General features: G+C 60.3%; 55 protein-coding genes (2 of these 55 cut by a window edge). 31 read left to right on the top strand and 24 right to left on the bottom strand.

Annotation, left to right across the window (positions count from 1 at the left end):
• From FZX13_RS04455 to FZX13_RS04435, 5 genes are all read left to right on the top strand, one after another.
• Positions 1-2,617: the 3' portion of a UvrD-helicase domain-containing protein gene (locus FZX13_RS04455; protein ID WP_226407666.1), read on the top strand. 992 nt of this gene lie to the left of the window's left edge; the window shows 2,617 of its 3,609 coding nt (coding positions 993-3,609); the start codon falls outside the window, past its left edge; its stop codon occupies positions 2,615-2,617.
• On the top strand, positions 2,614-4,194 hold the full coding sequence (locus tag FZX13_RS04450; protein WP_226407664.1) for an AAA family ATPase: 1,581 nt from the start codon (positions 2,614-2,616) through the stop codon (positions 4,192-4,194). The genes FZX13_RS04455 and FZX13_RS04450 overlap by 4 nt, the downstream gene beginning before the upstream one ends.
• A gap of 13 nt (positions 4,195-4,207) precedes the next feature.
• Entirely contained in the window at positions 4,208-4,570 is a 363-nt protein-coding gene (locus FZX13_RS04445) for a phosphomannose isomerase type II C-terminal cupin domain (RefSeq protein ID WP_226407662.1), read from the top strand.
• A gap of 84 nt (positions 4,571-4,654) precedes the next feature.
• A complete protein-coding gene (locus FZX13_RS04440; RefSeq protein ID WP_115093025.1) occupies positions 4,655-6,436 on the top strand; it encodes a DEAD/DEAH box helicase in 1,782 nt (593 codons plus the stop codon).
• Complete coding sequence (locus tag FZX13_RS04435; protein ID WP_226407660.1) at positions 6,436-6,684, top strand: hypothetical protein; 249 nt, start codon at positions 6,436-6,438, stop codon at positions 6,682-6,684. The genes FZX13_RS04440 and FZX13_RS04435 overlap by 1 nt, the downstream gene beginning before the upstream one ends.
• Positions 6,685-6,704: 20 nt before the next feature.
• On the opposite strand, the gene FZX13_RS04430 is transcribed toward FZX13_RS04435, so the two are convergent.
• On the bottom strand, positions 6,705-6,899 hold the full coding sequence (locus FZX13_RS04430; RefSeq protein ID WP_226398089.1) for a hypothetical protein: 195 nt from the start codon (positions 6,897-6,899) through the stop codon (positions 6,705-6,707).
• A gap of 197 nt (positions 6,900-7,096) precedes the next feature.
• Here FZX13_RS04430 and FZX13_RS04425 point away from each other — a divergent pair, with 197 nt between their 5' ends.
• Positions 7,097-7,390 (top strand): RNA-binding protein, encoded by a 294-nt coding sequence (locus FZX13_RS04425; protein WP_226407658.1) that lies wholly within the window; start codon positions 7,097-7,099, stop codon positions 7,388-7,390.
• Between the two features lie 3 nt (positions 7,391-7,393).
• Here the strand turns inward: FZX13_RS04425 and FZX13_RS04420 are convergent, their stop codons facing one another.
• Positions 7,394-7,588 (bottom strand): hypothetical protein, encoded by a 195-nt coding sequence (locus tag FZX13_RS04420; protein ID WP_226398087.1) that lies wholly within the window; start codon positions 7,586-7,588, stop codon positions 7,394-7,396.
• Positions 7,589-7,690: 102 nt separating this feature from the next.
• On the opposite strand from FZX13_RS04420, the gene FZX13_RS04415 reads away from it, so the two are divergent.
• The 3 genes from FZX13_RS04415 to FZX13_RS04405 all read left to right on the top strand — a co-directional run bounded on the left by FZX13_RS04415 (position 7,691) and on the right by FZX13_RS04405 (position 12,627).
• Entirely contained in the window at positions 7,691-9,448 is a 1,758-nt protein-coding gene (locus tag FZX13_RS04415) for an ABC transporter ATP-binding protein (protein ID WP_226407656.1), read from the top strand.
• Positions 9,449-9,510: 62 nt separating this feature from the next.
• Positions 9,511-11,610: a cation:proton antiporter gene (locus FZX13_RS04410; RefSeq protein ID WP_226408249.1), complete on the top strand. Its 2,100-nt coding sequence runs from the start codon at positions 9,511-9,513 to the stop codon at positions 11,608-11,610.
• 69 nt (positions 11,611-11,679) lie between these two features.
• The gene (locus FZX13_RS04405) at positions 11,680-12,627 is read left to right on the top strand and encodes an LCP family protein (RefSeq protein WP_226407654.1); all 948 of its coding nucleotides are present in this window, start codon (positions 11,680-11,682) and stop codon (positions 12,625-12,627) included.
• Here the strand turns inward: FZX13_RS04405 and psbP are convergent, their stop codons facing one another.
• Positions 12,628-13,182 carry a photosystem II reaction center PsbP gene (psbP, locus tag FZX13_RS04400; RefSeq protein ID WP_226407652.1) on the bottom strand — a complete coding sequence of 185 codons (555 nt, stop codon included), beginning with the start codon at positions 13,180-13,182 and terminating at the stop codon, positions 12,628-12,630. It abuts the gene before it with no gap.
• Positions 13,183-13,291: 109 nt separating this feature from the next.
• Here psbP and FZX13_RS04395 point away from each other — a divergent pair, with 109 nt between their 5' ends.
• Positions 13,292-13,771, top strand: a complete 480-nt coding sequence (locus tag FZX13_RS04395; RefSeq protein WP_226407650.1) for a nucleoside deaminase — start codon at positions 13,292-13,294, stop codon at positions 13,769-13,771.
• 3 nt (positions 13,772-13,774) lie between these two features.
• Here the strand turns inward: FZX13_RS04395 and FZX13_RS04390 are convergent, their stop codons facing one another.
• Complete coding sequence (locus tag FZX13_RS04390) at positions 13,775-14,425, bottom strand: hypothetical protein (protein WP_226407648.1); 651 nt, start codon at positions 14,423-14,425, stop codon at positions 13,775-13,777.
• 100 nt (positions 14,426-14,525) lie between these two features.
• On the opposite strand from FZX13_RS04390, the gene recR reads away from it, so the two are divergent.
• Both recR and lipA read left to right on the top strand, forming a co-directional pair.
• Entirely contained in the window at positions 14,526-15,104 is a 579-nt protein-coding gene (gene recR / locus FZX13_RS04385) for a recombination mediator RecR (protein ID WP_226398153.1), read from the top strand.
• Between the two features lie 61 nt (positions 15,105-15,165).
• The gene (gene lipA / locus FZX13_RS04380) at positions 15,166-16,065 is read left to right on the top strand and encodes a lipoyl synthase (protein ID WP_226407646.1); all 900 of its coding nucleotides are present in this window, start codon (positions 15,166-15,168) and stop codon (positions 16,063-16,065) included.
• Here lipA and FZX13_RS04375 read toward each other — a convergent pair.
• From FZX13_RS04375 to lysA, 8 genes are all read right to left on the bottom strand, one after another.
• A complete protein-coding gene (locus FZX13_RS04375; protein ID WP_226398152.1) occupies positions 16,050-16,547 on the bottom strand; it encodes a hypothetical protein in 498 nt (165 codons plus the stop codon). The two genes, lipA and FZX13_RS04375, sit on opposite strands and share 16 nt — an antisense overlap.
• Before the next feature lie 34 nt (positions 16,548-16,581).
• Positions 16,582-17,553: a DUF952 domain-containing protein gene (locus FZX13_RS04370; protein ID WP_226407645.1), complete on the bottom strand. Its 972-nt coding sequence runs from the start codon at positions 17,551-17,553 to the stop codon at positions 16,582-16,584.
• Positions 17,554-17,601: 48 nt separating this feature from the next.
• Positions 17,602-18,555 carry a rhodanese-related sulfurtransferase gene (locus FZX13_RS04365; RefSeq protein ID WP_226407643.1) on the bottom strand — a complete coding sequence of 318 codons (954 nt, stop codon included), beginning with the start codon at positions 18,553-18,555 and terminating at the stop codon, positions 17,602-17,604.
• Positions 18,556-19,833: 1,278 nt separating this feature from the next.
• Positions 19,834-20,259, bottom strand: coding sequence for a cupin domain-containing protein (locus tag FZX13_RS04360; RefSeq protein WP_226407641.1), 426 nt, complete (start codon positions 20,257-20,259; stop codon positions 19,834-19,836).
• A 908-nt stretch (positions 20,260-21,167) separates the two neighbouring features.
• Entirely contained in the window at positions 21,168-22,163 is a 996-nt protein-coding gene (gene bioB, locus FZX13_RS04355) for a biotin synthase BioB (protein ID WP_226407639.1), read from the bottom strand.
• Entirely contained in the window at positions 22,160-22,942 is a 783-nt protein-coding gene (locus FZX13_RS04350) for an isoprenyl transferase (protein WP_226407638.1), read from the bottom strand. Before FZX13_RS04350 ends, bioB begins: the two co-directional genes overlap by 4 nt.
• Positions 22,939-23,769 (bottom strand): diadenylate cyclase CdaA, encoded by an 831-nt coding sequence (gene cdaA, locus FZX13_RS04345; RefSeq protein ID WP_115025105.1) that lies wholly within the window; start codon positions 23,767-23,769, stop codon positions 22,939-22,941. The genes FZX13_RS04350 and cdaA overlap by 4 nt, the downstream gene beginning before the upstream one ends.
• Before the next feature lie 22 nt (positions 23,770-23,791).
• Positions 23,792-25,171: a diaminopimelate decarboxylase gene (gene lysA / locus FZX13_RS04340; RefSeq protein WP_226407636.1), complete on the bottom strand. Its 1,380-nt coding sequence runs from the start codon at positions 25,169-25,171 to the stop codon at positions 23,792-23,794.
• A gap of 3 nt (positions 25,172-25,174) precedes the next feature.
• On the opposite strand from lysA, the gene FZX13_RS04335 reads away from it, so the two are divergent.
• The 5 genes from FZX13_RS04335 to FZX13_RS04315 all read left to right on the top strand — a co-directional run bounded on the left by FZX13_RS04335 (position 25,175) and on the right by FZX13_RS04315 (position 30,990).
• Positions 25,175-25,699 carry a GNAT family N-acetyltransferase gene (locus tag FZX13_RS04335; protein WP_226407634.1) on the top strand — a complete coding sequence of 175 codons (525 nt, stop codon included), beginning with the start codon at positions 25,175-25,177 and terminating at the stop codon, positions 25,697-25,699.
• A gap of 177 nt (positions 25,700-25,876) precedes the next feature.
• Positions 25,877-28,414 (top strand): ATP-dependent Clp protease ATP-binding subunit, encoded by a 2,538-nt coding sequence (locus FZX13_RS04330; protein ID WP_226407632.1) that lies wholly within the window; start codon positions 25,877-25,879, stop codon positions 28,412-28,414.
• Positions 28,414-29,514 carry an iron-containing alcohol dehydrogenase family protein gene (locus tag FZX13_RS04325; RefSeq protein ID WP_226407630.1) on the top strand — a complete coding sequence of 367 codons (1,101 nt, stop codon included), beginning with the start codon at positions 28,414-28,416 and terminating at the stop codon, positions 29,512-29,514. Before FZX13_RS04330 ends, FZX13_RS04325 begins: the two co-directional genes overlap by 1 nt.
• On the top strand, positions 29,511-30,377 hold the full coding sequence (locus FZX13_RS04320) for an alpha/beta fold hydrolase (protein WP_226407628.1): 867 nt from the start codon (positions 29,511-29,513) through the stop codon (positions 30,375-30,377). The genes FZX13_RS04325 and FZX13_RS04320 overlap by 4 nt, the downstream gene beginning before the upstream one ends.
• Positions 30,370-30,990 carry an LmeA family phospholipid-binding protein gene (locus FZX13_RS04315; protein WP_226407626.1) on the top strand — a complete coding sequence of 207 codons (621 nt, stop codon included), beginning with the start codon at positions 30,370-30,372 and terminating at the stop codon, positions 30,988-30,990. The genes FZX13_RS04320 and FZX13_RS04315 overlap by 8 nt, the downstream gene beginning before the upstream one ends.
• A gap of 24 nt (positions 30,991-31,014) precedes the next feature.
• Here FZX13_RS04315 and FZX13_RS04310 read toward each other — a convergent pair whose 3' ends face one another.
• The 3 genes from FZX13_RS04310 to FZX13_RS04300 form a co-directional block, all read right to left on the bottom strand.
• Complete coding sequence (locus tag FZX13_RS04310) at positions 31,015-31,881, bottom strand: phosphatidate cytidylyltransferase (protein ID WP_226407624.1); 867 nt, start codon at positions 31,879-31,881, stop codon at positions 31,015-31,017.
• Positions 31,882-31,955: 74 nt separating this feature from the next.
• Complete coding sequence (locus tag FZX13_RS04305; RefSeq protein ID WP_226407622.1) at positions 31,956-32,468, bottom strand: septal ring lytic transglycosylase RlpA family protein; 513 nt, start codon at positions 32,466-32,468, stop codon at positions 31,956-31,958.
• A gap of 46 nt (positions 32,469-32,514) precedes the next feature.
• Positions 32,515-33,918: an aminotransferase class I/II-fold pyridoxal phosphate-dependent enzyme gene (locus tag FZX13_RS04300; protein WP_226407620.1), complete on the bottom strand. Its 1,404-nt coding sequence runs from the start codon at positions 33,916-33,918 to the stop codon at positions 32,515-32,517.
• Between the two features lie 50 nt (positions 33,919-33,968).
• Here FZX13_RS04300 and FZX13_RS04295 point away from each other — a divergent pair, with 50 nt between their 5' ends.
• Positions 33,969-35,618 (top strand): AarF/ABC1/UbiB kinase family protein, encoded by a 1,650-nt coding sequence (locus FZX13_RS04295; RefSeq protein WP_226407618.1) that lies wholly within the window; start codon positions 33,969-33,971, stop codon positions 35,616-35,618.
• On the opposite strand, the gene FZX13_RS04290 is transcribed toward FZX13_RS04295, so the two are convergent.
• On the bottom strand, positions 35,596-36,825 hold the full coding sequence (locus tag FZX13_RS04290; protein WP_226407616.1) for a hypothetical protein: 1,230 nt from the start codon (positions 36,823-36,825) through the stop codon (positions 35,596-35,598). The two genes, FZX13_RS04295 and FZX13_RS04290, sit on opposite strands and share 23 nt — an antisense overlap.
• Positions 36,826-36,867: 42 nt before the next feature.
• On the opposite strand from FZX13_RS04290, the gene FZX13_RS04285 reads away from it, so the two are divergent.
• The 6 genes from FZX13_RS04285 (at position 36,868) to FZX13_RS04260 (ending at position 42,059) form a co-directional block, all read left to right on the top strand.
• Positions 36,868-37,995: an ABC transporter substrate-binding protein gene (locus FZX13_RS04285; protein WP_226407614.1), complete on the top strand. Its 1,128-nt coding sequence runs from the start codon at positions 36,868-36,870 to the stop codon at positions 37,993-37,995.
• A gap of 41 nt (positions 37,996-38,036) precedes the next feature.
• Positions 38,037-38,456, top strand: a complete 420-nt coding sequence (locus tag FZX13_RS04280; protein WP_115025092.1) for a hypothetical protein — start codon at positions 38,037-38,039, stop codon at positions 38,454-38,456.
• Between the two features lie 85 nt (positions 38,457-38,541).
• Entirely contained in the window at positions 38,542-39,264 is a 723-nt protein-coding gene (locus tag FZX13_RS04275; protein WP_226407612.1) for a response regulator transcription factor, read from the top strand.
• A 7-nt stretch (positions 39,265-39,271) separates the two neighbouring features.
• Positions 39,272-40,402, top strand: coding sequence for a HAMP domain-containing sensor histidine kinase (locus FZX13_RS04270; RefSeq protein WP_226407610.1), 1,131 nt, complete (start codon positions 39,272-39,274; stop codon positions 40,400-40,402).
• The gene (locus tag FZX13_RS04265) at positions 40,399-41,148 is read left to right on the top strand and encodes a pseudouridine synthase (RefSeq protein WP_226407608.1); all 750 of its coding nucleotides are present in this window, start codon (positions 40,399-40,401) and stop codon (positions 41,146-41,148) included. The genes FZX13_RS04270 and FZX13_RS04265 overlap by 4 nt, the downstream gene beginning before the upstream one ends.
• Complete coding sequence (locus tag FZX13_RS04260) at positions 41,091-42,059, top strand: RodZ family helix-turn-helix domain-containing protein (RefSeq protein WP_226407606.1); 969 nt, start codon at positions 41,091-41,093, stop codon at positions 42,057-42,059. Before FZX13_RS04265 ends, FZX13_RS04260 begins: the two co-directional genes overlap by 58 nt.
• Here FZX13_RS04260 and malQ read toward each other — a convergent pair.
• Together malQ and FZX13_RS04250 are read right to left on the bottom strand one after the other, a co-directional pair.
• Positions 41,993-43,561 (bottom strand): 4-alpha-glucanotransferase, encoded by a 1,569-nt coding sequence (gene malQ, locus FZX13_RS04255; protein ID WP_226407604.1) that lies wholly within the window; start codon positions 43,559-43,561, stop codon positions 41,993-41,995. The two genes, FZX13_RS04260 and malQ, sit on opposite strands and share 67 nt — an antisense overlap.
• 32 nt (positions 43,562-43,593) lie before the next feature.
• Positions 43,594-44,622: an NAD(P)-dependent oxidoreductase gene (locus FZX13_RS04250; RefSeq protein ID WP_115025086.1), complete on the bottom strand. Its 1,029-nt coding sequence runs from the start codon at positions 44,620-44,622 to the stop codon at positions 43,594-43,596.
• Between the two features lie 78 nt (positions 44,623-44,700).
• On the opposite strand from FZX13_RS04250, the gene FZX13_RS04245 reads away from it, so the two are divergent.
• Positions 44,701-45,633, top strand: coding sequence for an LCP family protein (locus FZX13_RS04245; RefSeq protein WP_226407592.1), 933 nt, complete (start codon positions 44,701-44,703; stop codon positions 45,631-45,633).
• On the opposite strand, the gene FZX13_RS04240 is transcribed toward FZX13_RS04245, so the two are convergent.
• Entirely contained in the window at positions 45,630-46,130 is a 501-nt protein-coding gene (locus FZX13_RS04240) for a hypothetical protein (RefSeq protein WP_226407590.1), read from the bottom strand. The genes FZX13_RS04245 and FZX13_RS04240 overlap by 4 nt on opposite strands.
• Positions 46,131-46,186: 56 nt before the next feature.
• Here FZX13_RS04240 and FZX13_RS04235 point away from each other — a divergent pair, with 56 nt between their 5' ends.
• The 3 genes from FZX13_RS04235 to FZX13_RS04225 all read left to right on the top strand — a co-directional run bounded on the left by FZX13_RS04235 (position 46,187) and on the right by FZX13_RS04225 (position 49,318).
• A complete protein-coding gene (locus tag FZX13_RS04235; RefSeq protein ID WP_115025083.1) occupies positions 46,187-47,182 on the top strand; it encodes a ribose-phosphate pyrophosphokinase in 996 nt (331 codons plus the stop codon).
• A 147-nt stretch (positions 47,183-47,329) separates the two neighbouring features.
• Positions 47,330-48,433, top strand: coding sequence for a glycoside hydrolase family 10 protein (locus FZX13_RS04230; RefSeq protein ID WP_226407588.1), 1,104 nt, complete (start codon positions 47,330-47,332; stop codon positions 48,431-48,433).
• A 651-nt stretch (positions 48,434-49,084) separates the two neighbouring features.
• Positions 49,085-49,318, top strand: coding sequence for a hypothetical protein (locus FZX13_RS04225; protein WP_226407586.1), 234 nt, complete (start codon positions 49,085-49,087; stop codon positions 49,316-49,318).
• Positions 49,319-49,513: 195 nt separating this feature from the next.
• On the opposite strand, the gene FZX13_RS04220 is transcribed toward FZX13_RS04225, so the two are convergent.
• Positions 49,514-50,302 (bottom strand): metal ABC transporter permease, encoded by a 789-nt coding sequence (locus FZX13_RS04220; protein ID WP_226407584.1) that lies wholly within the window; start codon positions 50,300-50,302, stop codon positions 49,514-49,516.
• Positions 50,295-50,984, bottom strand: coding sequence for a metal ABC transporter ATP-binding protein (locus tag FZX13_RS04215; RefSeq protein WP_226407583.1), 690 nt, complete (start codon positions 50,982-50,984; stop codon positions 50,295-50,297). Before FZX13_RS04215 ends, FZX13_RS04220 begins: the two co-directional genes overlap by 8 nt.
• Positions 50,985-51,084: 100 nt before the next feature.
• Between FZX13_RS04215 and FZX13_RS04210 the strand changes: the two genes are divergently transcribed.
• Positions 51,085-52,008, top strand: a complete 924-nt coding sequence (locus tag FZX13_RS04210) for a metal ABC transporter substrate-binding protein (RefSeq protein WP_226407581.1) — start codon at positions 51,085-51,087, stop codon at positions 52,006-52,008.
• 53 nt (positions 52,009-52,061) lie between these two features.
• Positions 52,062-53,147 (top strand): hypothetical protein, encoded by a 1,086-nt coding sequence (locus tag FZX13_RS04205; RefSeq protein ID WP_226407579.1) that lies wholly within the window; start codon positions 52,062-52,064, stop codon positions 53,145-53,147.
• Positions 53,148-53,293: 146 nt separating this feature from the next.
• On the opposite strand, the gene FZX13_RS04200 is transcribed toward FZX13_RS04205, so the two are convergent.
• Genes FZX13_RS04200 through FZX13_RS04190 form a run of 3 tightly spaced genes read right to left on the bottom strand, consistent with a single transcriptional unit; the run spans position 53,294 to position 56,236 of the window.
• Positions 53,294-54,616 (bottom strand): hypothetical protein, encoded by a 1,323-nt coding sequence (locus tag FZX13_RS04200; RefSeq protein ID WP_226407577.1) that lies wholly within the window; start codon positions 54,614-54,616, stop codon positions 53,294-53,296.
• Positions 54,613-55,266 carry a TIGR03943 family protein gene (locus FZX13_RS04195; protein WP_226408246.1) on the bottom strand — a complete coding sequence of 218 codons (654 nt, stop codon included), beginning with the start codon at positions 55,264-55,266 and terminating at the stop codon, positions 54,613-54,615. The genes FZX13_RS04200 and FZX13_RS04195 overlap by 4 nt, the downstream gene beginning before the upstream one ends.
• Positions 55,267-55,279: 13 nt before the next feature.
• Positions 55,280-56,236: a permease gene (locus tag FZX13_RS04190; protein WP_226407575.1), complete on the bottom strand. Its 957-nt coding sequence runs from the start codon at positions 56,234-56,236 to the stop codon at positions 55,280-55,282.
• Positions 56,237-56,423: 187 nt separating this feature from the next.
• On the opposite strand from FZX13_RS04190, the gene FZX13_RS04185 reads away from it, so the two are divergent.
• Positions 56,424-56,870 carry the 5' portion of a mitochondrial inner membrane protease ATP23 gene (locus tag FZX13_RS04185; protein WP_226407573.1) on the top strand. Its footprint extends 6 nt past the window's final position, so the window shows 447 of its 453 coding nt (coding positions 1-447); its start codon is at positions 56,424-56,426; its stop codon lies off the right edge, out of view.

Below are 56,870 nucleotides of genomic sequence, written 5' to 3'. Positions count from 1 at the left end.
GCAGGCCGCCATCGCAGCGCTCTGGGATGCACCGTTGGAGCGCACCTGGCAGTACTTGCTGGAGCGAGGCTTGCAGGAGCTGGACCGCCGCCGTCGCCGTCGCGGTGTGATCACCTTTGCCGGATTGTTGGCGGCGATGGATCCCGGTGATGGCGACGTCGCTTGGCTTGCGTCGCTGCAACAGCGCTATCGGGCCGTGATGGTGGATGAGTTTCAGGACACCGACCCTGTGCAGTGGCGCCTCTTGCAGCGGGCCTTCGGCGATGGTGAACGCCATCTGCTGCTGATGGTCGGGGATCCCAAGCAAGCGATCTACCGCTTTCGCGGCGGTGATCTAGCGACCTATATGGCGGCCCGGCAGCAGGTGGAGCGGATCGATCACCTGCTCGACAACTTTCGCACGACGGCACCGTTGATGGAGGCGTTGAACCGGTTGATGGCTCCTGGTCTCCCCCGCTCTGGGCTCCCAGTGCCCGCGGTGCAGCCCCGCAGCTCTGCAATGCCACCACAGGACGCCGCGGCGTTGCAACTGCAGTTGATCTCCACCGAGTTGCCATCCACCCGCAGTGCCTTGGAGGAGGAGATGCCCCAGCGCCTCGCTGCAATGGTGCTGGAGCAACTGCAGCAACAGGACAACCTCAACCCCGCTGACCTGTGTGTGTTGGTGAGCCGCCATCAGCAGGCTGAAGCGCTGCGGCGCGCCCTAGGTGCCTGTGGCCTCCCTACGCGGCTGGTGACGCAGGGGGATGTGCTCGAGAGTGAAGCCGCCCTGCTTTTGCAGTGGTTCCTCGATGCGCTGGCAGAACCGGGCGATGACGTTCGCCTGCGCTTGCTGGCCTGCTCGGGATTGATGGGCATACCGCCAAATGGCCTGGACCAGGACCGGTTGGATCAGCTGGCTCTGCAATTGCGTGGACTGGCTGAGTTGATGCCCCGGCTGGGCCTGCTCGGAGCGCTGGCCGACCTGCTGAAGGGGGAACAGTTGGCGGGTTTGTCGGAACGGGGGCGGATGTTGGGGGATCTTCAGCAGGCAGCTCGGCTGGTGCAGGAAGCGATGCACCGCCAGGGACTGGACGTGGCCACTGCTGCGGATTGGTTGCGGCGGGAGCGGTTACACCCCAGTCGGCCCGTGCCGGAAGCGCGCCAGCCCCACAGCGATCAGGCCGACAGCGCCATCGCCGTGGTCACTGTTCACCGCAGCAAGGGTCTCGAATATCCGGTGGTGATTTGCCCGTATCTCTGGGAGTCACCCCCAGCTGTTGCTGGCCCGCTTTGGCGTGATCCGAGTTCTGGTGAGTGCCTGGTTCGGGTGGATGTCCACTGGGGTGAGGGCTGGCAAGCGGCGCAACAGGCGCAGCAGGAGGCCATGGCCGAGGCCGAGCGGCTGGCCTATGTCGCGGTGACCCGAGCCAAATCCCAGCTCATCCTGATCTGGGCTCGAGCCTTTGGTCAGGAGGGCTCGCCCATGCCTGCCTGGCTCTTTGGTGCTGAGGCGGCTGGAGACGCGATCGAAAGCCTGACCGATCAACGGCTGAGTGATGCCCTGGGCGAGCGAGAGGTTTCTGTCCGCATCTCTCCCCTGGCGGAGAGCCTGCCCAGTGGGGCGCGTTGGCGGCCTCCGCTGCGGGAGGAGATGTTGGCCTTGGGTCCGATTCCCAAGCGCATCGATCGGAGTTGGGGACGGGCCAGTTACTCAGCCTGGATTGCCTCATCCGACGAGATTCGGCTCCATGAGCATGGGCGCGATCGTGACCCAGGGGCCGAGGAAGTTGTCTCGGCAGTTGCGGAACCAGAGTGGTCTGAGACAGGGCCTTTGGCGGCCTTCCCCCGTGGAGCCGCGGCGGGGGATTGCCTGCATCGGATTCTCGAACAGTTCCCCTTCACCGCAGCAGAGGCGCCGGAGCCAAGCGAACGACTGGAGCTGATCGCCGCCGAGTTACGGCGGGCTGGCCTCGATCCAGGCTTGCAGAACGATGTGTTGACGGGCTTGGATCAGGTGCTTCAGACGCCCCTGGGCGGACCGTTGGGGTCGTTGTCGCTGGATGAGCTGGGCCCGGACCAGCGCCTGCCCGAACTCAGCTTTGATCTGCCGGTTCAGCACGTGCGTACAGCCGATCTGGTCGCTGCCTTTGCCTTCGATGCCCAAGCCCGTTTTGGTGCGTCCTACAGCCCTTCTTTGGCGTCGTTGTCGATCAACAGTCGTGGCTTTCTCACCGGGTCGATCGATCTGGTGTTCCAGGACCCCCAGCACAAGCGCTGGTGGGTCCTCGACTGGAAGAGCAACTGGATCGGTGAGCGGCGCACCGGTGTTGAACCCGGGCTGTGCGGTCCGCATCACTACTCCCAGGACGCGATGGAGGATCAGATGCTTCATCACCACTACCCCCTTCAGGCGCACCTCTACCTGGTGGCCCTGCATCGACATCTGCGTTGGCGGCTGCCGGATTACGCCCCCGAGCGGCATCTGGGGGGGTATGTCTACTGCTTCTTGCGGGGGATGCCCGGATCGATGAGTGCCTCTCCAGAGGGTCCTGTCGGCCCTGGCCGCATCGTCGAATCCGTGCCGCTTGATCGCATCGCAGCTCTTGATCGTGCCCTGTCTGAGGTGACGTCGTGACGGAGCTCCTGCCCCTGGGAAACAGTGGTTGGCCTTCCGGCTTTACGGCCGGTCTGCATGCCGCTTTGCGGCGTCGGATTCCGCCGCAAGTCGATGGTCCGGAGTTGGAGGAGCTCAGTCGCGACCTTGTCTTGGCGTTGGAGCAGGGGGAGTTGACGGTGGCTCTCACACCGGAACGTTTGGTCGTTGCTGAAGCCAGTGGATGGCTGCAGGGGGAGACCTCCCCCCTGCTTCGTCAGGGCGACCGGCTGGGCTGGCGTCGCTGGTTGCAGGCCATGGAGCAGGTGGTGGACGAGCTGGTGGAGCGGGCCCATGCTTCCTTCCCGGAGCCCTTCAACGATGCCGACCCAGGGCTGTCGGCTCGTCTCAATCCTGAACAGTGCGCCGCCGTGCGCGCCCTGGATCTGGCCTCTGTCGTGCTGCTCAGCGGTGGCCCCGGCACGGGCAAAACCAGCACTGTGGTTGAGATCCTGGCCCGGGCGGAAGCACGCGATCCCGGCTTACGCATCGGATTGGCGGCACCCACCGGTAAGGCAGCCCGGCGCCTGGGGGATGCGGTGCTGTCCGAGCGGGCTCCGTTGCCCTGCAGCACCCTCCACCGCTGGCTCGAGGCTGGCAGCCGTGGATTCGGCAGACACCGTCATCGCCCTTTGGAGTTGGACCTCCTGGTGATCGATGAAATGTCGATGTTGGATCTGGCCCTGACCCAGGCCTTGCTGGAGGCGTTGCCCAGCGCTTGTCGGCTGCTGTTGGTGGGGGATCCAGCCCAGCTGCCTCCGGTGGGAAGTGGAGCGGTCTGGCATCGGCTTCAGCAGCCCGAGGTGCGCGACCGTTTCGGCGCCGGTGCGGTGCATTTGGAGCGCACCTATCGCAACCGAGGTGCCCTGGCCGAGATGGCGCAGCAGCTGCGCCAAGGGGATCTGACGGCATTCGCAGCGGATCTGCCTGCTTTGCCCGAACAGGCCAATCTTCAGGTGCATCCCAGCCCCCTGCGTCGTTTTCCGGCGTTAGTGCGTGAGCGCTGGATGCAGCGCCTCAAACAATTGGAGGTGCTGGCGCGTGACCTTGACCGCTGTAGCGACCAGGAGCTGATGGCAGCCTCCCGGTCGTTGTTTGAGGCCCTTGAGCAGGACCTGCTGCTGTGTCCACGCCGTCGGGGGCCCTGGAGCCTTGAGGATGTTCACCGCACGCTGCTGGGGGCGAGTGCCCTGCTCAAGGTCGAGCGATGGCCGGTCGGGTTGCCGGTGATCTGCGGCAGCAACCAACCGGAACTCGGTTTAGCCAATGGCGACCTCGGTGTTGCCATCGGGGCCGGTTCCAAACGACGTTTGCTGTTTCAGGTGATGGACCCTGATGGCCAGCTGGAGGTTCGCCGCTTCCATCCAGCCCGTTTGCGCCGCTTGGAGCCTGCTGTCGCCCTCACCATCCATCGGGCCCAGGGCAGTGAGGCGGATCGGGTGATCGTGCTCTGGCCTGATCCCCTGGAGGATGGACCGGCTGCTGATCATCAACGCCGATTGCTGTACACAGCCATTACCCGTGCCCGTGTCAGCCTTGACCTGGTGACAGTGATCTGACTCGGGTGAACTGATGCGTGTTGAGCGTCCCTGGGGCTGGTACGAAACGTTGGTCCAGGGGGAGAACTATTTGGTTAAACGCTTGCTTGTACGGGCCGGGCAGCAGTTGTCTCTGCAGCGGCATCATCACCGCAGCGAAAGTTGGACCGTGGTGTCTGGTTCAGGTGCTCTGCTCTGCGGTGATCACTCGCAACCGGCCAGCACTGGCGTCATGCTCTCCATCCCTTGCGGCGCCGTGCATCGCGCCCGTGCAGACGACACTGATTTGCTGATTCTCGAGGTTCAGCATGGTGAGGATCTGCGGGAAGACGACATCGAACGCCTGCAGGATGATTACGGCCGGGTGATAAATTTAACTTCAACCTTTGAAGCGTAGGCAACACAACCAGAGCGCAACTGTTTCGGTTGCAGGGAGGTTGTGAGCCTGATTTCAGAGATCAATCAGGCGAAGCCACCTTCTATGACTGAACAGCAGCAGCAGCGCGACGATTCCGCCTGCGCAGTCGATCTTTCTGCATCGGCTCTTCCGGAATCTGAACCGAATGCTGAGGTGTTCACCACCACCATCACGCCGTCTGAACCGGAGTCCGGTTTTGCTGGTTTTGGCTTTAGCGAAGCCATGATGCGCACCTTGGCTGATAAGGGATACAGCGAACCGTCCCCAATTCAGAAGGCGGCATTCCCCGAGCTGATGCTTGGCCGTGATCTGGTGGGTCAGGCCCAGACCGGCACCGGCAAAACAGCAGCGTTTGCGTTGCCGTTGCTTGAGCGTCTGGAGAGCGGCCAGAAAACCCCCCAGGCCCTGGTGCTTGCCCCCACCCGGGAGCTGGCGATGCAGGTGGCCGATTCCTTCAAGGCCTATTCCGCCGGCCATCCCCACCTGAAGGTGCTTGCGGTCTACGGCGGCACGGATTTCCGCTCTCAGATCAGTGCCCTCAGGCGCGGGGTTGATGTGGTGGTGGGCACCCCTGGACGGGTGATGGATCACATGCGGCAGGGCACGCTCGATACCAGTGGGCTGCGAAGCCTTGTGCTTGATGAAGCGGACGAAATGCTCCGCATGGGCTTCATCGACGATGTGGAGTGGATCCTTGGCCAGTTGCCTGAGCAGCGGCAGGTGGTGCTGTTCTCGGCGACGATGCCGCCGGAGATCCGTCGCCTGTCCAAGCGTTATCTCAAGGACCCTGCTGAGGTCACGATCCGCACCAAGGATCAGGAAGGCAAGCGAATCCGCCAGCGTTCGATCACGGTGCCGATGCCGCACAAGCTCGAGGCCCTGCAACGGGTTCTGGATGCCTGTGGTGGTGAGGGTGTAATCATCTTCGCCAGAACCAAAGCGATCACCCTGACGGTGGCCGAAACCCTCGAAGCAGGCGGCCATCAGGTGGCGGTTCTCAACGGCGACGTTCCGCAGAACCAGCGGGAACGCACGGTGGAGCGGCTTCGCAGTGGATCGGTCGACATCCTTGTGGCCACCGACGTTGCGGCCCGCGGTCTCGATGTTGAGCGCATCGGTTTGGTGATCAACTACGACATGCCGTTCGATAGCGAGGCCTATGTGCACCGCATCGGCCGGACGGGCCGGGCCGGTCGGACCGGTGAAGCCGTTCTGTTTGTGACCCCACGGGAACGACGCTTCATTCGCAACCTCGAGCGGGCTACCGGTCAGCCGATCGAAGCGATCGAAGTACCCGGCAACACGGCGATCAACCAGGGACGTCTTGACCGTCTGCGCAAGCGCTTGAGTGATGCGGCTCAGTCGGAACGATCCGATGCCGACGAAGCGGCCCTGCTTCAGGAGTTGATGCAGCGGGTGGCAACTGAGCTGGAATTGAGCCCTGAGCAACTGGCCATGGCGGCTCTCAATTTGGCGATCGGTCCTGATCCGCTTCTGCGTAAAGGGGACGATGACTGGATTCAGAACACCCGTCGCAACGACCGTGACCGCGATCGGAATGGGGGAGAACGCCGAGAGCGGCGCGACCGACCGGCGCGGGCTCCCGAGGAGAACATGCAGCGTTACCGGGTTGAGGTGGGCCACCGCGATCGGGTGAAGCCGGGCAACTTGGTAGGAGCTATTGCTGGCGAGACCGGTCTGCAGGGACGGATGATCGGTCGCATTCAGATCTTTGATAACCACAGCCTGGTGGACCTGCCTAAGGGCATGCCCGAGGATGTGTTCAACAATCTGCGTCGCTTGCGGGTGATGAACCGCGAACTGCAGATCACTCAGGCCTCCTGATGCGCAAGCTTCTGGCTGTTGCCCTGGTCTTGGCCCCTGTTTCGGTAGTGGCTTCGGACAACAGCCTGATCACCCAGTTCTGCAGAGCGGCCGTCAAGGCCGAGTTGCAGAGCGCTGGGAAGGTTCCTCCTGAAGGCATGGTGGAAGACACCTGCCGCTGTTTCCTGGCGGAGGTGCAGAACGGGGCTGGAATCACGGGGGCCCAAGCCTCCTGCAAGGCCAAGGCGGCTGAGGCCTACGCCTTCTGATCCCAGGGGCTCGATTTGGGTTAGAGATTGCACACCTGAACGGTGACTTCAGGCTGAAGCAGGGCCAGCTTCTCCACGACCTGAATCAGCTCGATTTGCTCAGTTGGTGTGGACTGAGGAATCAGGCTGTTGAGCAGCACAAGCTTGTCACCAGGATCCAGTTCCCCGTCAGTGGTCCAGCACAGGGCTTGGCAGTAAAGGCTGTCGAATGTCATCTCACTTCTCTGTCAGGGTCTTCTGACAATGGTGTGGAACGGCGAATCACGGGCAGGTCTTCGGAATTGCTTCTTTTTTTTGTGTTGTTTCATACGACTGCCCTGTAACGTCATCGGGTTCACGTTTGAGCACTGGCACTTTCCGAGCTTTCGGAACCGGCTCAAGCGATCGATCAAGTCCAACGGTTCCACGGTCCATGACCATCTACATCGGCAATCTTTCGTTCCAGGCGGAGCAAGAGCACCTCGTTGATCTCTTCACTGAGTACGGCGAGGTCAAAAACTGCAGCCTTCCCTTGGATCGGGAGACAGGTCGCAAACGCGGTTTCGCCTTCGTCGAGATGGCCAACGATGCCGATGAACAGAAAGCCATCGACGACCTCCAGGACGTCGAGTGGATGGGCCGCATGATTCGCGTGAGTAAAGCCACCCCCCGGGAGCGTTCCGGCGGCCCCCGTGGCGGTAGCGGCGGCGGCGGTTACCGCGGCTGAGGCTTAAGCCTCGGCGTCCAACAGGTCCAACTCCATTTCACGTTGGCTCAGTTGATGCAGACGATCCGCGCTGCCGTCGACTGGGCCTGGTTGGTTGTCTTGGTGATTCTGGAGCTGCGGCAACACAGCCCGCAGTCCACGGCGTTTTTGCCGTGCCAAGTAACGGTGAAAGCGGTTGAACGACCTTGATCGGCTCATGGCACCTCCTTCGGTTGTTCTTCCGTTGTAGTGCGTCTTCAGAGGGAGAAAACCCTGTTGGAACCAACCCTCAGCAAAGCTTCAGCAAGCCGCTCACCGTTGATGCGGTTGCTGCGTCACCTCGCCCCGCAGCGTCGTTTGGTGCTCGCTGCAGTGAGCTGCTCTCTGCTCAACAAGCTGTTCGATCTGGCGCCACCAGCCTTGATCGGTCTTGCCCTGGATGTGGTGTTGCGTGGTGAGCAATCTGTGTTGGCGGACTTTGGTCTGAAGACGGCGGGACAGCAACTGTGGATGCTGGCCCTGCTCACCTTTGTGATCTGGGCGGCGGAGTCGCTGTTCGAGTACCTCTACGACGTGCTCTGGCGCAACCTGGCGCAGACCACACAACACAGCCTGCGGCTCGAGGCCTACGACCATCTACAGAAGCTGGAGCTGGCCTTTTTCGAGCAGGACAGCACCGGTCGTCTGATGTCGGTGCTCAATGACGACATCAATCAGCTCGAACGCTTTCTGGATCGAGGTGCCAATCAGATCCTGCAGTTGATCACCACCGTTCTGGTGGTAGGCATTGGCATGGCGATGGTGGCGCCGGAGGTGGCCCTGTTCGCCTATTTGCCGATCCCGGTGATTCTCTGGGGATCACTTCATTTTCAGCGCCAGCTGGCGCCGCGTTATCGGGAAGTGCGGGCAAGGGCTGGTGATCTCGCCTCCCGGCTCGCCAACAACTTGGGGGGGATGCTCACGATCAAGAGCTTCACTGCAGAGACTCTCGAACTGGAGCGCCTGCGCGCTGAAAGCCTGGCCTACCGCCAGAGCAACGCCCGTGCGATCCGACTCTCGGCAGCCTTCATTCCCTTGATCCGCTTCGCGATCCTGTTCGCCTTCTTGGCGATTCTGTTGATCGGTGGCTTCAAGGCCTTGGCCGGTGAACTGCCGGTCGCCACCTACAGCGTTCTGGTGTTCATTACCCAGAGGCTTTTGTGGCCGTTGACCGCCATTGGCCGAACCCTGGATGAATACCAGCGCTCGATGGCATCCACGCAGCGGGTGCTTGATCTGATCGATACGCCGGTGATGATTCAGGGAGGGATGGTCCCTGTGGATCCGCAGCGGCTGCGGGGTGAGATTCGCTTTGAAGCGGTTGATTTCGCCTATTCAGGGCGTTCAGCGCTGTTGCAGGGCTTTGATCTAACAGTTCCAGCAGGCTCGACCCTGGGCATCGTCGGGGCCACAGGTTCCGGCAAGAGCACGGTGGTGAAACTCTTGTTGCGTCTGTATGAGCGCGATGGCGGACGCATCTGCCTGGATGGTGTCCCCATCGACACCCTGCAGCTTCAGGACCTGCGCCGTTGCATCGCCCTGGTTAGTCAAGACGTCTACCTCTTCCATGGCACCGTTGCCGAGAACATCGCCTATGGGGTGGCGGATCCCGACCCGGTGGCGATTGAGCAGGCCGCTCGCTTAGCGGAAGCCTCCGGATTCATCGATGCCTTGCCCCAGGGCTATGACACCTTGGTTGGCGAACGGGGCCAGCGTCTATCCGGCGGGCAGCGCCAGCGCATTGCTCTGGCCCGCGCCATTCTCAAGGACGCTCCAGTGCTGGTGCTCGACGAAGCCACCGCAGCGGTGGACAACGACACCGAAGCTGCCATCCAGCGATCGTTGGCTCAGATCACTCAGCACCGCACAACCCTGGTGATTGCCCATCGGTTGAGCACAGTCCGCCATGCCGACTGGATTGTGGTGATGGATCAAGGCCGGATTGTGGAACAGGGCTGCCACGACAATCTGGTGGCCGAAGGCGGGATCTACACCAATCTCTGGCAGGTGCAGGCCGGAGAAGGGGTTATTTCTTCCTGAAGCAAGCGTTGTTGGCGGCCGGCGCGGTGACCATGCTGGGTCCGCAAGCCGGCGGTGCAGCCATGGCCATGCAGGCCTCGATCAGCCATGTCATGCATCACCCCCTCGGGGTGTTTTCGCTGTTGGTGGCCATCAGTGCGGCGGTGCCGCCGTTGATCCGGCGGCTCGGTCTGCCTGATCTGGTGGGATTGCTGGCGGCCGGCGTGGTCGTGGGGCCCCACGCTTTGAACTGGGTCGACAGCACCAGCGAAACGGTTCGGCTGCTTTCAGATCTCGGGGCGGTGTATTTGCTGTTCACGATGGGTCTGGAAATTGACCTGGAGGAGTTCAACCGGGTCAAACGCCGATCTTTCATTTATGGCCTGCTGATCCTGTTGATCGGTGTGGGAACGGGCGTGTCGATCGGTCTCTTGGCTGGTTTTGCTTCGGTGTCGTGCCTGTTGCTCGGTGCCTTGATGGCCACCCACACCCCGCTTGGCTATCCGATCGTGCGCAGCTACGGCGCCCAGAAGGATGAGTCGGTGGTGGTGAGTGTGGGCAGCACAATCTTCACCGACATCGTGGCCCTGCTGCTGTTGGCGGTGGGTCTTGGTCTGGGTCAGGGAAGCCTCAGCGGCATGGGCCTCAGCCTGTTGCTTCTCAAAATCGGCATCTTTGCCTTGGTTGTGGTGCTGGGCATCCGCTGGCTGGGCCGCCGCCTGGTGCTGCGCGGCATCAGCGATGAAAACAGGATGGTGCTCGCCGTTTTGGTGGCCTTGTTCCTGGCTTCCCTGGGCGCTGAGCTGGCTGGCGTTGAGAAGATTGTCGGCGCCTTCTTGGCCGGCCTGGCGGTGAATTCCGTCTTGCCCGAAGGCCGGGTCAAGGAACAGGTGATCTTCGTGGGTGGGGTGCTGTTCATCCCGATCTTCTTCATTGATCTGGGATTGCTGTTGGATCTGGGCAGCCTGGGGCAGAGCCTGAGCAATTTTCAGTTCACCGCGTTGATGCTGGTGGGTGCGATCGGCGGCAAGGGGCTGGCGTCGTGGCTCAGCGGACGGCTGTTCGGCTATCGCCGCGCCCAGATTTTGATGATGTGGTCGTTGACGATGCCCAAGGTGGCGGCGACTCTGGCCACCGCATTCATCGGCTATCAGGCGGGTCTGCTCAATCAGACCGTGCTGAACAGCGTGCTGGCGGTGATGGTGGTGACGGCCACCCTGGGGCCGATCCTTACCGAGCAGTCGGTGACCCGGCTCAAGGATCCCAGTCCGGATGCGGTGCCGGTCAGCTTCGGGGAGGAGGCGGCAGTTCTTGATGGCGTCAACGAGGTTGTTCAGCGCCCCTTGCGGATCGTGGTGCCCGTGGCCAACCCCAGCACCGAGAAGGGGCTGTTGAGCATGGCGGCTCGCTTGGTGCGGGGCTCGTCGGGGGCTGAAGGTCTGCTGCTTCCTCTGGCAATGGTGAATCCCAGCCTCGAGGAGATGCGCGGCGGCTTGAACCGGGCGGTTGCAGCGGCTCGCGGCCGGCTCAGCACGGCTGAGGCCATCGGCGCTCAGTTGGCCGTCCCCACCCGCAGTCTGCTGCGGTTGGATGAGGATATTGCTGGTGGCATGAGCCGCACGGCGCTTGAACAGGCTGCAGACCTGTTGTTGATCGGTGCTGCTCGTACGGATCAGCTGCGGGCTTGGCTGATGGGCGACATTGTTGATGGGGTCTGCCGCACAGCGCACTGTCCGGTGGTGGTGGTGAACTTTGGCCGCGACTCCGACAGCGGTCTGGGCCGGATCCTTGTTCCGATCAAAGACCTCTCCGCCAGTGCTCGCGAGCAATTCGAACTGGCGCTGCGGGTGATCAATTCAGCCCCGGAGGAACAGCGCCTCCGGATCACCCTGCTGCATGTGCACGACCCTCGCTTCAGCGGGCAGGACCGTCAGTGGATGGAGCAGCAGCTGATTCGCTGGCGACCACCGGGGATTCCGTCGGAGCGGTTCCACATCGTGATCGTGCGGGGACCCGGTATCGATGGGGCCATTCATCGACTCAGCCGCGAGCACGATCTGGTGATCCTGCGCACCCAGCGGCGACGGGTGGCGGGTCTGCCGATTCCTGGCAGTGATCGCACCAGCAAATTGATCCGCCAGCTTCCCTGCGCCTCGATGGTGATCAGCGACCCTCTGGTTTAAGCGGGAGGGCGTCCGACCCTCTACCGGAGACAGGATCTTCACGCCAAGATGCTGGATAGCTGGTATTCCATGGCACAAGACCCTCCTGCCAAGCCATCTTCTGAGGCCACCAGGTGGCCGGTTGTTTGTGCTGTGGTGGTGGGTCTCAGCGGCGGCCTCATGCTTTCGGTGCCGCTGAGCCGATTGATCAACACAGAACCATCCAGCACGGCAGACCAACCTTTGGCGGCAGCTCAGCCCGCGCCGCTGGCCAATCCATTCGCCGGCTGGACTGGCTTCGGTGCCAGGGAAGTGGTGGTGCTGGGGCGTGACCGCACTGGTAACAACACCGATGTGATCTTCACGGTGCGGGTGAAGGGCACCACCACGACGATTACTCAGATTCCCCGCGACAGCTACATCGATGCTGAGGGCTTTGGGGGCATAAAGCTCAATGCGCTGATGGCATACGGCGGTGTGGAGGCGGTGGAGCGGGAGTTGTCTCGACTGATGAATCGCCCGATCCGCCATCACATCGTGGTGCGCCTGGATGCGATCGAAACCCTGGCCAACCTGGTGGGAGGGATCGAGGTGGATGTTCCCAAGCGGCTGTATTACGTCGATCGCAGTCAGAACTTGGTGATCGACCTGCAGCCAGGCCCTCAGCTATTGAAGGGCAAGGATCTTGAGGGTTTTCTGCGTTGGCGCAATGACGGCCGCGGCGATTTCGGCCGGCTGGAACGGCAGCAGTTGGCCCTCAAAGGCCTATTCGAACAAATGAAACAACCGCAGAATTTGATTCGCCTGCCGGCCTTGATTGCTGCTGCGGGTCAGGCGTTGGAGACGGATCTGGGGCCGATGGAATTGGGTGGCTTAATCACAGCGATGGGTACCACCGATCTCAATGCCTCCAGCTTGAATGCGGTGCCTTTCAACGCCGATGGCATCAGCTACCTGGATACGGAGTGGCCGGCCAAGTCGAGCAGTGGTGCAGATGCCAGTGAGGCCAGCAGTCAGCGCTTCAGATTTTTGTTCTGATCAGATCAGCAGAGTCAGTGAGCGCACCACCCGGCCGCAGATTTCACCAACCTTGCTCCAACGGTCTTCGTTGACGCTTGTTGCCAAGGTGTAAAGCCGGCCGCGGTCGACCACCACGGTCGCTAGCTCATGACGGTCGCGGTCTTCCAGGTGCACCGCGTATTCCAGGTCGTAGAACGTGTGGCCATTCACCTCGCGCTCCTGCGCTTCCACCAGCTCAGCGGTGCGGCCACTGCCAGCCGTGGCGATCACTTCTCGGCGCAAGCGTTCACCTACCGCGACGGCGCTGCCGAGTTCATTGAGTTCGTTGTCTTCGCTCACCTTGTTGATTATCAGGCTCACGGTCTCATCGCTGTGGATCAGGTCGTGAAACACCACCCGCGGCCCATTGCTCACCTGAACCTCGGTCCAACCGGTGGGATACAGGAAGGCGAAACGGCCATCCGGGCTCTGGTACGACTGCAGCCCTGCCGTCGGTCCCGCTGCGCAGGCACCCAGCACAAGAGCCAGGACGCCGCAAAGAATCACGCGACTCAGAGATCGGAAGAGCTGCATTAACAGGGTGATCAATCCATTGGTCATTCTGCCGCTTTGGCCTGATAGCTGTGAGCTGCCCAAAATCGCGACCTTTGCCAGCCTTGGGTGGCTTGTTGAGGTGGACGTCATGGCATCGGATCAGGATCAAGCCTTCATGCGACAGGCGATCAAGGTGATGCGTGATGCCGGCGTTGTGAACAAAACCGGCGGCCCCTTTGGAGCAGTGATCGTCAAGGACGGTGCGGTCATCGCAGCCGCAGGCAACAGCGTGATTCAGGACAACGACCCCAGTGCCCATGCAGAGGTCAATGCCATCCGCCAGGCCTGCCGAACTCTCGATAACTGGGACCTCAGCGGCTGCGTGATGTACTCGAGTTGTGAATGCTGTCCGATGTGTTATTCCACGGCCTATTGGGCCAACATCCGTCAGGTCTTCTATGCGGCGTCCTGGAGCGATTACGACGATCTTTTCTCCGATCGGGCCATTAATGACGACATTCGCAGGCCCATGCCTGAAAAGGAGATTCGGATGCAGCAGATCCTTCAGAACGAAGCGCAGGCGGTTTGGGCCGAGTTCCGCCAGTTGCCCGATGGAGCCCGCTATTGAGCGTCAGCCCGACACCTGCTGACTGATCGCCCAGCTCAGCCAAAGGAGAGTCGCGATCGAGAGCAGCGCCAGTTGGTTGCCGCGCCCACTGTTGCTTCCGCTGATCCAGCGGCGATAGACGCGCTGGGCCGCCGGCACCAACAGCCAACCCGTCAGCGCCACCGAACAGACGTTGCCCACAAGAATTGCGCTGGAGTAGCCCATCCCAAGCGGGTTGATCAGTCCGTTCAGGATCAGCACCGTCGGGTACAGACACAGCAGCACCAATAAGTTCACCTTCCAGATGGGTGGAGCATCGGCCTCTTGGTCCTCGGCCACCCATGCGGCATAGCCCTTCCAGTTGGTTTCGGCGGAGCAGCTGTAGCCGAGCCCGTCCATTTCCCTCAACAGCCGGCTACGTTCCCGGCTCACCATCCAGCCCACGAAACAGTCGACATCCCTCCAGTGGGTGCGGGTGATCAGGCGGTTCGGTGTGTTCGCATCGACCAAATCGGGGCCAACGGTGCCCAGGCAGCCGGTCCAATTGCGTTCGGCTGCCAGCAGCCGCTTCAGTTTCCGCAGGGCCAACGCTTGCGAATCGCTCTGCAGGGTGTGCTCCACCTGAAACGCAAACCCCGGTGCTTCTTCGCTGTGCTGAAGGGGGGTGTCAGTCATTGAGCTTCATACGCCTCGGAAGTCTGTTCCGGCAGATGATCTCCGCAACTCCTACATTCCTCGCATTGGCGGCAGACCACTGAGCGGCTTCACCAAACCGTTGGCCCGACTGATTGATCAGTTCGAGCGTCTGCCCGGCATCGGCCCGCGCACGGCTCAGCGGCTTGCGTTGCATCTTCTGAATCAGCCCGAGGAGCAGATCCACCAGTTCGCGGATGCCCTCTTAGCGGCCCGCACCCAGGTGGGCCAGTGCCAGACCTGCTTTCACCTCTCCGCGGAGCCGGAGTGTGAGATCTGCCGTAACCCGGAGCGCCGCAATGGGGTGATCTGCGTGGTGGCCGATTCACGGGATCTTCTGGCGTTGGAGCGCACCCGCGAATTTCAAGGGCGCTATCACGTGCTCGGTGGATTGATCTCGCCGATGGATGGCATTGGTCCGGAGCTTCTCCATGTGACTTCATTGGTGCAGCGGATCAGCAAGGAGGAGATCACCGAGGTGATCCTGGCCCTTACCCCAAGTGTTGAGGGGGATACCACCAGCTTGTATCTGGCACGGTTGTTGAAGCCCTTCTGTCCGGTGAGCCGGATCGCCTACGGCCTGCCGATGGGGAGTGAACTCGAATACGCCGATGAGGTCACCCTCAGCCGAGCCTTGGAGGGGCGCCGGCCGGTTGATTGATTGATGTCAGTGCCCTGATTCGTTGTTTCTTGAGCAGAATCAACACAGGCCGTCCGCCGGTATGAGCAAGTTCAGCGCCATTCCCCCTGCGGAGCGATTGCCCGAATGGCTGCGTCGGCCGATTGGTAACGCCTCGGAATTGGAGCGGGTGCAGGGGCTGGTGAAGCAAAACCGCCTGCACACCATCTGTGAGGAAGGGCGCTGCCCCAACCGTGGTGAGTGCTACGCCGCAGGGACGGCAACCTTTTTGCTGGGCGGTTCGATCTGTACGCGCAGCTGTGCTTTCTGCCAGGTGGACAAGGGGCAGGCACCGATGCCGGTGGATGTTGCAGAAGCCGAACGGGTGGCTGATGCGGTGGAAGCGATGCAGCTCCGCTATGTGGTGCTCACGGCCGTGGCTCGCGACGATCTCATCGATCACGGCGCCAGCCTGTTCACCAGCACCATGGCGGCGATCCGGGCCCGAAATCCGCTCATCGCTCTTGAAGTGCTCACCCCCGATTTCTGGGGGGGCGTAGCTGATCAGGCACTGGCGGTGACGGCCCAGCGTGATCGGCTGGCCACGGTGTTATCAGCCCAACCGGTGTGCTTCAACCACAACCTGGAGACGGTGCAGCGTCTCCAGGGCGAGGTGCGCCGGGGGGCTACCTACAGGCGGTCGCTCGGGCTCTTGGCGTCCGCCCGTGAACTGGCGCCTGAGATCCCCACCAAGAGCGGCCTGATGCTCGGCTTGGGAGAGACCCGTGATGAGGTGATTGCCACCCTCAACGATCTCCGCGCTGTGGATTGCCAGCGGCTCACCCTGGGGCAGTATCTGCGTCCTTCGCTGCAGCACATTCCGGTGGCCCGCTACTGGACGCCAGAGGAGTTTGATGAGCTTGCGGCGGTGGCCCGTGAACTGGGCTTTGCCCAGGTGCGCAGCGGCCCCCTAGTGCGCAGCAGCTATCACGCTGCTGACTGACGCCATCCCCGCAGACTGCGTGCCAGAACGGTGGAGATCTCTCCGCTCATCAGGGCCCCGGCTCCGCCCCAGACCAGCCGGAGGGGAAGATCCCAAAGCGCCGCTTCCACCTCGCGCATCGTGGCAAAACCGCGTTGGTTGAAGTAGCGGACCAGCCGTCGGTGCTGACGCTCGTCGTCACGGATGGCCAGCAACCGGGCTTTTGCACAAGGCGTGGCCTCCTGGGCCCAAGCCATGGTGGCGGCCCAGATCAGATCACCAACCCCTGGAGGCGCCGTTGGCATCACCCGCATCGTGTCGAGTTGAAGGCCCGTGGCGGCGGGGTAAGCCCACCCCTTCATTTCCCCCAGCAGCAGCAGGCTGCCGCTGGGGGCTTGCTGGGCCACCACCAGCCGCAGGCTCCACAGTCCCAGGGGACGGCCCACCTGCAATCGCAGCAGCAGGCCCCGTTCGCGGGCCTCGGCTTCCAGTTGTTCAAGCATCGACAGTGGGATGGCCGTGGTCATGGTCCTGAGGTCATGCTGATGCGGGCATGGTGACGACCGAGCGCACCGCCTCCAGTCGCAACGGACCGTAGAGGTGGGGGAACAGTTCGCCGCTGGGAATCGCATCGGCGCGCAGGGGAGCATCGACGGCAGCGGCATCAATCTCCAGCAGCAGCACGTCGCCGGCATCGGCATAAAAACGTTCAAATGTGGCGTTCACCTGCTCCTGCCAGGAGCAGTGGATGAAGCCCACTTGATCGAGTCCCATACTTCGCGTGGAGATGCGATAGCTGCCGTTGGTTTGCGCGGCTTGCCAGTCGTCCTTGAGGGCCAGATGAAACAGGGGTTGATCCAGGGGCACCGCCACGGCATCGGCGGGAAAGTGGTGCTGCTGCCCACCGGCAGTCCAGGGATCGGCCCGCTGCATCAGCCGCTCGAAGCGGGGATCCTCCAGGAAACGCTGGAGCCAGTGGCGTAACGCCTCCAGGGCGTTGTTGTTGTCGAAACCCTCAGGATCGGCGATGCGCCACTGCCGCACGAACGGCCAGATGGCTGCATCCGCCAGTGAGATGCGCTCGCCAAGCAGCCAGCCCTGCTCGGCAATCCTCTGGTTCCAGCTTTTCAGAATCTTGAGGCCGGCGTTCCGCTGCTCTTCCTTGTTGGTGCCGGGATAGCGATCGGTGTATTTGAACCGGTCCAGGTGGTGCTTGAACGGTCCGTCGTTCTGCTCGATCAGCGCTGACGTGTCGCTGGACCACAGCAGCTCCCGTGGGTCCGCCTGATTCAGGGCCCAGTCCATCACCGTACGGCTTTCTTCGATGACCTCACCGTTTGGCAACACCAGCACCGGAACGGTGCCCTTGGGGGAAGCCGCCAACATCTCAGCCGGTTTGGCCTTCAGCGCGATTTCGCGCCACTGCACCAGAAGACCGGCCTCCAGCAGGGCCCAGCGGGCGCGCATGGCGTAGGGGCAGCGGCGGAAGCTGTAGAGGATCGGCAGCACGGCATCGGAGTCGTCCTTGCAAGGATTGTCCGATGCGGTCTGAATCCCTCAAGCCTGCATCTGATCAATTTGCCGTTGCCGCATCGCAAACCGTTCCCGGTCGGCGTCGGTGTAGCGATCCACGCAATGCACACATTGCACGCCTTTGATGTAGCTCGGCAGTGCGCGTTGTTCGGCTGAAACCGGCAGGCCGCAGGCATGGCAGAGGCTGTATTCACCGGGCTCAAGGCGGTGGTTCAGGGCCACCCGCTGATCGAACACGAAGCACTCCCCCTGCCAGCGGCTCTTGGCTTCCGGCACTTGCTCCAGGTATTTGAGGATGCCGCCGCGCAGGTGGTGCACCTCCCCGAAGCCCTGTTGCTGCAGGTAGCTGCTGGCCTTTTCGCAGCGGATGCCTCCGGTGCAGAACATGGCGATGCGCTTGTTGCCGTTGTCCTCCATCAGCGGCCTCAGTGTTGTCTCCGCCCATTGCGGGAAATCGCGAAAGCTTTCGGTGCCGGGTTCGATGGCGCCGTCAAACGTGCCGATGGCTGTTTCGTAGCTGTTGCGGGTGTCGATCACCAGCGTGTCGGGATCATCCACCAGCGCATTCCAGTGTTCAGGTTCCACGTAGTTGCCGACGCTGGCGTGGGGGTCCACGCTGCTCACGCCGATGGTCACGATCTCTTTTTTGCGCCGGGCCTTGAAGCGGCGGAACACCGGCTTGTCGGCCCAGCTGCGTTTCACTTCGAGCCGCGCGTAGTGGTCGTTGCCGAGATCTAGAGACGCGCGCAAGTGGTCCAGCACGGCATTCACGCCAGGTTCTGGCCCGCTGATCGTGCCGTTCACCCCTTCCAGGGCCACCAGCACCGAGCCGAGCACATCGCCTTCGCGAGCCAGGCTTGGCAAGCTGGTCAGCAACGTCTCGCGACGCTTGTCATTCAGGGGTGTGAACGCATAAAAAGCAGCCACCAGGAGTCGGCTGTCTTTCCCAAGCACAGGCTCTTGGCGGATCGGGTCCACGGTGCTCCAGGTTTAACGTCCCTCCAGCCTGCATCAGGACGCTGGGTCCCCTTCAGGCTTTCCTGCTGATGCGCACAGAGGCAGGCCGCAGTGGACAGGCCAGGGCATGAAAGGGCTTGTGCCCCTTTTCAAAAATGAGGCTTCCCATGGGTTGAGCGTTTGCGCTGTCGATCTTCATGGCTGAGCCTCTGACCTATCCGGTGTAGCTCAACAAGGATGCCACCAACAATGAGTCTTTCTTGCAGTGTTTAGGTCAGGCTTGGTAGCAAGAGGCTCAACCGGTCTGCTTCACCCGGACGATCCTTTGGTTTGAACGGTGTTCTGGGTCAGAGACGAATCGTGGTTGCACTCCTGGCTTTGGTGACGGCGTATTTGATTTTGACCCTGGCGAGTCAGGGTCGTTCCTAGTTACTTCTGCCGATTCCACTGTGATGGTGCTTTTCGATACGGCCGCTTGAGTGACTTCAATGCCATCACGGAAAGGTGCTCCGCTTCCGTCTATGGCACTCGCTTTAATCGCTGTTGTCTTCACAGCCACAGCCATCGGAACTGTGTTTCACAACAGGTACTGATTGGCTTTGGAGATGGAACTTGTCTTTGTAGCGCTCATCATCACAGCAACCCTGATCAAGGAGCTGTCGTCCAGATCAAATGCCCCTGGCTTCGTGAAGGGGAAGCAGCGTTAGCCCAGCACTCAATAACGGCGATGGTGGTGACGCTCGCGGTCGTCTTTTACGGCATCAAGAATGACGGACAGAACAAAGAGGCCAAATAGTGATGGAAGGACGATGGGGTCAATCATGGCTCCTCGTTGAAGGGCTACCTCTGGTTTAACCCTGCTCCAGCCCAGGCTGTGTGCCAGTAGAGAGATTGTTACACGAGTTCCTGGGTGATGCGCTCTATCCCCCAGTCGGTGGAGCCAAGTGGACCCGGTAATCGCTCAGTTGAGGGAGGTGGTTTTACCTCTCTCCCCTTAGAACACCTCTAGACGAAATCGATGAATGGTTTTTGTATTGGTAGCAATCTGCATTGGCATCTATATCAATGCGCTTCGGATCATTCATACAGACGACGCATGAATTTTCATCCTTCAATGCAACATAAAAATCAATTGGCTGAACTCTGGGAAAGGTCTTGGGGATCGATGCAGGGCCATGTCACCGCACCCCAGGAGATCCATCGCAAGGTGCTGCGGATGTTGTCACCGCTGACGGAGCAGGATGCCAAATTAATGCTGAAGCAGATGGGTCAACGCTCGTTGTGAATTGGGTTGATGGCTCACTTCATGGGGATCATGTTGGGGAGGCCTTCAACGCTGGCAAAGGTCACCATCGCTTCTGCTGGTTCTGGCCCCTTGTTGGTCACGTAGTGAGGTTCATCCGGGTGGCCCTCCAGGAAGCCATTGCCAGGCCGGACCACGCTTACAACTTTTTTGCCGTCGACAAGGCGCACGTTGGTCATCGCGCCCTTCGTCACCACAACGACCACTGGTGAGGGATGGGTGTGGAGTGGAATCGTTGCTCCAACGGGGAGGCTGACCAGTACCACCCTCAGCTCCGGCGTGCCCTGCGGATAGGCCACGATCCGTTCGCCTGGTGTTCGACTCGCCCTGAACAACTCCTGAATCTTTGGCTGAGGTGCAGCTTGCACGCTGCCGGCCAGAAGCAAGATGCCGGCGGTCAAGCCAAAACGTTTGAACTGCATTGTCTTTTGATGATGCACCTTCTTACCCGATTTGGCGGCTGGTGGCTGTCGGGTCAGATTTTTGTTGTTTGAAGTTGGTGAATTATTAGTGCCTATGGTCAACCATCAGACATCTGTTTTACAGATTTCTCGTCTTCAACGGAGGTGACTTTGAAAGATTTCCCTTTTTGGTTTGGTGATGCGTTTGCCCATGCAATGGGTGCTTGGGACTGGGAGGAGAAGAAAGCGATTCCTCCTTCAATCGGATGACAACCTTATACAGGTTTTCGCGACAAGCGAGGGCATGGTTGTTGAGCCGTGTGGCTCGTGTATCTCTGGTCTTGATCATCCTGGATTGATGTAACCGTGGCCAAAAGGGTCGCCTCATGTTTGCGAGGTGATCCTTTCGCTTCCTCTTCTCGGGTTAAGTACCTATTGTTTTTATCGCCTAGAGGAGTAGACAGAAATTAGTAGCAAGGATAGCGATGATCACGATCTGCTCCGGTTTCTTCGATATCTGCATCCCCCTCGGTTTGGTCGATAAATCGCAATCCAAACAGGATTCAGAGCCTCGACAAGCAATCCAGTCGCAACACGACCTGTACTGGGAAGAGCGTTGCGATGCATCACCAACTGCACCCGGGTGCAAAATTTATGATTCCTAAACAAAAGGCGCACTCCGTGGAGCATGCAACGCTCCTTTAGAGAACGTTTTTGTGGAAGATTGATCTCGATCAATTGATGACATCGTCCGTCCTTTCAATGGAAAGGACGGACGATTCCATTGGTATGGCTTTTCATCCACAAGGTTTTCAAAAATCTGTCTGGCTAACGAACACTTACTGGAGTTTGACCTGACGATTGCGGAGGTTTGTTCTGCAAGCGTCCCGCAGATGTTGTCGGGGGGTTCGGAGTGGGGGGCGTGCTGTTTAGCGCGGAGCACAATTGGCAGGAGCAGCCGCTTCCTCCTGCCAATTGGCGGTTACTCCGGCATCGGCGAGCAGCTGGCGATCGGCCTCCACATCCGGGTTTCCAGTGGTGAGCAGAACATCGCCGTAGAAGATTGAGTCGGCACCTGCCTGGAGGCAGAGAATCTGGGCTTCCCGGCTCATCGATTCACGGCCGGCACTCAACCGCACCCGGGCGTGGGGCATCAGGATCCTGGCGGTCGCCACCATCCGCACCAGCTCTAAGGGTTCAAAGGGGGCTTGCTCTTCCAAAGGGGTGCCTTCAACGGCCACCAATCCGTTCACCGGCACGCTTTCAGGATGGGGGTTCATGCTGGCGAGCACCTGCAGCATCGAGGCTCGGTCCCGCAGGGTTTCGCCCATGCCGATGATGCCCCCACAGCAGAGGGTGACACCGGCCTTGCGGACGCGTTGCAGTGTTTCCAGCCGCTCTTGATACGTGCGTGTGGAGATGATTTGGTCGTAGTGCTCGGGGCTGGTGTCGAGGTTGTGGTTGTAGGCCGTGAGCCCGGCTTCCGCCAATCGTTCCGCCTGTTGATCGGTGAGCATCCCAGCGGTCACGCAGGCCTCCATCCCCATGCCGCGCACTCCGCGCACCATCTCAAGCATGGCGTCGAAGGGGGCACCGTCGCGGATTTCCCGCCAGGCCCAGCCCATGCAGAAGCGATCGGCACCGGCCTCCTTGGCGGCTCGGGCGCGCTGCAGCACCGGTTCCACCTGCATTTGGGCCTCAAAGGCCGACACATCACTGCTGTTGTGGATCGACTGGGAGCAGTAAGCGCAATCCTCTTCGCAGCCCCCTGTTTTCACACTCAGCAGCGAGGCCAGCTGCACCCGATAGCCAGGGTTGGCCTCACGATGAATGGTTTGCGCCTGCCAAAGCAGCTCCATCAAGGGGAGTTCCAGCAGGGTCTGGATCTCCGCGGTGGTCCAGTTGTGGCGGATGCTGAGCGTCATGGGCTGATCGGATCGAGTCCGCCGAAGCGGCGGTTGCGGCGTTGGAAATCGAGTAGGGCCTCTTTCAACGCATCGGCATTGAAGTCGGGCCAGAGCACGTCGGTGACGTGGATCTCGGCGTAGGCCAGCTGCCAGAGCAGAAAATTGCTGATGCGGTGTTCCCCGCTGGTGCGGATCAACAGATCGGGATCCTGCTCGCCAGCGGTGAACAATTCAGCAGCGATGCTGTTCTCATCGATGCTGTCCGGATCGAGCTCCCCCGCTGCAGCGCGTCGGGCGAGGCGCTGGGCTGCCAGCACCAGTTCCCGTCGCCCGCCGTAATTCGTGCACACGTTGAAATGAATGCCGTTGTTGGAGGCTGTACGGGTCATGGCGTCACCGATCAACTGCTGCAGTTTCTGGGGCAAGGCTTCCAGATCTCCGAGAAAGCGAATCCGCACCTGTTCGGCTTCCAGTGCCTGAAGTTCGGCCTGCAACACCCGTTCGAACAGGGTCATCAGGAAATTCACCTCTTCCCCCGGACGCGACCAGTTCTCCGTGGAGAAGGCGTAGGCGGTCAAGGCTGGGATGCCCCAGTCGCTGCAGAGCCGCAGGCTGGTTTTCAGTGCCTCCACGCCGGCACGATGCCCCATCACCCGGGGTAACCCGCGCGATTTCGCCCAACGTCCGTTGCCATCCATGATCAAGGCCACGTGCTGCGGGAGCCGGCCTGGGTCGAGGTCCGCAGGGAGAAGCGAACGATCGGCCGTGTCAGTGCTGGTGGCCGGAGGGCGGCTCAAGACAGCGATTCGGACTGAGAGCTTCCCACCGTACGTCGTGCCGGCGGCATCGATTCTGCGGTGCTGAACAGCTCCTGCAGCAGTTCCTTAAGGCGAGAGCTCGTGATCGGGCGTTCCAGCTTGCCCTGGTTGGCCAAGGACAGCGTCCCTGTTTCCTCGGATACCACGATGCAGATGCAGCGATCAAAGCGTTCGGTAATGCCAAGCGCCGCCAGATGCCGAGTGCCGAAACGACTCACGCTGTGCCGCGAGAGCGGAAGAATGACCCCGGCCGATTCGATCCGATTACCACGCACCAGAACGGCACCATCGTGCAGTGGTGTGTCGGCAGCAAACAGATTCAGCATCAACTCGCGACTCAGAACTGCGCCGATAGCAACACCGGGATTTAGAAAATCCTCGGGCCTGAGGTCGCTCCCTAGGTCAACAACGATCAAGGCCCCACGGCGCAGCTGAGACAGCCGGCCAGCGGCATCGGTGATCTGGCTCACGGTGCCGGCGGATGCTCTGAACTCCTTCTGGGGATTCCCCAGCAACACCGCCAGTCGACCAGTTCCCAGCAACTCCATCAAGCGCCGCAGCTCCCCTTGCCAAAGAATGGCCAGCGATAGCGAGCAGGCCATCACCAACCCGTCCACCAGTTTTGTGGTGAGAGGCAGGTTGGCGAAGCGCTGGACAAACCACGCCATGGCCACCAGGAACAACCAACCCCGCAGCAACCAGAGGGTGCGCTGCTCGTTGACGCGTGAGAATAGAAGAAAGCCGATGGAAGATGCAAAGAGAACGTCGAGCACCAGGCGCGGATCCACCACCGCCAACACGTTCACTCCGATCTACGAACCGCTGACGTCAACGTAACGCGTTGAATCGTTCTGGCAAAACGTCGTAGCGCAGCAGGTCATCCGGCTGCTCTCGCTTTTGAACCAGCTCCGCGGATCCGTCATGCACCAAGACGGCTGCAGGCCTCGGGATCCGGTTGTAGTTCGAGCTCATTGAGGCGTTGTAGGCACCGGTCGCGAACACGGCGACGATGTCTCCGCTCTCGGTGCTGGGCAGGGGAAGGTCCTTCAGCAGCACATCGCCGGATTCACAGTGCTTGCCCACCAGATTCACGCTTTCGTCAGCCTGGGCCAGAGGGCGGTCAGCCAGGTAACAGGTGTAAAGCGATTGGTAGGTGATCGGGCGGGGGTTGTCGCTCATTCCACCGTCGATGGCCACGTAGGTGCGGACGTTGGGGATCGTTTTGCGGGAGCCCACGGTGTACAAGGTCACACCGGCGGTCGCCACCAGTGAACGGCCCGGCTCGCACATCAACCGTGGCAGCTCGAGGCCACGCTCACGGCATGCCGCTGTGACGGCTTCGGCCACAACCTGGATCCATTGCTCAATGCTCGGCGGATCATCGGATTCCACATAGCGGATCCCAAGTCCGCCGCCAACGTTGAGGTCGTTGACGGGATGGCCCAGGTCGCGGGCGAGCTTCAGTTTGTCGGCCATCACCGCGGCTAGATCACGGTGGGGTTCGAGTTCAAAGATTTGAGATCCGATGTGGGCGTGTAGGCCGGTGAGTTGGGCCCAGGGTTGTCCCACAAGATTGCGCAGCACGGGCTCCACCTGATCGGGATCGAAGCCGAACTTGCTGTCTAGGTGACCTGTGCGGATGTATTCGTGCGTATGGCACTCAATGCCTGGGGTGAAGCGCAGCATCAGGCGCGCTGGTTCTGATCCAGCGGGCACCAGTTCGGCAAGGCGGTCCAGATCGTGTTGGTTGTCCACAACGATCGTGACCTTGTTGGCGTAGGCGAGCAGCAGCTCCTCGTCGGATTTGTTGTTGCCGTGGAGCACCATGCGCTCCCCTGGCATCCCTCCGCGCAGCGCCGTCAGCAGTTCCCCGGCGGAAACGGCATCCAGGCCCAAGCCCTCAGAGGCCGCAAGGCTGCTCATCACCAGGGAGCTATTGGCTTTTGAGGCGTAGATCGGCAGAGATGAACCTGCGTAGTGCTTGGTCAGAGCCTCGCGGTAGGCCCGGCAGGTGGCGCGAACGGTCGCCTCATCCAGCACATATAAAGGTGTGCCGTAGCGCGCTGCCAGATCACTGAGACGGCAGCCCCCCACCACCAGTCGGTCTGTGGCGTCGAGTTCGGTGGTGAGCGGTGCCAGGTTGCGATTGGGGCTCTCCGCATCCCGGTTCGCCTCGAAGGGCCGTTGACTAGTGATGGTTTGGGTCACGGAGTGTCGGCGTCGAAGGGCAATCTAGGAATCGACCCTGCGGCGGGTGGATCGACCCCGCAGATCCTGCGTCTTGATCCCTCATGGCAGCACGCCTGTCTGGTGCTGGATCAGACCGCTCTCGACGGTCTGTGGACGGCTGACCAATGGCGGCGTGAGTTGGACGACCCCAGGCGCCTCTGCATCGGTCTTGTTGACTCCCTTGTTGACGCCAAAACATTGTTAGGAGTTGCCTGCGGCTGGTTGGTGGCCGATGAACTCCACATCACGGCAGTGGCTGTGGATCCGGTCAGTCGCCGCAGCGGCTATGGAGGTCTCCTTTTACAAGCACTGTTGCAACGGGCACGTCGGGTTGGTGCGGTGCACGCCACGCTCGAGGTGGCCAGCGACAACGTTGCCGCTCTGGCGCTTTACGCCCGGAACGGTTTCCGCACCGCAGGCACCCGTTACGGGTACTACTCCGATGGTCGCGATGCCCTCATTCAGTGGTGTCGCATCCCACCACCGACATCTCCAACGTCGGATTGATGTTGTTCGGTTTCCCGCCCCTGAGAAACAAAAATAAGCAGTGAATCTTGTGTGATTCATTGTTATTTTTTGCGCGCTCAAGGCCAGTCTCAGACTGGAAAGTGACCGTACAAACCGAACACTCGCGGCGGTCCCTCAACCCTGATAGCTTGGTGACATCACTGCATTGGCCCAGCGATGTTCGAACGTTTCACCGAGAAGGCCATCAAAGTGATCATGCTGGCCCAAGAAGAGGCTCGCAGGCTTGGTCACAACTTTGTTGGAACCGAACAGATACTCCTCGGTCTCATTGGCGAAGGAACGGGTGTAGCTGCCAAGGTCCTCAAGTCCATGGGCGTCAACCTCAAGGATGCCCGGGTGGAAGTGGAGAAAATCATCGGGCGTGGGTCCGGTTTCGTTGCCGTTGAAATTCCGTTCACTCCCCGCGCCAAGCGTGTTCTGGAGCTCTCTCTTGAAGAGGCTCGTCAGCTTGGTCACAATTACATTGGTACGGAGCACCTGTTGCTCGGTCTCATCCGAGAGGGCGAAGGTGTAGCGGCCCGGGTTCTGGAGAACCTCGGTGTCGACCTGGCCAAGGTGCGAACCCAAGTGATTCGCATGCTGGGCGAAACGGCCGAAGTGTCTGCCGGTGGCGGCGGCGGTGGAAAGGGCTCCACCAAGACCCCCACCCTCGATGAGTTCGGTAACAACCTCACGCAGCTCGCGACAGAGGCGAAACTCGATCCAGTTGTGGGCCGTCACAACGAAATTGATCGCGTCATTCAAATCCTTGGGCGCCGCACCAAGAACAATCCAGTTCTGATCGGTGAGCCCGGCGTCGGTAAGACGGCCATCGCTGAAGGTCTGGCCCAGCGAATTCAGCAGGGAGATATTCCCGACATCCTCGAAGACAAGCGCGTCCTGACCCTTGATATCGGCTTGTTGGTTGCTGGTACCAAGTACCGGGGTGAGTTTGAGGAGCGTCTCAAAAAGATCATGGAGGAGATCAAGTCGGCCGGAAACGTCATCCTCGTGATCGACGAAGTTCACACCTTGATCGGTGCCGGTGCGGCTGAAGGTGCCATCGACGCTGCGAACATTCTCAAGCCGGCGCTTGCTCGTGGTGAGTTGCAGTGCATTGGCGCCACCACCCTCGACGAGTACCGCAAGCACATCGAACGGGATGCTGCGTTGGAACGGCGTTTTCAGCCGGTCAATGTCGGCGAGCCGTCCATCGATGACACCATCGAAATCCTTCGCGGTCTTCGAGAGCGTTATGAGCAGCATCACCGCCTCAAAATCACCGATGAAGCGCTTGTCGCGGCGGCAACCCTTGGCGATCGCTACATCTCTGATCGCTTCCTGCCCGACAAGGCCATCGACCTGATCGATGAAGCTGGCTCCAGGGTCCGCCTGCTCAATTCGAAGTTGCCTCCTGCTGCAAAGGAGGTTGATAAGGAACTGCGTTCCGTCCAGAAGGACAAAGAGGATGCTGTCCGCGATCAGGACTTCACCAAGGCGGGTGAGTTGCGTGAGAAGGAAGTAGAGCTGCGCGAGCAGATTCGTTCCCTGCTGCAAGCCAACAAGGACGAGGTCAAGGCCGACACTTCTTCAGAGACCGGAGAAACCACGGCTGCCGAGTCGGTTGCTCCCGACAGTTCCCCCATGGTGAATGAGGAGGACATCGCTCAGATTGTTGCCTCCTGGACCGGTGTCCCGGTGCAGAAGCTCACCGAGAGCGAGTCGGTCAAGCTGCTCAACATGGAGGAAACCCTCCACAAACGCCTAATCGGTCAGGACGAAGCGGTGAAAGCGGTGTCCAAGGCCATCCGCCGGGCCCGGGTTGGTTTGAAGAACCCCAATCGACCGATTGCAAGTTTCATCTTCTCCGGCCCCACGGGTGTTGGTAAAACCGAGCTCACCAAAGCTCTGGCCACCTACTTCTTCGGCAGCGAAGAGGCCATGATCCGCCTCGACATGTCGGAATTCATGGAGCGCCATACGGTCAGCAAACTGATCGGCTCGCCTCCTGGCTACGTGGGCTTCAACGAAGGTGGACAGCTCACTGAGGCGGTGCGTCGCCGCCCTTACACCGTGGTGCTTTTCGATGAAATCGAAAAAGCGCACCCCGATGTGTTCAATCTGCTGCTGCAACTCCTGGAAGATGGTCGTCTCACCGACTCCAAGGGCCGCACAGTTGATTTCAAGAACACCCTGATCATCATGACGTCGAACATCGGTTCGAAGGTCATCGAGAAGGGGGGTGGCGGCCTTGGCTTCGAGTTCTCCGGTGAAAGCGCTGAAGATTCTCAGTACACCCGGATTCGCTCCTTGGTGAATGAGGAGCTCAAGCAGTACTTCCGTCCTGAATTTCTCAACCGTCTCGACGAGATCATCGTCTTCCGTCAGCTCAACCGTGAGGAGGTCAAGCAGATCGCCGAGATCATGCTCAAGGAAGTCTTTGGTCGCATGGGCGAGAAGGGCATCACCCTCACCGTGTCCGACGCGTTCAAGGAACGCCTTGTAGAGGAGGGATACAACCCTGCCTATGGCGCACGTCCCCTGCGTCGTGCCGTCATGCGTCTTCTCGAAGACTCCCTCGCAGAAGAGGTGCTGTCCGGTCGGATCAAGGACGGCGACCATGCCGAGGTTGATGTCGACGAGAACAAGAAGGTGGTTGTGCGTCACAAAGGTCAGGTGGAAGCAGCACCGCAATTGGCAGGTGCAAGCCTCTGATGGTTCGATCCATCTCGTCCCACTCCATTGCCCCCGCCAACGTGTTGCGGGGGGATAGAGCCTGGGATGAGGCCCTGCCTCAGATCAAAGCGCTGTGTTCGCGTCCGCTGGTGCTCGGACGCAGTGTCTCAACCGCGAGGCAGCGTCAGCGTTTCGTCGCCGATTTGCAGGCCCAGGGACTCAAGCCTCTTCAAGCTCAGCTTCAGTTCGACTGCTGCGAGCAGGACCTCCAGAGAGTCTCTTCTGAAGCCGACGGCTGTGACGCCGTTCTGGCAGCCGGGGGCGGAAAGGTTCTGGATGCCGGCAAGCTGCTGGCCCATCGTCTTTCTCTTCCCTGCATCACCGTTCCGCTTAGCGCCTCTACTTGCGCGGGCTGGACGGCTCTGGCGAACATCTATTCCCCTCAAGGTGCCTTCGAAGGGGATGTGGCGCTGGATCGCTGCCCTGATCTTCTCGTCTTTGATCACGGCTTGGTGCGCCAAGCTCCGCCTCGCACTCTGGCCAGTGGTGTCGCTGATGCCCTGGCCAAGTGGTACGAAGCCTCCGTGAGCAGTGGCGACAGCAGCGATGGTCTGGTCCAGCAGGCCGTGCAGATGGCACGGGTTCTCCGCGATCAACTGCTGATCGACAGCCTCACGGCGCTAGAGGATCCAGACAGCGCGGCGTGGGTGCGCACCGCCGAAGCCTGCGCGCTGACTGCCGGAGTGATGGGGGGACTTGGTGGTGCCCGTTGCCGCACCGTCGCGGCCCATGCTGTTCACAACGGCCTCACCCAGCTGGAGGCCTGTCACCACGTTCTCCATGGCGAGAAAGTGGGTTTCGGAATCCTTGTGCAGCTTCGATTGGAGGAACGTCTGGGCGGCAACCGGCTCGCCGGGCAGGCGCACCGCCAATTGCTGCCGCTGCTTCGGCAGCTGGCTCTGCCTGTCAGCCTTGATGATCTGGGTCTGGCGCAGGCCAGCCTCAGTGAATTGCAGGAGGTGTGTCGCTTCGCCTGTCGCGAAGGTTCCGATCTGCATCATTTGCCCTTCGCTGTGACGCCCGGTGCTTTGCTGGAGGCCCTTGTGGGTGCCGCTGAACTCAGCCCCATCAGCCTTTGAAGACGCTTCTGGATCAATTGCGGCCGGCTCTGCTTGACCCGCAGGCCGAGACCCTCGCGGCTGATGTGCAGTGGTGGAATTTGCCTGGCCTGGGTCTGGATGATCCCTTCCCTGTGGCGGTGCTCGGCCAAGGCTCTCCTTTGCTGCTGCTGCATGGTTTCGACAGCAGTTTTCTGGAATACCGGCGCCTGGCTCCCCTCCTGGCCGATCGCTTTCAGCTGTTCATCCCCGACCTGTTCGGTTTTGGCTTTTCGCCGCGTCCCTTGGGCCTGACCTACGGGCCGGACGCTGTTTTGCGTCATCTCGATGCCCTGCTTGAGCGGCTTCCCGCTGAGGCTCCTGTTGGGGTGATCGGTGCCTCGATGGGTGGCTCCGTGGCCGTGGAGTTGGCCCGGCGTCACCCCGAGCAGGTGGGCCCTCTTGTGCTGCTCGCTCCAGCAGGTTTGACGGGGCGTCCCATGCCTGTGCCGCCCCTGCTGGATCGTTTTGGTGCCTGGTTTCTGGGTCGCCCCGGCGTGCGGCGGGGGCTGTGTCGACAGGCCTTCGCCGATCCCGATGCTGATGTGGGAGCTCCGGAAGAACAAATTGCCTCGTTGCACCTGCAATGCCCCGGCTGGGCTGAAGCCTTGGCGGCATTTGCCCGTAGTGGTGGTTTCGCCGGATGTGGAGACCCCATGCCCTCCCAATCACTGCATGTGATCTGGGGTGCGGATGATCGCATTCTGCGCGCCCCGCAAAAACAGGCGCTTCAGGCGTTGCTGGATCGGCCGGTCGAGACGTTCCCCTGTTGCGGGCACCTCCCGCACATCGATCAGCCCCACAGGGTGGCTGAGCGTTGTTATTCGCTTTTGACCTGTGGCTGACCCCCTTCTCACTGTGCTCGCCGGGGCTCTGCGCCTCTGGATTCGCAGCCGCTGCGACCGCCTCGGAAGCCTTGAACTGCATCTGAACGGTTCCAGTTGGTCTTTGCTGCGTGGACGTCTGGACGGTGTGTCGCTCAATGCGCGGGACGTTTGTTTTCAGGGGCTGCCTCTGCAGAGCGTGGCGTTGTGCAGCGGTCCGATTGCGGTGGACATGAAGCTGCTGACTCCAGGCCAGATGCTGGCGTTGCAGCAGCCATTTCAGGTGGAGGGTGAAGTCAGCTTCAACGGTCGTCAGCTCAATAGCGCCGTGCTTGCCGAGCCTTGGCGCTGGCTCGGTGACTGGATGGCTGAGCAGCTGATGGGTCTCAGCCCTTTGGGCGCCCTCAGCATCGAAGAAAATCTGATCGAGTTGCATGCGGTTGTCGCTGCCCATCAAGACCCGGCCCGCCGTCGCTTCCGCCTGAACGCTGAGCAAGGCACCTTGTGCTTCCGGCCGGAAACAGCCGATGAACCCTGCATGCTGCTTCCAATGGATCCGGCCATCCGGATCGAGCATGCCCAGCTGTTTGCTGGCCAGTTGGTTCTGAAAGGCCATTCCACCGTCACCCCTTAGTGCCGGTTTCTTGTTGAACCGGCGCTACTGCGCCAGCAGCGGTTGGCACAGGGCGATCGCGTAGTACACCACCGCTGGGGTGAACAGATAGCTGTCGATGCGGTCCAGGATCCCGCCATGGCCCGGTAGAACGTCACCGGAATCCTTGACGCCCGCATCTCGTTTCATCATCGATTCCGTTAGGTCTCCCACCAACGCGAACAGAGCAATCAGCGCTCCCAGCAGCAGGCCTGGAAGACCATGTAGGGCCCACCCCATTAGCTGACCGCAGATCAGGCCTATCAACATCGCCGAGAGGAAGCCGCCAATGGCGCCTTCGATGGTTTTCCCGGGTGAGATCGGCGAGAGGGGGCGCTTGCCGAAACGCCGTCCGACGGCCCAGGAGCCGATGTCGGTGGCCACGATCATGAGACAGGCCGAAAGGGTGATCGCCAGTCCGTCTTCCAGACCACGCAGACTCAACCAATGGCTGGGCAGAAACCCGAGGTAAAACAAGCCGAAAATCGATGCTGCGATATCGGCGATGGAGCCTGTCACCGGTTGCAGGAGCAACCAGCCGCAGATGGCAGCCCCCGAAAGGGGCAGCACCGCGGAGGCCACGGCTTCCGGCAGCCCTCCCTGCATCGACCATTGGGTGGTGAACAACAGCAGTTGGCAGGCCACCAGGGTTGTTTTGGTGGCTGGGCGGATCCCTTTGAACTGGGCCATTCGGAAGAACTCCAGCAGGCCGAGGTGCACCATCCCACCAAGTGCTGCAGTGAACCACCAGCCCCCGAGGCTCACCACCAGGAGGCCAAATCCGCCGACACCCAGGCCACTGATCAGCCGCTTGCGTAGCACCGCACGCGCGGCTGGCGCTTGGCTTTGATCGAAGACAACCTCACGGATCACGCTGATTGGAGGCTTCGTTGGTTCAGGCTATCAATCGCTCATGGTTGGCTTCGTCTGGCGAGCCTGAAGCTGCTTTATGGCGACGACTTGAGGATTTCGAGTTTCACTGGCACTTGACCCGCCTGCATCATCCTGAGCTGTGATGCGGCGCCATGGGCGAGATCGATCACCCGGTGGTACTTGAACGGTCCACGGTCATTGATCCGCACCACAACGCTGCGGCCATTGCTCAGATTGGTCACGCGCACCCGGGTTCCGAAGGGGAGTGTCCGATGGGCAGCCGTCAGCGTGCCCTTTCGGAAGCGCTCACCATTTGCGGTTGTGCGGCCGTAGAAGCCTGGCCCGTACCAGCTCGCTGCTCCCTGAACGACCTGGATGAGCTTGCTCGGTAGCGCAGTCTTGTCCGCTATTGGCCTCGGGGGAGGCAGTGGCAAAGGTTTGACCGTGTCGACTGCCTTGATCCCTTTGATGGCTGTGATCTCCTCGCTCTTCTCGATGTCTTCCACAACGAATTCCTCGCCATTGGGACTTGCCCCAACGGACGGGCAAATCAGAAGTGCCACGACCAGCCAGGTCAGAGGTTTCATCCACCACTGCCGAATGCATGGATTGAAGCGGGTGTGGAGCTGGATTTCACCCCCTGCTTATGACCGACAGCTCGTTGGGGATCTGGTCTCCCCAGAACACTTGCTGGCGTTTCAGCCAGGCTTGCCGGTTGCGATCCAATCGCTCACCTGGAATCAGCAGTGGGATGCCAGGGGGGTAAGGGCAGAGCAATTCAGCTGCAACGCATCCCTCCGCTTCGACTAACGACACGCGGCGACGCTCTGCGTGCCAAGCCTGGGACGGTGAATGGTCTGTGGTGGTGACCAGTGGCAAAGGCGGAGCTTCGAACGGCGGCAGTGGATCGCGATCGGGATAGGTCCGCAGGAGGTCCTCCCATTTGTGCTGCATCCGTCGCCCGAGGCCCCGGTGTTGGGCCAGCCCCAGGCAGAAGGTCAGGGTTGCCGGTTCCGGTAGTTCGCCCACTAGCCCTTTGCGCAGCAACCAGGCGTCGGCCTCCAAGCCGGTGATCCCCTCCTGACCCGTGTGAAGGATCAGGCGCAGCGGGTCTTGGTTATTGAGCAGAGGGACTCCGTTGTGGCGCAAGACATCGGCGAGTTCTTCAGCTTCCTGCAGACGTTGCAGGAGTTGTCGGCGTCCCCTGCGGCGCTGCCAGTGTTGAAGGGCTTCTTCGCAGGAGGCCAGCAGCAGCGCACTGGGGCTCGTCGTCTGCAGCAATCCCAGACTGCGTTCGACACGCACCGGATCCAGACGCTCCCCCTGCAGCCAGAGCACTGCCGTTTGCGCAAGGGCTGCAGCTGATTTCTGCAGGGAGTGCACCACGAGATCGGCGCCGCAGTGCACGGCACTGGGAGGCAAGGGATGATTCACTCCTGCGGCGAAATGACAGCCGTGGGCTTCATCCACCAGCACGCAACAGCCCCGCTGCTGCAATCGATGGATGACCTCCGTTGGGTCGTTGGCATAGCCCTGGTATGTGGGATGCACCAGAACCGCGGCGCGGATGGGTGCCCCATCGGACGGCAAAGCCGCCAGCACCCGTTCGATCCAGGCGGAATCCACCGGCGCAGGTTGGCCCCGGTCGCTTTGAAACGGAATATCAAACAGAACCGGCTCCAGATCCCCGAGAATGCAGGCCTGAATCAGGCTGCGATGGACATTGCGAGGGAGAAGCACCCGCTCCCCTGGCCTGACCATCGCCAGTAGAGCGGCCTGAAGCAATCCCGTGGCCCCGTTCACCCCATACCAGCAACGCGCCACACCCATCTGAGCTGCGGAACAGCGTTGGCTTGCGGCAATGGCGCCCTCCGGTTCCAGCGGACCGCCGAGTTCAGGGAGTTCCGGCAGGTCCCAAATGCCAGCGCGTTGTCGCAGCAGTTGACGCAGTCCATCCGGAAGCGCGACCCCCCGGCCATGGGCCGGCAGAAACAGAGGCTCACCGAGCCGACGGGTGAGCTGGGGCAGAAGCGCCATCGAATCCGCCTGATCTCCTTAAAGTCTCCCTCTGTACTCAGCTCGATGCGATGCGTTACGACCCCCGGCGGGATCTGGGCTGGTTGCTGCTGCGTCCCTGGGTCGCTATTCCGCGGCTGGTGCAGGTGCTCTGGTCCCTCGCTGGCCTGGTCTTGGTGTTGCTGCTGCGTGGAGGCAGTCGTGACGCCGCTGTGCAGCAGGGCTTGGCGCGTCGCATCCTCAACACCCTCACCGGTCTGGGTCCCTGTTTCATCAAATTGGGTCAGGCCCTGTCAACCCGTCCCGATCTTGTGCGTCGGGATTGGCTCGAGGAATTGACGCGTCTGCAGGACGACCTACCGGCGTTTCCCCATGCCGTTGCCCTGGCGTGCATCCGCGAAGAGCTCGGTGCTCCAGCGGAGGAGTTGTTTGAGGAGTTCCCCGATTCGCCAATCGCCGCCGCCAGTCTCGGGCAGGTCTACAAAGCTCGTCTGCAGGGTAAGCATTGGGTTGCGGTGAAGGTTCAGCGACCCAATCTCACCTTCATCCTGCGGCGGGATCTGGTGCTGATCCGAGCGCTCGGCGTGATGACGGCTCCACTCCTGCCCCTCAATCTCGGCTTCGGTCTGGGCGGAATCATCGATGAGTTTGGCCGCAGCCTGTTTGAAGAGATCGACTACGGCCTTGAAGCGGCCAATGCTGAAAGGTTTTCGGCTCTCTTTGCTGAGAACGATGCCGTCTATGTCCCGAAGGTGGAGCGGATGCTCAGCTCCACCCGGGTGCTCACCACCACCTGGATTGATGGAGCCAAGATGCGCGACAGCGAAGAGCTGCGCTCTCAGCAACTCGATCCAACGGCATTGATCCGCACGGGTGTGATCTGCGGTCTTCAGCAACTGCTGGAGTTCGGCTATTTCCACGCTGATCCCCATCCCGGCAACCTGTTCGCCATGCGGGGTCGAACCGGGGACCTCGGCCATGTGGGCTATGTCGATTTCGGCATGATGGACTCCATCAGCGACAGCGACCGTCTCACCCTGACGGGTGCAGTGGTGCATCTGATCAACCGTGATTTCTCCGGTTTGGCCAGTGATTTCCAATCCCTTGGTTTTCTCAGCCCCACCGCTGATCTCACCCCGATTATTCCTGCCCTTGAGGAGGTGCTCGGCGGCAGCCTTGGTGACTCGGTCGGTTCGTTCAACTTCAAGGCGATCACCGACCGTTTCTCGGAGCTGATGTTTGATTACCCCTTCCGGGTGCCGGCTCGCTTCGCGCTGATTATCCGGGCGGTCGTCAGCCAGGAGGGTCTGGCCCTGCGTCTCGACCCTGACTTCAAAATCATCGCCATCGCCTATCCCTACGTGGCCCGTCGACTGCTCGCAGGAGACACCAGCGAGATGCGCGAGAAGCTGCTTGAGGTGATTTTTGATGAGTCAGGCCGCTTGCGCCTGGATCGGTTGGAAAGTCTGTTGGCGGTGGTTGGCCAGGACGCACCCGCGCCGGGCAAGGAACTGATTCCTGTCGCTGGCGCCGGTCTGCGGCTGCTGTTCAGCCGCGATGGTGCCGACCTGCGCCGGCGCCTGCTGATGACGCTCATCCGTGACGATCGCCTGCACACCGACGACGTGCGTGCCCTCGTCGGTCTGCTTGGACGAACCTTCGGCCCCGGGCGGCTGGCAGGTGGGCTGCTGCAACGTCTCAACCCCCTGGCGGCAGCGTGATCCAGCAGCCGAAGATGCTGATCGAACTGAGGACCACAACGGTGAGCGGCCAGATTTCGTCCAGTTGCTCGAGCCGATGCTCTTTGCGAGTTTTGGCGTCGCCTTCCGGCATTGCCTCCAGCTCCCCGTAACGCCGTCCGATGAAGATCACCAGGATGAAGGCCAGCAAGGTGACCACATAGGCAATCACATACACCTGATCCAGAAAGGTGAGATAGGGCAGGTCGGGCAGTTCCTCCCGGTAGGTCTGTTGGAGGAAGACCAGGGTCAACAGCACGGTTACAGGAATTCCTGCGCGCGCATCCTGTTCATCGGCTCGGACTTTGAACACGAGCAGAACCATGGCCATCACCACCAGCAGCGGCAGCATCAACCGCCAGAACGCAGACCAGGAAGAGGTGCCGAACGTGATATCGAAGATGACCAGGCTGTAGTCATCCGCGCTGCCCCCCAGCCCGAAATTTGTGGCGTAGTTGTGCCGGTATTCGGCAATGGACCAGCCTCGGTTCAGCCAGCCGATGATTCCTGCGAACAAGCCCATCCCACTGTTTTGGATGTCGGGCTCGAAGCGGAAATGGGGATAGTCGAGGGAGCCATTCACATCCTCCATTTCAAGGACAAGGGGCAGGCTCACGGTCACAAAGGGAAAGTGCCTGAAGCTGGCTTTGTCGATGTAAAAGCGGCCGATATAGCTGAACAGTTGGTAGTACGTTCCGTCGTCGTTGTGCACTGGGGCTGAGGACATCGGCGTCAGCACTGGATCGGCATCGGAGAGCAATCCGTTCACCAGGGTGATTCCCTGTTCAATGGTTTGATCCCGTTCACTTAGATAGCGCTGCAGCTCCTCTCCCCAGCGCATCCAGACGTAACCGTTGGATGAGTAACTGGGGATGCTCAGATCCAGGTCGTAGGTGCTGGTGGCGTAGATCCCCACCTGAACGTGGTATGAGGCGTCCTCCAGCCCCTGCTGATCCAGGACCATCTCCTGGCCCGACAGCTTTTCGCCCCGCAGGGAGGTCCAGCCGTCCCCGGGTATCCGTTGACTGTCTGTTGTCAGGGCTCGTGATGCTGATGACAAGCGCAGCGCATCACGGCTAGGGACACGACCGACATCAAGCCTGTTGATGCCGGTGAACGCCAGAAGACCGGCAAGCAGAATTGAAACAACGGCAAGGAAGTTCCAGTGCTTCTGTTTCTTGGAGGCCATTTGCGGCGCAGCTCTGGAGTCACTCTGACGTGCTGGGCCTTAGTGAGCAGTGGACTGCTCACGCTGCTTCAACCTCGCCCTGTTGCTTCTCAGCCCCCTGGCAGGGGGCAAGATCCCAACGCTCTGGTGCTTGGCCAGTCCCTACCGCTCTCGGGCCCTTCGGCACAACTCGGTCTGGATTATCGACGCGGGGCCTTGGCCTGGTTTAAGTCTGTGAACCGTGAGGGCGGGATTCACGGGCGCAGAATCGAGTTGGTCAGTCTTGATGACAAATACGAGCCATCGCAGACGCTGATCAACACACGCCAATTGCTGAAACGCAATGATCTGCTGGCGTTGTTCGGTTATGTAGGCACGCCCACCACAAAAGTGGCGTTGCCGTTAATCGAGGCTGCCGAGGTGCCGCTGGTGGCGCCGATGACGGGGGCAAGTCTGCTTCGACGGCCGGAGCTGCGCATGGTGTTCAACATGCGAACCAGCTATCGCCGGGAGATTGCGGCGATGGTCGACGAGCTGGTGCGCGATGCGCACCATCGCATTGCGATCGTTTATCAAGACGACGCCTTTGGTCAGGATGGCCTTGAAGGCGCCATGGCTGCTCTCACCAGCCATGGGCTCAAACCTGTGGCTGTCACGACGGTGCAGCGCAATTCAGCTCAGGTGGGGGATGCATTGGACGACCTGATGGCCGTCAATCCCAACGGGGTCGTGCTCGTTTCTGCCTATGTGAGTTCGGCTGCCCTGGCCACCGCGCTGCGCGAACGGGGCAGCAGCGCTCAGATCATGAATGTGTCGTTTGTGGGCACCCAAGCTCTGCAGAGGGCGATGCCGGTGGGCGAAGCCAATGGCATTGGCGTGGCCCAGGTGGTGCCGTTTCCGTGGAATCGTTGGATCCCCGTTGTGGCTGACTATCAGCGCTGCCTGAGGCTGAGTGATGCGGCATCGGGTTTTGGCTTCACCAGTTTTGAGGGGTATCTCGCGGCGCGGATGATCACCGAAGCGCTGGCGCGGGCTGGGAAGAACCCAACGCGTCAATCCCTTGTCCAGGCTCTTGAGTCAATCAATGATCTTGATCTGGGGGGCTTCCGAATTCAGATGGGGCGGGATGATCACAACGCCAGCGACTTTGTCGAACTCACCTTTCTCGGCTCACAAAGCTGGGAACCATGAGCTGAGATCGCTAAGGTCGCAGTTCTTTGAGATCGGCGTCGATGCCTGAGGAGATCAGCGCCCAGGAGCTTGAGCAGCTGCTTCGGATGATGACCCTGCCCCAGCCCCCTTACCTGCTGGCGGGTATCGGCCTGTTGATGGCTGTGCTCTGCGGCTTGACCTTCGGTCGTCAGGTCCAGAACAAATTGGATGGCTGGAAGCAGGACCGGCTCCCCCTGTTGCCTCTGGGGACAGTTGAGATCAACCTCAGTTACGGCGGCACTCTGATCGGTGTGACCTTATTCATTGGCTGCTGCCTTCAGATCTTCGGTTTCGCCGCAGGTGCTGCCCTTTTGGTGGCTCTTTTGCTGTCTCTTCTCACGGGTGGAGCCTTGTTTGCTCAGCTCGAGCGCCTGATGGTGCAAGTGGAAGAGGGCAACTTCAAAGCGGTTGATTTCGATAATTTCGACGAATTCTTCTGATCTCGTCTTCTGACCTCTTAAGCGAAGCCGCTGATCTCATCCTTCTGGGTGAGGCAGCCGTCAGAATTAATTCGTTTCCAGCCTGTTGGATGTGACGACCTTGTCTGCGGCTGTTTCCACCTGCCGCTTGCTCGTGGTGGAAGACGACGACAGCATCCGGGAGACAGTTGGTGAGGCCCTGAGGATTGAGGGCTATGAAGTGCTCACCAGTTCAAATGGCTCAGAGGCTCTCGACATGGTCGTGGGCACATCCTCTGATCCGGTTGATTTGATTGTTCTTGATCTGATGCTTCCGGGGCTGGGGGGGCTTGATTTCTGTCGCGAGCTTCGTCGCTTCAAGAACACCACACCGATTCTTGTGATCAGTGCCCGCGATAGTGAAACCGATCGGGTGCTTGGGCTGGAGGTTGGCGCTGATGATTACCTGGTCAAACCCTTTGGGCTGCGTGAGTTGGTGGCCCGCTGCAGGGCGTTGCTGCGGCGATCCCGTCAAACCGAGTCGTCGCCCTCTGAATCACACAGTTACGCCAATCTTTGCCTGTTCTCCAATGAGTGCCGGGTCACCCGGGATGGCACTGATCTGACCCTCTCCCCGAAGGAATACAAGATCCTGGAGTTGTTCATTCAGAACCCCAAGCGCGTCTGGAGTCGCGATCAGTTGCTGGAGAAAATCTGGGGTGTTGATTTTGTCGGCGACACCAAAACAGTGGATGTTCACATCCGTTGGTTACGGGAAAAGGTTGAAGATGAGCCCTCATCTCCCCAGTTGATCCGCACGGTCCGCGGCTTCGGTTACCGCTTCGGCTGATCTTGTTGTGTTGATCTCTGGAGTACTTGGCTTTGCGGCCGGCATCGGGATCACGCTTCTGTTGCAGCGACGATGGCGCTTCCTGAAGTCGTTGCGAGAGGAGGAGGAGCGGCCTTTTGCCTTGAACGCACCTCAGCTTCTGGCCTGGATTGATGCGGCCACCCAGGGCTGGATGATCCTGGCTCCGGATCACTCCATCGCTTACCTCAACGGTCGGGCCGAACGTTTGCTGCACATTTCCCGCAATCGTCTGGTTCGTGGCATGAACCTCACGGATGCCCTGGACATTCCTGCACTTGAGGAGGTGATCTTCAGCAGCCGCTATCAGCAGCGCCCCCAGCGATGTGAATGGGAGCAACAGGGGGATCCGCTGGAGGCCATCGTTCTGCCGGGCAGCGATGAATGCTTGTTGGTGTTGATCCAGAGCCGCCAGTCCCTCGAAGCCCAGCAACAGCAGCAGGAGCGCTGGGTCAGTGATGTGGCCCATGAGCTCAAGACCCCTTTGACCGCCCTGATGCTGGTGAGCGATCGGCTGGAGCTTGCCGTGAGTTCAGAGGACACGGCTCTGGTGCAACGGCTGCATAAGGAACTCCGGCGGCTTCAGCTGCTTGTGGAGGATCTGCTGGAGCTCTCACGCCTGGAGAACAGCCTGCCCCAGGAATACAGCGATTACGTCCCCCTCACCCTGGAGGATCTGGTCGACAGCGCTTGGGGAACCATTCGCCCGATCGCGGAGGGGCGGCGGGTCACTCTGCAGTTGGATCGCTCTGAATCCGGGCCCATGCTTGGGGATCAACGCCGTCTGCACCGCGCGGTGCTGAATCTTCTCGACAATGCTCTGCAATACTCCCCAGAGGACAGCAGCGTCGATGTGACCGTGCGCCAGAGCGGCGGCTGGTGGCTGCTCAGCATCCGTGATCACGGCCCCGGGTTGAGTGAGACCGATCTCAGTCGCATGTTTCAACGCTTCTACCGGGGGGATCCCTCGCGGGCACGCTCCAGCCGTAGTGGCAGCGGCCTGGGGCTGGCCATCGTGCAGCAGATCTCCGTGAATCATGGTGGTCGCATCGAAGCGCGCAACCACCCTGCTGGGGGCGCCTGCATGGACCTCCTTCTCCCCCGGGAGCCTGTTGGATGACGCGTCAGCGTCTCCAGAAACTGATTGCTGCTGCTGGTCTCTGTTCCAGGCGCAGTGCTGAGGAATGGATTCAGGCGGGCCGTATCACGGTGGATGGCCAGGTCGCCCGCGTTGGGGACCAGGCCGATCCGCACCAGCAGACGATTCGGGTGGATGGCAGGGCCTTGCCCAGCCGTGGCGCGGCGCGGGTGCTGTTGCTGAACAAGCCCGTGGGGGTGATCTGCAGCTGCGATGACCCTCAGGGCCGCCGAACGGTGCTCGACCTGCTGCCACCGGAGCATCGGGCAGGACTGCATCCTGTTGGCCGTCTCGATGCCGACAGTCGTGGGGCTCTGCTGCTGACCGATCTGGGTGAGCTCACGTTGAAACTCACCCACCCGCGCTACAGCCATACCAAGACCTACAGGGTTTGGGTGGAGGGTGTGCCGTCCGAAGCGGTTCTCGACCGCTGGTGTCGGGGTTTTCCCTTGGATGGGCGACCGACCCGACCCGCAGAGGTGCGCCGACTGCAGACCAGGGGGGCTCGCTCGTTATTGGAGATCGAGCTGCGGGAAGGTCGAAACCGACAGATTCGCCGGATGGCGGAGGTCCTTGGCCATCCGGTGCTTGACCTCCGGCGCACGGTCATTGCGGGGTTGCCGCTTGGCGATCTGGCTGAGGGGTGCTGGATGTGGTTGAGCGAGGGAGAATGGAAGCCAATGCTCGACCGGGCTGTCCCCTTGGATCTGCATCGCCCATGCGACTGAAGCGTCCAGGACTTTGGTGGCGCCGTGCCCGCAGTGGAGCCAGCGCTGATGCTGGTTCTGTTGAGACCCAACATCAGCAAAGTCAGGATCTGGGACTGATGCTGCGGCGGCGGAGGGAGGAACTTGGCCTCTCGCTACGGGACCTGGCCAATGAAACCCGGATCACAACACCCGTCATCGAAGCGTTGGAGCGTGGCTGGCGTGATCGATTGCCAGAGCGGGCTTATCTCGCCTCGATGCTCCCTCAGATCGAGATCCGCCTGGCTCTTCCCAGTGGATGCCTCGACCCTTTGCTTCCCCAGCCGGTGTTGCTCCGCCGCGGATCTGCCAAGGCGGGTCTGCGGCGCTTCACCCTCGGCAATATCGATGTGTTCACCACCTGGCAGGGCACGGTGGTTTACACCGTCGTGATTGCGCTCAGCCTGCTTGCTATCAACCGACAACAGCAGGATTTGGCCCTGCGCAACAGCCTGACTCTCGAGCCAGTGCGTGCTGATGTGGAGGCGATCAACCGTCGCCCGAACCTGGCTGGCTCTGACAACCGCATCGCCGCCTTGCGGCCCCTGGAACAGGTTCAGCAACGCACACCGCAGGAGTGGCTTGAGCTGGTGAGTGGCTCGCTGACGCAGTCTCAGGGGGTTCTCGAGGTTGTTGTTGCTGAGCCCAGAGCACTGCAGCTCTCGAGCGGTGGTGGAGACAGGTTTGAATTCACGGCCAGTGCCGGCACGTTGATGCTCCAGTTGCAGGCCCCGATTGAGGTCCGCCTGGATCCCCCCGCTGGTGCTGGCGATCAGGTGCTCTGGAACGGAGAACCACTGCCTGTGGATCAAGAGCGGCCGGGGATCTACCGGGTCAACAAGCTGCCTGCTCCCGAGAGCGATCGTCCCCAGACCGCTCCCCTCGTGCCGTAGCCGCAAAGGGCATTCTCCAGATCAGCATCAAAGCTGCGCATCCTCCAGCTCCAGTTGCCTTCACAGGTGCCAGGTGTGTTGAATCTGGCCCGGTCATCCAGATGCATGAGGTCTTGAAGTGGGGCGACGACCAGTCCTGCGGTCGTGGCAAAGGCCATGTCAAGCAGATGCCAGGCCGGTGCTGAGATCTCACCATTCACCCGCGTGGCAATGCGGGCTCTGCTGTCGGCATCCAAATTGTTCCACCAGCCCAGGGTCGTGGGGTTGTCGTGGGTGCCGGTGTAGACGACCCAGCCATGCCCATCGGTGTTTTCAGGCAGATAGGGATTGTCGCGATGACCATCAAAAGCAAATTGCAGAACCTTCATTCCCGGCAGCTGGAATGCATCACGGAGTGCCTCCACATCCGGTGTGATCACGCCAAGATCTTCGGCAATCAAGGGGAGGGCGCCACCAGCATCCCTGCGGAGGTAGCGCAGCAGGGTGTGGCCTGGTGAGGCCTGCCACTGCCCGTTTTCAGCGGTGCAGTCGGCACCGGGGACGGCCCAGAAGGCGGCAAGGGCCCGGAAGTGATCCAGGCGTAGAAGATCAACAAACTCTCGCTGGCGAGCGATTCTTTGCCGCCACCAGTGGAATCGCGTGATCCGATGTTGTCCCCAGCGGTAAACCGGTGAGCCCCAAAGTTGCCCTGTTTCCGAAAAGTAATCGGGTGGCACGCCGCTCTGGGTGGTGAGTTGGCCGTTCTCTTTGACCGTGAACAGCGAACGGTTGCTCCATACATCAGCGCTGTCACTGCTGACGTAAAAGGGCAGGTCGCCAAACAGCTGGATGCCCAGGTCTGCCGCCTGTCGACGGATCGCCTGCCACTGACGGTCGAGGTGCCACTGGATCAGCTGTTCCCGTAGCAAGGCCTCTTGGTGTTGCTCCGCCCAGGTCCGCAGCGCTTTTTTGTTGTGTCGTGCCAGCGGGAGTGGCCAGTCCCACCAAGCCGTCCTGTGCTGATCATGAAGAACCTGAAAACGGGCATGGTCTTCTAACCAGGCGCGCTGCTGCTGCACCCAGTTGCCGAAGTCGGTGTGTCGCGCCGGATCCTGGTCACTCCAGGCCTCGAGCAGTGCATTTCCCAGGGCATCGGCCCGTTGCTCGGCCAGGCTGAAATCCACGCGCTCTTCGCCCTCCAGCGGTGCATCAGCGCCCGGAGCTGCCCTGAGCGCTGCCTCATGGATGAACCCCTCGTTGGCCAAGTCCTGTCCATCCAGGAACCAGGGGTTCAAGGCATTGCATGACGGCGAGCTGTAGGGCGAGCCTGTGGGATCAGGCGGGGCCAGGGGCAGCATCTGCCAGACCCCGATGTCGTGGGCAGCGAGGAGGTTGAGCCAACGGCGGCATGGCTCACCGAAGCTGCCACAGACGGGACTCCCCGGTAGTGCGGTCGGATGAAGCAGCACCCCGGTGCTGCGCCCCCGTCCAGCCTTGGCTGGTTCAACAGTGGACTGATCCATGGGGGGCCTTCGTTCTCCCAAGGATGGCTACTTCAGAACAGGGCGGCATCTCCTAGGTCCTGCCCGGCCATGCCGTCCCGAGCCACGCGCTCGAAAAATTGCTCCAGGGTGTCGGTTCCATAGGACGGTGTGGCATCGGCGTCGTAGCGCTGCTGTTGCTCATCCCAGACGAGCATGGATTCACTGGCGTAATAGCGACCGATGCGCCCGAATTCCGCCGTGTCTTTGATGCCTGGGAACAGCCGAGCCAAACCGTCCAGAAGGGCGATCGGACCATCCATCAGAGCAATGGGGACGGAGAGCATCCGCTGGGGGCGGTTGAGGGCGCGAAAGAGCATTTCTCCCTGCTCCCGAGCGCTCAGCGCCGGACCGGGCCCGCCGATGGGAAGCACCTGGTTGCATTTGGCATCGTCCTGGATGCAGTCCGCCATGAACCGGGCCAGGTCTGCTTCGCTGATCGGCTTGCAGCTGGCCAGGGTGCCGCCGCCAAACATCACATAGGGGCCACCTTTGCGGCAACTTTCCACCTGTCCGCCCAGGCTCTTGAAGAAGGCGGTGGGGCGAACGATGGAATGGGTCATCTCTTCGTCCGCCTGCAGAACGGCCTCAAAGGCCAGCTTGGCTTTCTGAAACTCCAGCAGTGGCTTCTGCACGCAGATGGCTGAGAGGAGCACGTAATGGGCCACCCCTGCAGCCCGTCCCTGTTCGTAGGTGTTGAGGGTCGCCGCGTGGTCGATGGCCCAGGAATCCTTGCGGCCGCCGGTGCGGGAAGCCAGGCAGCTCACCACCACATCCGTCGGTTGATCGAAGGCCTCGGCCGTGATCGAGGCGGGATCGCTGACATCCCCAAAGCGCACCTCTGCCCCAGGAAAATCGGCGATGACCTCGTCTCTGCTCTGACGGCCGCCCACACCACTGCGTTCTCGGGCAAAGGCAATCACCTGGTAGCCCCGCTCCACCAGCTCCTTCACCACAAAACGGCCGATGTACCCGGTGGCTCCGAACACGACCACGCGCACCTGTTCGGGAGGTCGGTTGCGGTAGTCGTGGCGGAGGGACATCGAGGACGGCTTCACAGGGCCAGTCTAAGAACTGGAGATCTGGGCGAAACTAAGCGCCATTGCGCTTGTTCCAGCGAAATGAAGTGGTTGTCGCCACCCCGAGTTCGCGGCGTTCTGCGTGTCGGTTCAGCGTTGCTGGGTCTCGGTGTCACCGGGTGGTTGTTGGCGACTCTGTGGCCTGAACCCGATCGTGTTGCCCAGGGAGCTCCTCTCAGCGCAGATCAACCTGAAACCCTGGCTACCTTCCCCGAGAGCCCTGTCACGGTGCTGGTGATTGGTCTTGATGCGAATCGTCTTGGTGCGCCCACGAATCAGGCCGCGCCCAAGGGGCCTGCCAATGCCGATGCCCTTTTGATGCTTCGCATTGCATCCAGGGAGCCGCTGCAGGTGCTCCAGATCCCCACCGAGCTTGGCGTTCAGCTTCCTGGGCAGAAGGATCCAGGCCGCTTGTCGGAGTTGTGGCGACAGGGCGGCGTCAGCCTTGTCAGTGATGCCATCCACGACATTGTTGGCCTTGAGGACGGCGACCCGAAGCGCTATGTGGTCATGCCCCGTGCGGCCTTACGCCGTTTGGTGGACGGACTTGGCGAAGTGGAGGTGGTGCTTGGGCAGTCTTACCAGCGCCAAGACAAGGCGCAGGGCTACAGCGTCAATCTCCAGGCTGGGCGTCAAAGTCTGAACGGAGTCCAGGCGGAACAGCTGGTGCGTCACCTACCAGACCCCAAAGATGTCTCCCAGCGTCGTCAGCGCCAGGACATTCTTGTTGAGGCCTTGATCGAACAGGTCAAGGCTCCCAGTGGCATTGCGTTGATCCCTGCTCTGGTGGATCAACTGGATGCTGACGTGGAGACCAACTTGAGTCGTTCGGAACAGTTGAGCTTGGCCGCGGCGATCATCGCCAGCCCTGAACCTGCAGCAATCACCCGCCTACCGCTGGCCGACCGGTCTGGTGAGCAGACATTGCGCCAAATCAAATCCGGGGTGAGCCGTCCCCTCTGGCCCCAGCCTTAACCCGGGCTGCGCAGCTGCAATCTCCGGGCGAGAGCCTCGATGCATTCGGCCTGATCTGGATGGTTCTGATCGGGAATCCACCCCAGCCAGCTGAGGCCGTCTCTGCGTCGTGCAGGGCCGTTCCAGGGGCCCTGGAGCTGAACTAGGCCGAGAAGGGGGACATGCAGTTCTCGGCAGAGGGCGGCATAGGCCGGGGCCGTGCCGGGGATCGTTCCATCACTGTCGGCTGTGGTCAGCAGCAGCACCGTCTGACGCCAGTCAGCCAGGGCATGCAACCAGCTGACATCACCCTGGTGCGTTGGCCGTGCTGCGTCACCGCTTAGCCGCACAAGCCCTTTAGCAGCTGGATTGTTCTGCAGGACTGCAGCGGGCGGAGCACCGCTGGGCACGGTGGTCAAAGGGCATTGACAGGCCTGGGCTAAGGCTTCGCAGGCTTGGCGCATTTTGAGCTCTGGAAGTGGGCCCGCACCCACGAGCAGGGGGAAACCTTTGGACATGGGGGTGCTGCTCACCTCTACCATCGGATTACAGCAGAATTCGTTACGCGGGCGCCGTGACCAGTTTCCTGACAGCAGCCCGTACCGAACAGGAGCAGATGGCTCCAGATAGCCGGCGTCTGCGTCTGTTCAGCGGCACCTCGAATCCTGCTCTGGCGCGGGAGATCGCTGCTTATCTCGGTGTGCCAGATGGCCCCCGCGTCTGCAAGCGGTTTGCGGACGGTGAGCTGTATGTGCAGATCCAGGAGTCGATCCGGGGCTGCGATGTGTTCCTGATCCAGCCCACCTGCGCGCCGGTGAACGACCACCTGATGGAACTGCTGATCATGGTGGACGCCTGCCGACGGGCATCAGCGCGGCAGATCACTGCTGTGGTCCCTTATTACGGCTACGCCAGGGCGGACCGTAAAACCGCCGGTCGTGAGTCGATCACTGCCAAGCTCACGGCCAACCTTCTAGTGCAGTCCGGCGTTGATCGTGTGCTGGCCATGGATCTGCACTCCGCCCAAATTCAGGGGTATTTCGATATTCCCTGCGATCACATCTACGGATCACCCGTGCTGGTGGACTACCTATCCACTCAGGATCTGGGGGATGTCGTCGTGGTGTCTCCGGATGTGGGGGGTGTGGCGCGTGCCCGGGCGTTCGCGAAGCAGATGAACGATGCCCCGCTGGCGATCATCGATAAGCGCCGCACCGGTCACAACATGGCTGAGAGCCTCACGGTGATCGGTGATGTGGCTGGCCGAACGGCGATCTTGATTGACGACATGATCGACACCGGCGGCACGATCTGTGCAGGCGCACGGTTGTTGCGGGAGCAAGGAGCTGAACGGGTGCTGGCCTGCGCCACCCACGCTGTGTTCTCACCCCCCGCCAGCGAACGTCTTTCCGTTGAGGGCCTGTTTGAACAGGTGGTGGTGACCAACAGCATTCCGATTCCGCAGGATCGGGTCTTCCCTCAGCTTCAGGTTCTCTCCGTGGCCAACATGCTGGGGGAAGCCATCTGGCGCATTCATGAAGAAAGCTCCGTGAGCTCGATGTTCCGCTGAATGCTGGGTTCGGTGGAATGGACTGTTAAAGGAGCGGGCTTTCTGCGGCTGCATCGCGATTGATTCGAGCGAATCTTGAGATGCGGTGGAAGAACAGCAGTGGATCAGCGGTTGAGGCCACTGGCCTGCGTTGCGCTGGCCAGCTTGATGGCAGGACTCCCAGCGCCATTAATGGCCGAGTCTCGATTGGACCGGCTGCTGCGGCCCCGCAGCACCATGGGGGTGTGGCTGACCAACAGCCCCAGCAAGCTCTATTACGACCGAAAGCGCATCAGCGCAGCGATGCAGCAGCTTCAGGAGGCTGGATTCAATCGTGTGGTGCCCAATGTCTGGAGCCGAGGCACGACCTTTCACAGCAGCCGTTTCGCTCCAGTCGAGCCACCGCTCCAGAAGGTGGGTCTCGATCTTGATCCCATCTGCACCCTGGCCGCTGAAGGTCGGCGCCGCGGCATCAAGGTGATGCCCTGGTTTGAGTACGGATTGATGGAGCCGGCGAATGCAGCCGTTATCCGTGAGAATCCCAGCTGGGTGTTGGCCAAAGCGAATGGCCAACGCTCGATGACCATGCACGGAAACCATCGGATGGCTTGGCTCAACCCTGCCCATCCGGAGGTGCGTGCTCGCTTTATTGGTTTGGTGGTGGAGACCCTGAAGCGTTGTTCGTTGGATGGCCTGCAACTGGACGATCACTTCGCCTGGCCGGTTCAATTCGGCTACGACCCCACCACCGTCGCGCTCTACAAACAAGAGACGGGAATGGCACCACCGCGGGATCACAGCAATCGACAGTGGATGAAATGGCGTCGGAACCAACTCACGTCTCTCCTGCGTGAGCTGCGGCAGCGTCTCAAGAAGGAGCAACTCTCCACACGCATCAGCCTGTCCCCCGGCCCCTTTCGCCAGGCTTACAACCTCTGGCTTCAGGATTGGGAGCTCTGGGCTTTAGGGGGGCTGATTGAAGAGTTGGTGGTGCAGAACTACGCCTATTCCGTCCAAGGATTCGCGAAGGATCTGGATCAACCCGCCCTGCGCAAAGCCCGCAGCTGGGGAATTCCGTCTCAGATCGGCGTGTTGGCGGGATTCGGCAAACGCACCACATCCATGGCCGTTTTGGAGCAAAAAGTACGCCTGGCCCGCAATCGTGGTCACGGCGTGATTTTCTTCTATTGGGAAGGGTTATGGGGAAAGCATGTGGCGGAGCAATACAGAGATGTTCGGCGCGAAGCCTTCACAAGAATGGGATCTGACTGATCAAGAGGACCTTTTCAATATCATCATGTGTTGGATAGAGGTTCTATGCAGTTATGAGTTGCTCTCGGTAAAATTGTTCCCCAGATTCTTGCAAGAACTGCTCCTATGCCCTGTTCAGCCGCATGAAACAGTTCACCGAAACCAGTTCGGAACCCTATGACCGACATCACTACCGTGTGTGGTTGAGTGATGGGTCGTTTAAGGATGTCGAGAGCTACGACGAAGCACAAAGGGTTTGGTATTCGAGCACTACAAGACCCAAGACAATTGAGGTCATGCAGCCGAAGACACGAAAGGGGGCAACGGGCTTCTAGATGGTTGGACAGAAATCGTTGTTGCTGCGACAAGAGTTGAGAATGGGCTCGGCGCTTGATTGATCTATTTGTTTCGCTATTTGCTTTTGATTGTTTGGCGGTCTGCGTAAAAGCTTTTTATGATCTTTTGCATTTGTATGTGCTGCTTTTCCCGTTGGCGCTAATGGCTGATTCGGTTCCGTTGAGGCGAGCCCCATGGAGGCGGCAAGCTCGCTAGAATCCGTTGCGGATTCAGCTATTAAATGTGAAATTGTCTTGCGGCTCGTATCCTCTAAGGTTGATTGAACCAGGCACTTTTCGGCTGTTTTATGTTAAAGACTTTGGATCTTTTTGATTGATGAATCAGTTTGAGGTCAATCAGATTCGTGCCAAGCTCCACAGGCTTGCTCTCGATGATGAGTTCGTTGATCGCTATATCGCCAAATTGATCAGAAACAATGAGCCCTATGTCACTGCTTCGAAAGCCATCGATCGATGGGAGAAGAATGATTCAGGCCAATTCGTTCTTCAGGCTATTGCGTGTGGGCTGATTGCGGCCTTGGCTGGCGCATGGTTTGCAGTTGTTCGTTGAGCAGATGAATTACGCGATGAATGAGGTGACAGCTATCTCGCTATTTAGTGTCGGTTTGGCAAGCACTCTTGCTGTTTTGTTTTTTGGGTTTCAGCGCACTTTTCGTTCGGAGCGAGAGCGCGCATTGATGAAAAGAATGAGGTGCCGCCTTAATCGGATGATCTCAAATGAAAGTTCTTTGAGCGAATGATCACATTAATTTTGATCTGCAATTTTGTAGGTGAACAAGAGCCCTAAGCACAGCGTGCCAATGAGTGGTCCTGGCGGCAGATCAATGGCAACAGCCAACATCATTCCGCCGCCACATAGCAGCAGTCCTGTACTCGCGCTTCTCAGCATTAATTCTTTGAGGCTTCGGCTCCGCTCGACGTGCATCAGAACAGGAGCACAGAGCAAACCAATCACAAGAATCACGCCAACGGCTGTGATGGCACTAATCACAACCAGGGCTGTGATCAGGCTGCAGATCAGCCGAATCAAGATCACAGGTCGTTTGGCAACTGCGGCACCTTCGGGATCGATGCCGATGAACACCAGGTCGCGGTAGCCCCACACCACCATGGCCAACAGTGCGCTGGCTGAGATTGCTGTACGAACCAGATCCGCTGTGTTGGCTGCCAGTAGATCGCCGAACAAAATTGTCTCGAGATCAACGCGTGCTTCCAGCAGTGGCACCAGCAGAACGCCTAGTGCTGTGAAGCCAGCCAGAACAGTGTTCATCGCACCTTCTTCCCGGCCTTTGAAGCGTCGGTTCAGGCGTTCCGCTAACAGGGCACCCAGCAGTCCACTGACCAGCCCGCCAATGCTTGGGTCGATGCCGATGGCGAGGGCGATGACCAGGCCGGGCAGAACGGAATGGGCCATCAAATTGGCCAGAAGAACCCGACGTTGGGTGATCAGCAGAGCTCCAGTGGCTGGACAGATGGCTCCAATCAACAACGAGATCACCAAGGGCAGAAGCCACCAGATGTCCAGCTCAACCACAGCAATGGCTCCCCATCATGCAGGTCATGTCGCTCAGTTTTTCGCGAACTGCGTCGGGTGTTCCGTTGGCAAGGATCTGTCCATCCATCACAACAACCTGGTCGTAGTCGTTAAGGGCGCTGCCCCAGTCGTGGCTGCTGACCAGAAGCGTCTGGCCTGATTCGGCCTGTTCTCGCATCACTCTGAGCAAGTGTTCCCGTGTTGGCGGATCGATGGCGCTGCAGGGTTCATCCAGCAGCAGGATCTCGGTCTGTTGCATCAACGCTCTTGCCAGCAAAATTCTTTGTTGCTGGCCGCCGGATAGATGGCTGAGGCGCCGGGACCCCATGGTTCCCATGCCAACGCGTTCCAGAAGTTGATTGGGGTGGTTGGCTGATGTTGCGTTGCAGTTGCTGGGCGTGCCCAGCTGCACCATGTCCTGGGCGGTGATTGGAAACGACCAGTCAATGGCTGCTCTTTGGGGCATCAATCCGATTTGCTTGCTGCAATTGATTGATCCTTGGCTGGGCCTTAGTCGCCCCTCCAGAAGATGCAACAGCGTTGACTTGCCTGCTCCATTTGGCCCCACAAGTGCGGTCAGTGTTCCCGCCTGAAGCTGCAGGTTGGCCTTGTCAACGGTCTTGCGGCCCCCGTAGCTGAAACTCAGTTCGGTTGTGCTCAGTACGCACGACGAATCGCTCATCAACTCTTCCGCGACCTGACTTGGGCCTCTTGTTGTTTTGCACACCTCATGGTGGCGCGAAACCACGCATTCAGCAAAATGATAATCATTCTCATGCTTGATGTCTATGCGAGCTGTCTTGGTTCGATCGGCTGGCGTCGGTATTGCCCTTGCCCTTGGCGCTGCTGTTGTTCCTGCCCATGCGGCTCAACCTGTGGTGGTGGCCGTCGACGGCACGCTGTGTGATCTCACCAAGACCCTGGCTGCCGGTGCCGCCTCGGTCACGTGTCTGATCCCCCCTGGTGGTGATCCTCATTCCTATCGCTTGAAGCCAAGTGATCGCAGCAAGATCGCCAAGAGTGATCTGGTTTTGCACATCGGTTTTGGGCTGACCCCGTCCGCCAAAAAGCTCAAGTCACCAGGAACGGTGGTGGCCGTCGGTGAAGTCGCCCTGCCGTCCTATGGCGGCAGCGACCCCCATGTCTGGCACGACCCGGCCAATTCCGCTGCAATGGTGCAGGTCATCTCAAGTTCTCTGACCCCCGTTCTGCCGGCCAGTGATCGTGCGGCATTGCAGCAACGCACGGCTCGTGCTGTTGCTGTTTTACAGGCTTTGCAGAGCTGGGAAGCCAAACAGTTCAGTTCTTTGCCTTCGTCGCAGCGGGTCCTGGTTACCGATCACAGGACCTACAGCCATCTCGCAGATCGCTTCGGAGTTGTTGAGATTGCGATGTTGGACAGTCACACCACCGGTGGAGTTTTGCGGCCCTCCAGCCTCAAAACAATCACCCAAGAGGTGAAATCCTCTGGTGCCAAAACCATCTTTTCCCCTGCGGCAACCCCAAGCAAAACCCTGAGGCGCATCAGCAAGTCCACGGGATTGCCGATAGCAACGACACCGCTTTATGGAGAAGGTATTGCTGCCGGTCGCAATGCTGTTTCGACGGCGACCCTCAACGTCTGCACGATCGTCAATGGGCAGGGCGGTTCCTGCGACACCGCTGGGGCTAACGCCTTGAACTCCCAATGGTCATCGATCCGGTGAGGTAACGCTCTCTTCCTCTCTGATCTTTTTTCTCTTCCGTCTCATCTCATCTCATGTTCCGTTCACGCCTTGCTCTTCTGGCTCTTCTGTTGAGCCCGTTTGCCCCCATTTCGCCTGCCGAGGCCCATGGCTCTCATGGTGGTGGTGGAGAGTCTCTCGAGGCCGGTGAATTCGATTTCACGCCCATCATCACCATCGAAGGCCATGGTGGATTTGACACCAACCTTGAGGGTGATCCCAAGCACTACGCCATCGATGGCATGTTCGGCGGTGTCTTTGAGTGGGGCCTTGCAAATGGCGGTTCTTTCGCGATCGAAGCTGCCATTGGGCCTGCTTTGGTTTGGGGAGAAGCTGAACATTTTTACGGCAAGGTTCATGTCGATGATCACGACGATGACCATGAAGAAGATCATGGCGACCACGAAGAGGATCATGATGATCACGAAGAGGATCATGATGATCACGAAGAGGATCATGATGATCACGAAGAGGACCATGATGATCACGAAGAGGACCATGATGATCACGAAGAGGATCATGATGATCACGAAGAGCATGATCACGGTCATGACCACAGTCACGACACCGATTTCAAACGCACCGATATCAAGGGCTTTCTTCAGGCCCGTTATGCACCCAATGACCGCTTAAGTTTTGAGCTGTCCTGGAATCCCTATTACGTCACTAAAGATCAGGGTGAGGATATTCAGGGCTTGAAGAATGAGCTCGGCGCCAAGGCGATCTGGGCTTTGGGTGATGGAGATGTGAATTTCGCCCTTGGCGATGGCATCGAGGATCTGGTGAATGGTGTTTACCTGTCACTCGATCACCGTCAGGGTTGGGAATCCGACGGGATGTATGTGGGCAACTACACGGATCCTCGTGTGGGCCTGGGCTTCACATTTGGTGGTGATGAAATCTCCTTGATGATTGAGGCTGGCCCTCGCTTCTATGTCCCTGGCAGCTATGCAGGGTTAGATCCGCGCACAGACATTGCTGGTGAAATCGAACTCTCTGTTCCCGTCGGCGATGCAACCTTGTTCCTGCATTGGCAGCAAACCTACAGTTGGGAAGATGCTCCGGGCTGGGGTGAAGGGTGGCAGCACCATGTCGGTACTGGTGTGACCTTTGCCTTCTAGGTTTCGGCGATCGGCTGATTTTTAGTTGATCTGGAGGGCATAATTGCCCTCCTTTTTTTGTTCTTGGCTATCACTCCCGACCTCTTGTTTGGGGCGTGATCTTGACTGATTGCTTCCTTTTAGTGTTGATCCGTTGAGGCTGCTGTTCAGCCTGCGTTGAGCCATTGCGCTTCGCTGATGCTGTCGTTAATGACCTTGATGATCTGCAAGCTTTCGGCGTTAATCAAGCCGGCATGAGCATTGGTTTGGTTGGGTTGCGTCAGGGTCATCAACAATTGGTTTGTCACTGGGTTCCATTGGATGGGACTTCCTGCCTTAAGCGTCCAGGGGGCCAGGGCCCGGCGTTGTGACACCTTTCCCTCTTGATTGATCAGCACCAGTTCGTGATTCCCGCGTTGCTGTTCCCAGCGACCAAGAACTGCCCAGACCCTTTCGCCGCGGTTGTCGCAGGCCACCCCAAGTACGGCCTGATCGCCAAGGTGAAGCTGTTTCGGTGCTGTTCCAGGAATCACCAGCTCGATCGAGCGTCTGTAATCAGGCCAATGTCGGATCAGCACAGCCCGTCCGGATGCGCCGCAGAAGGCACCTAGCTCCCTGCTTCCAGGCAGGATCTGAGGCTTTTGCTTTGTTGTTTCCAGCGCTCGAAGCGTCAATCCGTCATAGGTGGGCATCACGACGCCACCCCCGGCGGGGAGCAACTGCATCGGCCCAGATGGTTTCAAGGCCAAATGCTTCCGTTTGCCATTGGCCTGCACCAGCAGGGCTTGATCGCTCCCAGGACGGAACCCTCCGCTTTGCACCAGAAGATCGCCATTGAGGTTGCTGCTGAGATGAGCGAAGAGCACTTCCCCCTTTAAGAGTGGCTGCGTGCTGCTCACAGTCGGTGGCCCCAAGGCCGCCACGCTTATGGCGGTGCTGCGGGGAGTCAGTTGGTCCCACCACACCTGTTCGGTGCCGTTCTGATCACGCCCCACCAGTGCGATGCCTCTGCCGTTGCCTAAGGGCACGACGCTTGGGATAGCAGGCCAGACCCGACTGATGGGAATCCAGCCTCCTGATCGCGTTTGCAGTTGAACCTGCTCGCCGCCTGGCACCGGCCGCGTCGCGATCAGCCAGGGTCTCGGATCCCACCACCATTGCTGCCGGTCCAGTAGCAGCTCGCGTTGGTCTTGGCCGGATAGGGATAGTTCGATTGGGGCCTTAAGCACGATCTTTGAATCGATCACCATCCGCAGGGGTGTTGTCTCCCCCAGCCACTGATGGGCCACGTTCGGTTCCAGTCGGGTGGCGTCGCTGACGCTGGTCCGATTCATCGGTCGACTGAACTGCAAATCCAGTGCCGCGGTGCCGCTCTGCACCTGCTGGGGCTTGAGGTGCAGCAGTCGCGGAGTTCGGCGCAGCAGCAGTTGTTGCTGCGCCAGGACCGCAGTGCAGGCCATCAGCATGAGCATCAACAACCGCTGCCTCATGGCTCCAGGGGCCGCTCGGGCCTCTCAATCGGTGTGATGCTTGAAGGAACAACGACAGGGATGCGCCGATCCTTCCGGCTTTGTGCTGTCATCGTCCCGCTTATGGCTAACCACTGGTTGGTTTTTGGTGTGAACCACTCCGGCCACTCCACTGCAAGGCCAGCAGGTGTGGCGTCGGCAAGGCAACAGCGAACGGTGAGCCTCGCGATTAGCGGTGGACCCTCCGGCTGCCTCCAGACAAATCCGCTGATTCGCACAGGGTTGTCAGCGACAAGATCGGGGTCTGGCTGGCTGCGCAGGTAACGCACCCATTCCGTGAGGCTGCGTTGTTCTGGCGGCAGCACAAATGCCAATTCCGGTGGATCTGGAAGGCCCTGGGGGCGATTGCTAGCCAGGTCACTGAAGGAGGGCGTCGGCGGCACCATCAAAACCAGCACGCCCATCAAGCCGCTGAGCAGCCAGGGCCATCGCCAACGTTCCCGGCGGCCACTCTTTTGGAGCAAAAGGGCCACGCCCACCATCAGCAACAACAGGCCGGTGACCCCCACCAGGCTGTGAAAGACCCCCCGCAGCAGCAGGTCGAGGCGGCCACTGTGGAAACTCCACAGAAGTGTGAGGCCCCAGAGCACCATCAGGGATCCGCTCTTCAGCACGACCAGACCCTCACAGCTGCCACAGGTTGATCCACTGACCGATCAGCAGCACCCCAAGACTCGCACTGATCGCAGTGATCACGATGGCCCGTGGGCGCATTAGCACCGTGAACAGTCCCGCCAGTTTGAGATCAACGACGGGGCCCAGCAACAGAAACGCCAGAAGGGCTCCTGGCGTGATCTGAGCTGCAAATCCGAGGGCGAGAAAGGCATCCACGCTGGAGCAGACCGACACCACGACGGCCAGCAGCATCAAGGCCAGGATCGACGCCGTCGGTGCGCCCCCAACGGCCAAGAGCCAACTGCGCGGCAGCCAGGTCTGCACCAGAGCTGCGATCACACATCCCAGCACCAGCAGAGCCAGGAGATCGAGAAACTCGCGGCAGCTTTGATCCAATACCTGCCAGCCCTTGATCCGTTGGTTGGTGGCTGGACGTTTTGTGGTGGATGAAGTTCCAATCAGGCCACTCCTTCGCTGTAGCAGCCCCACGTTGCTCAGGGGCTGGCTCATGCGGCGTTCCTCCAGAAGCGCTGTTGCCAGCAGCTGTGTCTCGGGCAATTGCACCAGCAACAGACTCAGCAGGATCGCCAGCAGAAAAGCCCCCAATGGTCGGGCCACCAGAAGCCAGGGCTGATCGGGAAAGGCCGCCCAGGTGCTGGCCAGGACGATGGGATTGAGCACCGGCGCAGCAAACAGAAAGCCAAACGCGGTGCCCATCGGTGCGCCGCTGGCCAGCAGACGGCGGGCGACCGGGACATTGCCGCATTCGCATGCCGGCAGTGCAAACCCCATCAAGGCGCCGATGATCGGTGCCAGCACTGGGTTCTTCGGGAGCCTGTCGATCCATGCGCCCGGCGGCACCGCCCATCTGGCCAGCCCCGCGATGGCGACGCCCAGCAGCAGGAACGGAATGGCTTCCAACAGCAACCCCTGAAAGATCGCCCAGGCGGTGGCGAGCTTGTCCAAGTCGTTGGGGTGAAACGCACTCCAACGTTCCCAGGTCGGCCCATTAATGGAAAGCCAGGAAACGCTTTGTTGAGCTCATGCTGAGCCGGGCAAGGCCAGTGCTTGGATTCTTAAGGGATGATTAAGGAGGGAAAGGATGTTGGATCTTGGTTTGTCAGTTTTTCTCGCCCTGTCTGGTGTGAGTGTCGTGGACAGTCCCCGCGACTGCCGTGATCAACCTGGGCTCATGGGTGGCTACATCAGTGGCACCAACCTGATTGAGCTTTGCGAGAGCAATGTTCGTCGTTCTGATCAGGATCTCGAGCGGGTGTTGCGCCATGAAATGGTGCACGCCATTCAGGAGAACTTTGATCTCCGAAAGTCGGTGATTCCCGAGCCGCTACTCACCTGGCTGGTCCGCTGGACCATGGATGACCGTGAGGTGATGACGGTTCTGCTGTACGACGAGCAGGAGACGGAGCAGGAGTTTGAGGCCCGGCTTATGGCCAACCTGCCCAACTGGGTGGTCGGCTCTCTGCTTTGGATCAGTGAGCACCGGCACCGTGCGGTTCACGATGGCCTCAAGCTTCCCCAGCCCTGGGATGTGCTCCCTGTGGAGGCGATCCTGTGGCGGGATCAGTACGCCGTGGCCCGT

Source organism: Synechococcus sp. MU1625 (assembly GCF_020514205.1).
In the GTDB taxonomy this organism is placed as follows: domain Bacteria; phylum Cyanobacteriota; class Cyanobacteriia; order PCC-6307; family Cyanobiaceae; genus Parasynechococcus.
The sequence above is the reverse complement of the archived record's forward strand: the minus strand, read 5'-3'. Positions and strand labels throughout refer to the sequence as shown.

Bases quoted from the DNA above. Each gene is read 5' to 3' on its own strand.
- FZX13_RS04405 (WP_226407654.1), top strand. From the start codon at position 11,680: ATGGCACAAGACCCTCCTGCCAAGCCATCTTCTGAGGCCACCAGGTGG.
- FZX13_RS04295 (WP_226407618.1), top strand. From the start codon at position 33,969: ATGCGTTACGACCCCCGGCGGGATCTGGGCTGGTTGCTGCTGCGTCCC.
- FZX13_RS04280 (WP_115025092.1), top strand. From the start codon at position 38,037: ATGCCTGAGGAGATCAGCGCCCAGGAGCTTGAGCAGCTGCTTCGGATG.
- FZX13_RS04245 (WP_226407592.1), top strand. From the start codon at position 44,701: ATGAAGTGGTTGTCGCCACCCCGAGTTCGCGGCGTTCTGCGTGTCGGT.
- FZX13_RS04305 (WP_226407622.1), bottom strand. From the start codon at position 32,468: ATGAAACCTCTGACCTGGCTGGTCGTGGCACTTCTGATTTGCCCGTCC.
- FZX13_RS04260 (WP_226407606.1), top strand. From the start codon at position 41,091: ATGGAAGCCAATGCTCGACCGGGCTGTCCCCTTGGATCTGCATCGCCC.
- FZX13_RS04430 (WP_226398089.1), bottom strand. From the start codon at position 6,899: ATGACATTCGACAGCCTTTACTGCCAAGCCCTGTGCTGGACCACTGAC.
- FZX13_RS04210 (WP_226407581.1), top strand. From the start codon at position 51,085: ATGTCTATGCGAGCTGTCTTGGTTCGATCGGCTGGCGTCGGTATTGCC.
- FZX13_RS04375 (WP_226398152.1), bottom strand. From the start codon at position 16,547: ATGCTTGAACAACTGGAAGCCGAGGCCCGCGAACGGGGCCTGCTGCTG.
- FZX13_RS04240 (WP_226407590.1), bottom strand. From the start codon at position 46,130: ATGTCCAAAGGTTTCCCCCTGCTCGTGGGTGCGGGCCCACTTCCAGAG.
- FZX13_RS04420 (WP_226398087.1), bottom strand. From the start codon at position 7,588: ATGAGCCGATCAAGGTCGTTCAACCGCTTTCACCGTTACTTGGCACGG.
- FZX13_RS04330 (WP_226407632.1), top strand. From the start codon at position 25,877: ATGTTCGAACGTTTCACCGAGAAGGCCATCAAAGTGATCATGCTGGCC.
- FZX13_RS04300 (WP_226407620.1), bottom strand. From the start codon at position 33,918: ATGGCGCTTCTGCCCCAGCTCACCCGTCGGCTCGGTGAGCCTCTGTTT.
- malQ (WP_226407604.1), bottom strand. From the start codon at position 43,561: ATGGATCAGTCCACTGTTGAACCAGCCAAGGCTGGACGGGGGCGCAGC.
- FZX13_RS04390 (WP_226407648.1), bottom strand. From the start codon at position 14,425: ATGACTGACACCCCCCTTCAGCACAGCGAAGAAGCACCGGGGTTTGCG.
- lipA (WP_226407646.1), top strand. From the start codon at position 15,166: ATGAGCAAGTTCAGCGCCATTCCCCCTGCGGAGCGATTGCCCGAATGG.
- FZX13_RS04440 (WP_115093025.1), top strand. From the start codon at position 4,655: ATGACTGAACAGCAGCAGCAGCGCGACGATTCCGCCTGCGCAGTCGAT.
- FZX13_RS04265 (WP_226407608.1), top strand. From the start codon at position 40,399: ATGACGCGTCAGCGTCTCCAGAAACTGATTGCTGCTGCTGGTCTCTGT.
- FZX13_RS04200 (WP_226407577.1), bottom strand. From the start codon at position 54,616: ATGAGGCAGCGGTTGTTGATGCTCATGCTGATGGCCTGCACTGCGGTC.
- FZX13_RS04360 (WP_226407641.1), bottom strand. From the start codon at position 20,259: ATGCAGTTCAAACGTTTTGGCTTGACCGCCGGCATCTTGCTTCTGGCC.
- FZX13_RS04250 (WP_115025086.1), bottom strand. From the start codon at position 44,622: ATGTCCCTCCGCCACGACTACCGCAACCGACCTCCCGAACAGGTGCGC.
- FZX13_RS04410 (WP_226408249.1), top strand. From the start codon at position 9,511: ATGGCCATGCAGGCCTCGATCAGCCATGTCATGCATCACCCCCTCGGG.
- FZX13_RS04230 (WP_226407588.1), top strand. From the start codon at position 47,330: ATGGCAGGACTCCCAGCGCCATTAATGGCCGAGTCTCGATTGGACCGG.
- bioB (WP_226407639.1), bottom strand. From the start codon at position 22,163: ATGACGCTCAGCATCCGCCACAACTGGACCACCGCGGAGATCCAGACC.
- FZX13_RS04325 (WP_226407630.1), top strand. From the start codon at position 28,414: ATGGTTCGATCCATCTCGTCCCACTCCATTGCCCCCGCCAACGTGTTG.
- FZX13_RS04290 (WP_226407616.1), bottom strand. From the start codon at position 36,825: ATGGCCTCCAAGAAACAGAAGCACTGGAACTTCCTTGCCGTTGTTTCA.
- FZX13_RS04415 (WP_226407656.1), top strand. From the start codon at position 7,691: ATGCGGTTGCTGCGTCACCTCGCCCCGCAGCGTCGTTTGGTGCTCGCT.
- FZX13_RS04205 (WP_226407579.1), top strand. From the start codon at position 52,062: ATGTTCCGTTCACGCCTTGCTCTTCTGGCTCTTCTGTTGAGCCCGTTT.
- FZX13_RS04395 (WP_226407650.1), top strand. From the start codon at position 13,292: ATGGCATCGGATCAGGATCAAGCCTTCATGCGACAGGCGATCAAGGTG.
- FZX13_RS04215 (WP_226407583.1), bottom strand. From the start codon at position 50,984: ATGAGCGATTCGTCGTGCGTACTGAGCACAACCGAACTGAGTTTCAGC.
- FZX13_RS04425 (WP_226407658.1), top strand. From the start codon at position 7,097: ATGACCATCTACATCGGCAATCTTTCGTTCCAGGCGGAGCAAGAGCAC.
- FZX13_RS04435 (WP_226407660.1), top strand. From the start codon at position 6,436: ATGCGCAAGCTTCTGGCTGTTGCCCTGGTCTTGGCCCCTGTTTCGGTA.
- psbP (WP_226407652.1), bottom strand. From the start codon at position 13,182: ATGCAGCTCTTCCGATCTCTGAGTCGCGTGATTCTTTGCGGCGTCCTG.
- FZX13_RS04225 (WP_226407586.1), top strand. From the start codon at position 49,085: ATGAATCAGTTTGAGGTCAATCAGATTCGTGCCAAGCTCCACAGGCTT.
- FZX13_RS04445 (WP_226407662.1), top strand. From the start codon at position 4,208: ATGCGTGTTGAGCGTCCCTGGGGCTGGTACGAAACGTTGGTCCAGGGG.